The organism is Nocardia amikacinitolerans NBRC 108937 (assembly GCF_001612615.1).
GTDB lineage: Bacteria > Actinomycetota > Actinomycetes > Mycobacteriales > Mycobacteriaceae > Nocardia > Nocardia amikacinitolerans.
In genome coordinates this window covers 1-56,318 of the sequence record NZ_BDAU01000051.1, presented here as the reverse complement: position 1 = coordinate 56,318, position 56,318 = coordinate 1, and the positions used below count along the sequence as shown (strand labels likewise).

Annotated in this window: 55 protein-coding genes (1 of these 55 running past the window's edge); 22 read left to right on the top strand and 33 right to left on the bottom strand. The window is 68.4% G+C overall.

All coding sequences use genetic code 11. The annotated features are described in order from the left end of the window. Positions 1-496, top strand: the end of a protein-coding gene (thiC, locus tag NAM01S_RS30060; RefSeq protein WP_067791690.1) for a phosphomethylpyrimidine synthase ThiC. Its footprint begins 1,142 nt before the window's first position; only the last 496 of its 1,638 coding nucleotides appear in the window; the start codon falls outside the window, past its left edge; the stop codon is at positions 494-496. A gap of 57 nt (positions 497-553) precedes the next feature. Here thiC and NAM01S_RS30055 read toward each other — a convergent pair whose 3' ends face one another. Further along, the gene (locus NAM01S_RS30055) at positions 554-1,108 is read right to left on the bottom strand and encodes a TetR family transcriptional regulator (protein WP_067791688.1); all 555 of its coding nucleotides are present in this window, start codon (positions 1,106-1,108) and stop codon (positions 554-556) included. Positions 1,109-1,148: 40 nt separating this feature from the next. On the opposite strand from NAM01S_RS30055, the gene NAM01S_RS30050 reads away from it, so the two are divergent. Beyond that, on the top strand, positions 1,149-2,393 hold the full coding sequence (locus NAM01S_RS30050) for a KasA/KasB family beta-ketoacyl-ACP synthase (protein ID WP_372511748.1): 1,245 nt from the start codon (positions 1,149-1,151) through the stop codon (positions 2,391-2,393). Between the two features lie 110 nt (positions 2,394-2,503). After that, the gene (locus NAM01S_RS30045) at positions 2,504-3,298 is read left to right on the top strand and encodes a thioesterase family protein (RefSeq protein WP_067791684.1); all 795 of its coding nucleotides are present in this window, start codon (positions 2,504-2,506) and stop codon (positions 3,296-3,298) included. Between the two features lies 1 nt (position 3,299). On the opposite strand, the gene NAM01S_RS30040 is transcribed toward NAM01S_RS30045, so the two are convergent. Then, a complete protein-coding gene (locus NAM01S_RS30040) occupies positions 3,300-3,707 on the bottom strand; it encodes a VOC family protein (RefSeq protein WP_067791713.1) in 408 nt (135 codons plus the stop codon). A gap of 284 nt (positions 3,708-3,991) precedes the next feature. Beyond that, positions 3,992-4,639, bottom strand: coding sequence for a TetR/AcrR family transcriptional regulator (locus NAM01S_RS30035; protein ID WP_067791682.1), 648 nt, complete (start codon positions 4,637-4,639; stop codon positions 3,992-3,994). 88 nt (positions 4,640-4,727) lie between these two features. Here NAM01S_RS30035 and NAM01S_RS30030 point away from each other — a divergent pair, with 88 nt between their 5' ends. Both NAM01S_RS30030 and NAM01S_RS30025 read left to right on the top strand, forming a co-directional pair. Beyond that, complete coding sequence (locus NAM01S_RS30030; RefSeq protein ID WP_218018481.1) at positions 4,728-5,864, top strand: epoxide hydrolase family protein; 1,137 nt, start codon at positions 4,728-4,730, stop codon at positions 5,862-5,864. A gap of 169 nt (positions 5,865-6,033) precedes the next feature. After that, entirely contained in the window at positions 6,034-6,657 is a 624-nt protein-coding gene (locus tag NAM01S_RS30025; protein WP_067791709.1) for an NAD(P)-dependent oxidoreductase, read from the top strand. Positions 6,658-6,773: 116 nt separating this feature from the next. Here the strand turns inward: NAM01S_RS30025 and NAM01S_RS36840 are convergent, their stop codons facing one another. After that, positions 6,774-6,896 carry a hypothetical protein gene (locus NAM01S_RS36840; protein WP_255284344.1) on the bottom strand — a complete coding sequence of 41 codons (123 nt, stop codon included), beginning with the start codon at positions 6,894-6,896 and terminating at the stop codon, positions 6,774-6,776. A 130-nt stretch (positions 6,897-7,026) separates the two neighbouring features. Here NAM01S_RS36840 and NAM01S_RS30020 point away from each other — a divergent pair, with 130 nt between their 5' ends. Further along, positions 7,027-8,538, top strand: coding sequence for an ATP-binding protein (locus NAM01S_RS30020; RefSeq protein ID WP_157107972.1), 1,512 nt, complete (start codon positions 7,027-7,029; stop codon positions 8,536-8,538). A gap of 110 nt (positions 8,539-8,648) precedes the next feature. Here NAM01S_RS30020 and NAM01S_RS30015 read toward each other — a convergent pair whose 3' ends face one another. Continuing rightward, positions 8,649-9,797 (bottom strand): GTP-binding protein, encoded by a 1,149-nt coding sequence (locus NAM01S_RS30015; RefSeq protein WP_067791680.1) that lies wholly within the window; start codon positions 9,795-9,797, stop codon positions 8,649-8,651. 156 nt (positions 9,798-9,953) lie between these two features. Here NAM01S_RS30015 and thiD point away from each other — a divergent pair, with 156 nt between their 5' ends. Beyond that, positions 9,954-10,796 carry a bifunctional hydroxymethylpyrimidine kinase/phosphomethylpyrimidine kinase gene (gene thiD / locus NAM01S_RS30010; RefSeq protein ID WP_067791678.1) on the top strand — a complete coding sequence of 281 codons (843 nt, stop codon included), beginning with the start codon at positions 9,954-9,956 and terminating at the stop codon, positions 10,794-10,796. Between the two features lie 379 nt (positions 10,797-11,175). On the opposite strand, the gene NAM01S_RS30005 is transcribed toward thiD, so the two are convergent. Both NAM01S_RS30005 and NAM01S_RS30000 read right to left on the bottom strand, forming a co-directional pair. Further along, a complete protein-coding gene (locus NAM01S_RS30005; RefSeq protein ID WP_067791676.1) occupies positions 11,176-11,898 on the bottom strand; it encodes a TetR/AcrR family transcriptional regulator in 723 nt (240 codons plus the stop codon). A 24-nt stretch (positions 11,899-11,922) separates the two neighbouring features. Beyond that, on the bottom strand, positions 11,923-12,249 hold the full coding sequence (locus tag NAM01S_RS30000; RefSeq protein ID WP_067791674.1) for a DUF4873 domain-containing protein: 327 nt from the start codon (positions 12,247-12,249) through the stop codon (positions 11,923-11,925). Positions 12,250-12,384: 135 nt separating this feature from the next. Between NAM01S_RS30000 and NAM01S_RS29995 the strand changes: the two genes are divergently transcribed. The 6 genes from NAM01S_RS29995 (at position 12,385) to NAM01S_RS29970 (ending at position 18,698) form a co-directional block, all read left to right on the top strand. Beyond that, on the top strand, positions 12,385-13,341 hold the full coding sequence (locus tag NAM01S_RS29995; RefSeq protein ID WP_084483423.1) for a diiron oxygenase: 957 nt from the start codon (positions 12,385-12,387) through the stop codon (positions 13,339-13,341). Then, the gene (locus NAM01S_RS29990; RefSeq protein WP_067791669.1) at positions 13,338-14,330 is read left to right on the top strand and encodes an AurF N-oxygenase family protein; all 993 of its coding nucleotides are present in this window, start codon (positions 13,338-13,340) and stop codon (positions 14,328-14,330) included. Before NAM01S_RS29995 ends, NAM01S_RS29990 begins: the two co-directional genes overlap by 4 nt. Positions 14,331-14,349: 19 nt before the next feature. Further along, complete coding sequence (locus NAM01S_RS29985; protein ID WP_067791667.1) at positions 14,350-15,915, top strand: flavin-containing monooxygenase; 1,566 nt, start codon at positions 14,350-14,352, stop codon at positions 15,913-15,915. A gap of 10 nt (positions 15,916-15,925) precedes the next feature. Then, the gene (locus NAM01S_RS29980; RefSeq protein ID WP_067791665.1) at positions 15,926-16,774 is read left to right on the top strand and encodes an SDR family NAD(P)-dependent oxidoreductase; all 849 of its coding nucleotides are present in this window, start codon (positions 15,926-15,928) and stop codon (positions 16,772-16,774) included. Between the two features lie 8 nt (positions 16,775-16,782). Further along, entirely contained in the window at positions 16,783-17,826 is a 1,044-nt protein-coding gene (locus tag NAM01S_RS29975; RefSeq protein WP_067791663.1) for a ferredoxin--NADP reductase, read from the top strand. Between the two features lie 242 nt (positions 17,827-18,068). Continuing rightward, positions 18,069-18,698, top strand: coding sequence for a class I SAM-dependent methyltransferase (locus NAM01S_RS29970; protein ID WP_067791662.1), 630 nt, complete (start codon positions 18,069-18,071; stop codon positions 18,696-18,698). A gap of 168 nt (positions 18,699-18,866) precedes the next feature. Here the strand turns inward: NAM01S_RS29970 and NAM01S_RS29965 are convergent, their stop codons facing one another. The 8 genes from NAM01S_RS29965 to NAM01S_RS29930 form a co-directional block, all read right to left on the bottom strand. Beyond that, positions 18,867-19,649, bottom strand: a complete 783-nt coding sequence (locus NAM01S_RS29965; RefSeq protein ID WP_067791660.1) for an SDR family oxidoreductase — start codon at positions 19,647-19,649, stop codon at positions 18,867-18,869. Between the two features lie 459 nt (positions 19,650-20,108). Next, positions 20,109-20,723 (bottom strand): TetR/AcrR family transcriptional regulator, encoded by a 615-nt coding sequence (locus NAM01S_RS29960; RefSeq protein WP_067791658.1) that lies wholly within the window; start codon positions 20,721-20,723, stop codon positions 20,109-20,111. Between the two features lie 4 nt (positions 20,724-20,727). Next, complete coding sequence (locus NAM01S_RS29955; protein ID WP_067791656.1) at positions 20,728-21,510, bottom strand: enoyl-CoA hydratase family protein; 783 nt, start codon at positions 21,508-21,510, stop codon at positions 20,728-20,730. A gap of 72 nt (positions 21,511-21,582) precedes the next feature. Beyond that, the gene (locus tag NAM01S_RS29950) at positions 21,583-22,743 is read right to left on the bottom strand and encodes an acyl-CoA dehydrogenase family protein (protein WP_067791654.1); all 1,161 of its coding nucleotides are present in this window, start codon (positions 22,741-22,743) and stop codon (positions 21,583-21,585) included. Beyond that, positions 22,743-24,860, bottom strand: a complete 2,118-nt coding sequence (locus NAM01S_RS29945; RefSeq protein WP_067791652.1) for an ATP-binding protein — start codon at positions 24,858-24,860, stop codon at positions 22,743-22,745. The genes NAM01S_RS29950 and NAM01S_RS29945 overlap by 1 nt, the downstream gene beginning before the upstream one ends. 8 nt (positions 24,861-24,868) lie before the next feature. Next, a complete protein-coding gene (locus NAM01S_RS29940; protein WP_067791650.1) occupies positions 24,869-26,467 on the bottom strand; it encodes an acyl-CoA carboxylase subunit beta in 1,599 nt (532 codons plus the stop codon). Next, the gene (locus NAM01S_RS29935; RefSeq protein WP_067791648.1) at positions 26,464-27,621 is read right to left on the bottom strand and encodes an acyl-CoA dehydrogenase family protein; all 1,158 of its coding nucleotides are present in this window, start codon (positions 27,619-27,621) and stop codon (positions 26,464-26,466) included. Before NAM01S_RS29935 ends, NAM01S_RS29940 begins: the two co-directional genes overlap by 4 nt. Continuing rightward, on the bottom strand, positions 27,618-29,333 hold the full coding sequence (locus tag NAM01S_RS29930) for an acyclic terpene utilization AtuA family protein (RefSeq protein ID WP_067791646.1): 1,716 nt from the start codon (positions 29,331-29,333) through the stop codon (positions 27,618-27,620). The genes NAM01S_RS29935 and NAM01S_RS29930 overlap by 4 nt, the downstream gene beginning before the upstream one ends. Before the next feature lie 165 nt (positions 29,334-29,498). Between NAM01S_RS29930 and NAM01S_RS35850 the strand changes: the two genes are divergently transcribed. Further along, the gene (locus tag NAM01S_RS35850; RefSeq protein ID WP_169810922.1) at positions 29,499-29,657 is read left to right on the top strand and encodes a CG2302 family histidine operon protein; all 159 of its coding nucleotides are present in this window, start codon (positions 29,499-29,501) and stop codon (positions 29,655-29,657) included. Positions 29,658-29,740: 83 nt separating this feature from the next. Here NAM01S_RS35850 and NAM01S_RS29925 read toward each other — a convergent pair whose 3' ends face one another. The 6 genes from NAM01S_RS29925 to thiO form a co-directional block, all read right to left on the bottom strand. Then, entirely contained in the window at positions 29,741-30,508 is a 768-nt protein-coding gene (locus tag NAM01S_RS29925) for an adenylate/guanylate cyclase domain-containing protein (RefSeq protein WP_067791706.1), read from the bottom strand. Between the two features lie 567 nt (positions 30,509-31,075). Continuing rightward, entirely contained in the window at positions 31,076-31,876 is an 801-nt protein-coding gene (locus NAM01S_RS29920) for an ABC transporter permease (RefSeq protein WP_067791644.1), read from the bottom strand. Continuing rightward, on the bottom strand, positions 31,876-32,820 hold the full coding sequence (locus tag NAM01S_RS29915) for an ABC transporter ATP-binding protein (protein WP_067791704.1): 945 nt from the start codon (positions 32,818-32,820) through the stop codon (positions 31,876-31,878). Before NAM01S_RS29915 ends, NAM01S_RS29920 begins: the two co-directional genes overlap by 1 nt. A 96-nt stretch (positions 32,821-32,916) precedes the next feature. Further along, a complete protein-coding gene (locus tag NAM01S_RS29910; protein ID WP_067791642.1) occupies positions 32,917-33,675 on the bottom strand; it encodes a thiazole synthase in 759 nt (252 codons plus the stop codon). Then, positions 33,668-33,886 carry a sulfur carrier protein ThiS gene (gene thiS, locus NAM01S_RS29905; RefSeq protein ID WP_067791640.1) on the bottom strand — a complete coding sequence of 73 codons (219 nt, stop codon included), beginning with the start codon at positions 33,884-33,886 and terminating at the stop codon, positions 33,668-33,670. Before thiS ends, NAM01S_RS29910 begins: the two co-directional genes overlap by 8 nt. Continuing rightward, the gene (gene thiO, locus NAM01S_RS29900; RefSeq protein WP_067791637.1) at positions 33,883-34,980 is read right to left on the bottom strand and encodes a glycine oxidase ThiO; all 1,098 of its coding nucleotides are present in this window, start codon (positions 34,978-34,980) and stop codon (positions 33,883-33,885) included. The genes thiS and thiO overlap by 4 nt, the downstream gene beginning before the upstream one ends. Before the next feature lie 120 nt (positions 34,981-35,100). On the opposite strand from thiO, the gene thiE reads away from it, so the two are divergent. After that, positions 35,101-35,805 (top strand): thiamine phosphate synthase, encoded by a 705-nt coding sequence (gene thiE, locus NAM01S_RS29895; protein WP_067791635.1) that lies wholly within the window; start codon positions 35,101-35,103, stop codon positions 35,803-35,805. Here the strand turns inward: thiE and NAM01S_RS29890 are convergent, their stop codons facing one another. Beyond that, a complete protein-coding gene (locus tag NAM01S_RS29890) occupies positions 35,806-36,483 on the bottom strand; it encodes an NUDIX hydrolase (RefSeq protein WP_067791633.1) in 678 nt (225 codons plus the stop codon). 142 nt (positions 36,484-36,625) lie between these two features. On the opposite strand from NAM01S_RS29890, the gene NAM01S_RS29885 reads away from it, so the two are divergent. From NAM01S_RS29885 to NAM01S_RS29870, 4 genes are all read left to right on the top strand, one after another. Then, a complete protein-coding gene (locus NAM01S_RS29885; RefSeq protein ID WP_067791631.1) occupies positions 36,626-38,002 on the top strand; it encodes a GlnX family signal transduction membrane protein in 1,377 nt (458 codons plus the stop codon). Positions 38,003-38,013: 11 nt separating this feature from the next. Beyond that, on the top strand, positions 38,014-38,994 hold the full coding sequence (locus tag NAM01S_RS29880) for a glutamate ABC transporter substrate-binding protein (RefSeq protein WP_067791629.1): 981 nt from the start codon (positions 38,014-38,016) through the stop codon (positions 38,992-38,994). A 290-nt stretch (positions 38,995-39,284) separates the two neighbouring features. Next, on the top strand, positions 39,285-41,579 hold the full coding sequence (locus NAM01S_RS29875) for a serine/threonine-protein kinase PknG (RefSeq protein ID WP_157107974.1): 2,295 nt from the start codon (positions 39,285-39,287) through the stop codon (positions 41,577-41,579). Between the two features lie 213 nt (positions 41,580-41,792). Next, positions 41,793-42,113, top strand: coding sequence for a DUF6191 domain-containing protein (locus NAM01S_RS29870; protein WP_067791625.1), 321 nt, complete (start codon positions 41,793-41,795; stop codon positions 42,111-42,113). Positions 42,114-42,157: 44 nt separating this feature from the next. Here NAM01S_RS29870 and NAM01S_RS29865 read toward each other — a convergent pair whose 3' ends face one another. Continuing rightward, positions 42,158-43,357, bottom strand: coding sequence for an acetate kinase (locus NAM01S_RS29865; RefSeq protein WP_067791702.1), 1,200 nt, complete (start codon positions 43,355-43,357; stop codon positions 42,158-42,160). Between the two features lie 103 nt (positions 43,358-43,460). Further along, a complete protein-coding gene (gene pta / locus NAM01S_RS29860; RefSeq protein ID WP_067791624.1) occupies positions 43,461-45,533 on the bottom strand; it encodes a phosphate acetyltransferase in 2,073 nt (690 codons plus the stop codon). A 99-nt stretch (positions 45,534-45,632) separates the two neighbouring features. Here pta and NAM01S_RS29855 point away from each other — a divergent pair, with 99 nt between their 5' ends. After that, positions 45,633-46,139, top strand: coding sequence for a nitroreductase/quinone reductase family protein (locus tag NAM01S_RS29855; protein ID WP_067791622.1), 507 nt, complete (start codon positions 45,633-45,635; stop codon positions 46,137-46,139). 174 nt (positions 46,140-46,313) lie between these two features. Here the strand turns inward: NAM01S_RS29855 and NAM01S_RS29850 are convergent, their stop codons facing one another. Both NAM01S_RS29850 and fgd read right to left on the bottom strand, forming a co-directional pair. Then, complete coding sequence (locus NAM01S_RS29850) at positions 46,314-47,630, bottom strand: ferredoxin reductase family protein (RefSeq protein WP_218018480.1); 1,317 nt, start codon at positions 47,628-47,630, stop codon at positions 46,314-46,316. A gap of 188 nt (positions 47,631-47,818) precedes the next feature. Next, complete coding sequence (fgd, locus tag NAM01S_RS29845) at positions 47,819-48,829, bottom strand: glucose-6-phosphate dehydrogenase (coenzyme-F420) (RefSeq protein WP_067791618.1); 1,011 nt, start codon at positions 48,827-48,829, stop codon at positions 47,819-47,821. Between the two features lie 202 nt (positions 48,830-49,031). Between fgd and NAM01S_RS29840 the strand changes: the two genes are divergently transcribed. Continuing rightward, positions 49,032-49,787 carry an HAD-IIA family hydrolase gene (locus NAM01S_RS29840; RefSeq protein WP_174554883.1) on the top strand — a complete coding sequence of 252 codons (756 nt, stop codon included), beginning with the start codon at positions 49,032-49,034 and terminating at the stop codon, positions 49,785-49,787. 229 nt (positions 49,788-50,016) lie between these two features. Here NAM01S_RS29840 and NAM01S_RS29835 read toward each other — a convergent pair whose 3' ends face one another. The 4 genes from NAM01S_RS29835 to NAM01S_RS29820 form a co-directional block, all read right to left on the bottom strand. Next, positions 50,017-50,493, bottom strand: coding sequence for a MarR family winged helix-turn-helix transcriptional regulator (locus tag NAM01S_RS29835; protein WP_067791616.1), 477 nt, complete (start codon positions 50,491-50,493; stop codon positions 50,017-50,019). Then, on the bottom strand, positions 50,490-51,125 hold the full coding sequence (locus NAM01S_RS29830) for a type 1 glutamine amidotransferase family protein (RefSeq protein WP_067791614.1): 636 nt from the start codon (positions 51,123-51,125) through the stop codon (positions 50,490-50,492). Before NAM01S_RS29830 ends, NAM01S_RS29835 begins: the two co-directional genes overlap by 4 nt. A 78-nt stretch (positions 51,126-51,203) precedes the next feature. After that, on the bottom strand, positions 51,204-51,653 hold the full coding sequence (locus tag NAM01S_RS29825) for an RpiB/LacA/LacB family sugar-phosphate isomerase (protein WP_067791612.1): 450 nt from the start codon (positions 51,651-51,653) through the stop codon (positions 51,204-51,206). Positions 51,654-51,680: 27 nt separating this feature from the next. Further along, the gene (locus tag NAM01S_RS29820; RefSeq protein WP_067791611.1) at positions 51,681-52,235 is read right to left on the bottom strand and encodes a GNAT family N-acetyltransferase; all 555 of its coding nucleotides are present in this window, start codon (positions 52,233-52,235) and stop codon (positions 51,681-51,683) included. Positions 52,236-52,644: 409 nt separating this feature from the next. Between NAM01S_RS29820 and NAM01S_RS29815 the strand changes: the two genes are divergently transcribed. Further along, on the top strand, positions 52,645-53,082 hold the full coding sequence (locus NAM01S_RS29815; protein WP_067791609.1) for a DoxX family protein: 438 nt from the start codon (positions 52,645-52,647) through the stop codon (positions 53,080-53,082). A 230-nt stretch (positions 53,083-53,312) separates the two neighbouring features. On the opposite strand, the gene NAM01S_RS29810 is transcribed toward NAM01S_RS29815, so the two are convergent. The 3 genes from NAM01S_RS29810 to NAM01S_RS29800 all read right to left on the bottom strand — a co-directional run. Then, positions 53,313-53,951 (bottom strand): class I SAM-dependent methyltransferase, encoded by a 639-nt coding sequence (locus tag NAM01S_RS29810; RefSeq protein WP_067791698.1) that lies wholly within the window; start codon positions 53,949-53,951, stop codon positions 53,313-53,315. Between the two features lie 66 nt (positions 53,952-54,017). Continuing rightward, positions 54,018-55,205 carry a glycosyltransferase 87 family protein gene (locus tag NAM01S_RS29805; protein WP_067791607.1) on the bottom strand — a complete coding sequence of 396 codons (1,188 nt, stop codon included), beginning with the start codon at positions 55,203-55,205 and terminating at the stop codon, positions 54,018-54,020. A 243-nt stretch (positions 55,206-55,448) separates the two neighbouring features. Continuing rightward, positions 55,449-56,318 (bottom strand): amidohydrolase family protein (locus NAM01S_RS29800; protein ID WP_255284343.1); only part of this gene is annotated, 870 nt, incomplete at its 5' end.

The following is a 56,318-nucleotide window of genomic DNA, read 5'->3' as shown; positions in this document are numbered from 1 at the left end:
CTACGACCACATCACCTCGGCCATCGGCGCCGCGATCATCGCCCAGGCGGGCACCGCCATGCTCTGCTACGTCACGCCGAAGGAGCACCTCGGCCTGCCCAACCGCGACGACGTCAAGGTCGGCGTGATCACCTACAAGATCGCCGCCCACGCCGCCGACCTGGCCAAGGGCCACCCGCACGCCCAGCAGCGCGACGACGAATTGTCCAAGGCGCGTTTCGAATTCCGCTGGCGGGACCAGTTCGCGCTCTCGCTCGATCCCGACACGGCGCGCGAGTACCACGACGAGACGCTGCCCGCGGAACCGGCGAAGACCGCGCACTTCTGTTCGATGTGCGGCCCGAAGTTCTGCTCGATGCGGATTTCCGCCGATGTGCGGGAGTACGCGGAGAAGAACAACCTGACCGACGTGGAGGCCATCGAGGCGGGCATGGCGGAGAAGTCCGCTGAGTTCGCCGGAGCGGGGAAAAAGGTTTACCTGCCGGTGGTTTCGTAGCAGTTGTCGCGGGCGGCCATCCTCTCTTCGGAGAGGGTGGCCGCTTTGCGTTCGAACCTAACGAACAGTGCTGTCGATGAGCCGCCGAGCCGCCCTGTCGGTCCGCGCGACGTCACCGGTGATCATGCGATCCTGAAGTATCCCTCGCAGCCCCGAAACAAGCACTGTCGCAACAGCTTCCGCGTCCTCCACGCCGAATCGGCGCAAACCGTCCGCGAGCGCGGCGACGAAAGTGCCGATGGCGTCGACGGCATACGCGGCATACGGCCCGTCGGACGCGCAAGCCGCGCCGAGCACTTGCAGCATCACCTTCACACTGGTCGCCCCCGCACCGGTGGTGTTGGCGCACCAGAACTCCCCCAGCCGAGCGCGGAGGGCGGCGGCGTCGGCGATGTCGGCGAAGAGCCCCCTGATATCCGGGCGCTGGGTGGCGAGGGCTTGGACCAGCAACTCCTCCTTGGTGTCGAAGTAGTAGATGAGCATGCGCGAGCTGGTGCCGAGTTCCGCGGCGAGTGGGCGAAGGGACAGTTCGGCGAGGCCGTGCGCGGCGATGTAGTCGACGACGCCGTCGAGGAGTTCGGCGCGTTTGGCGTGGTCGAGTGGGCGGGCCATGGGTTGACTGTACCGAGTGCTACAGGTATTCATGGTGACCGTGACTGTAACACTCGCTTCAGAAACTGCGGACTCCGTCGTCGTCACCGCCTACGCGGCCACCACTTCGCTCGCCGACGACATGGAAACGACCTGGTCGAAGCTGGTACGAGGCGAGACGGGCATCGGCGTACTCGATGAGGACTTCGTCGCCGAATACGACCTGCCGGTCCGCATCGGCGGCAAGCTGAAGACGCATCCCGCCGCGCAACTGACCCGGATCGAACAGCGCAGACACTCCTACGTCGAACAGCTGGCGCTGGTCCTCGGCAGGCGGGTGTGGCAAGCGGCGGGCGCGCCGGAGGTCGAGGGCGAGCGGCTGGCGGTGGCCATCGGCACCGGACTCGGTGGCGGCGACGCGCTGATCGACGCGGTCGATGCCATGCGCGCGGGCGGCTATCGGAGGGTGTCGCCGATGGCGGTGCCGATGGTGATGCCGAACGGGCCCGCAGCGACGGTCGGTCTCGAAATTGGTGCCAAGGCAGGGGTTTTCGCGCCCGTCTCGGCGTGCTCCTCGGGTTCCGAGGCGATCGCACACGCTTGGCGGCTGATTCGCTCCGGTGAGGCCGACGTGGTGGTGACGGGTGGCGTCGAGGGCCACATCCACGCCGTGCCGATCGCGGGCTTCGCCATGATGCGCGCGATGAGCACCCGCAACGAGGAACCCGAACGCGCCTCGCGCCCCTTCGACCGGGACCGCGACGGCTTCGTCTTCGGCGAGGCGGGCGCGCTCATGGTGCTCGAATCCGAGCGTCACGCCAGGGCGCGCGGCGCCGCGATCCACGCCCGCGTACTCGGCGCGGGCATCACCTCCGACGCCTTCCACATCGTCGCCTCCGACCCGGAAGGCATCGGTGCGGCGCGCGCCATGCGCAAGGCCATCGAGACCGCGGGCCTCGGAGCTTCGGACATCGCCCACGTCAACGCGCACGCCACCTCGACGCCCATCGGCGACGCCTCCGAGGCGAACGCCATCGCGGCGGTCACGCCGCACGCCTCGGTCTACGCCCCGAAATCCGCGCTCGGCCATTCCATCGGCGCGGTCGGCGCGCTCGAATCCATCCTCACGGTGCTGACCCTCCGCGACCAGACCGTCCCACCCACCCTCAACCTCGACAACCAGTCCCCCGACATCGACCTCGACATCGTCGCGGGCACACCCCGCAGGCAACGGATCGACTACGCCGTCAACAACTCCTTCGGTTTCGGGGGACACAACGTGGCCCTCGCCTTCGGGCGTGCGTGAACCACCCACCACAGCCCGGCGATCACCTCCACCCGCGCGTGGCAGAATCGTTAACCGGACGAACTATTCGACGACCGGCAGCGGGGCCGGTCCGAGGGACGGACGATGACGTGAGTGATGCCTTCTACCTCCCGGATCCGGACGACCCGAAGCGGTTCATCTCCACCGAGCTCACGCGCGGGCCGTGGTCGCCGGACGCTCAGCACGCGGGGCCGCCGTCGGCGTTGCTCGGGCACGTCATCGAGCGGTGCGAGCCGCGCGAGGGGTTTCAGGTCGGGCGGGTCGCGGTGGAGATTCTCGGGCCCGTGCCGTTGCAGCCGCTGTTCGCCGAGGCGCGGGTGACGCGGCCCGGGCGCAGCGTCGAGTTGCTGGAGGCGACGCTCTCGACCGAGCGCGGTCCGGTCATGAAGGCCAATGCCTGGCGGTTCAAGCTTGCCGAGCCCGAGCTCGCGCTGCCCGAGGAGTTCCATCCGGTGGGCGCGCGTCCCGGTCCCGACCACGCGCCCGCACCGACGCCGTTCCCGACGGCACAAGAGGTCGGCTTCCACACCGCGATCGAATACCGTTTCGTCACAGGGGCTTTCGGTGAGCCCGGCCCGGCGATCTGCTGGATTCGGCTGAAGTATCCGATCGTCGCGGGCACCACACCGAGCCCGCTGGAGCGCACCCTTGCCGCCGCCGACTCCGGCAACGGCGTGAGCGCGGTCCTCGACTGGAACCGCTACCTCTTCATCAACACCGACCTCACCGTCACCCTGCACCGCCAGCCGGTGGGCGAATGGGTCTGCCTCGACGCGGTCACCTACCCGCAGCCGCACGGCATCGGCCTCGCCGAATCGGCCCTCTTCGACGAGAAAGGCCCCCTCGGCCGCAGCACCCAAACCCTCTACCTCGGCGTGCGCTGAGCTACGCCCGGGTGGAGATCTGCTGGATCGCCCAGCCGTTGCCGTCGGGGTCCGAGAAGAAGAGGAAGCCGACGTTGTCGAGGGGGTCGGGCATCTTCGTCGGGCTTTCGCCGAGGATCTGAATGTCGCCGACTTCCACACCCCGCTCGACCAATTCGGCCCGCGCCTTGTGCAGATCGGGAACCACCAGCTGCAAGCCTTGCAGCGAACCGGGCGTCATCGACGGCACCGCGCCCTTGCCGATCACGATCGAGCAGCCGGAACCCGGCGGGGTCAGCTGCACGATGCGGATGTCGTCGCCGATCACGGTGTCGTGGTCGACCGCGAAACCCAGTTGCTCCGAGTAGAACGCTTTGGCGCGGTCGATATCCGACACCGGGACCACGACGACTTCGAGCGTCCAATTCATCCCGATCCCCTTCGCGTCGCACGGTTTCTTCGTTCCTACCAGCCCATAGGCGGACTTCGCGCCCATTCGCGATTTCGCTCGGTGACGAACCGCGCATCGGGTAGCACGGCACCCGCGAGGGTTACGACGGCGACTCGATCCGTGGCGGTACGTCGGAAGCTCTCCATATTCAGGCCCGCGCGGTCTCGATCGGGCACGGGCAGCGGAACGCGTCCATTGGACCGTCCGGCACAGGCGTGCTGGTCAGCGCGCCACGCGGCGGACAGCACCCCGCTTGGCCCGCATCAAACCCGCGGCTGCCAGCGCCAGGCGAATTCACCGGGCTGCGGTGGTGGACCGGGGAGTTCGCCGTCGGCGGCGAGGCCGTCGATGAGCAGGGCGAGGGTGCGGCGGCGGAGCTGGGCGGTGCGTTCCGGGTCCGGCATGGTGATGGCGGCGCATGCCTCCAGGATCAGGCCGAGATCCAGCGGATTCACCTCCGCTCGCAGCCGTCCGGAAGCGTGGGCGCGACGGATGAGTTCTTCGTTGACCTCGCCCGCGTGCACGACGTCGGGCAGCATCGCCTCGTCGGGGGTGAAGGTGCCCGCCAGGTGGACGGTGAGCGAGTGGACGTCGGCGTCGACCACGCGCTCCAAGAAGCCGACCAGTCCGCGCCAACCATCCGAATCCTCCAGTGCCGCATCGGCTTCCGCGTTGTAGCGGCGCAGTCCCTCGTGGCAGAGAGTGCGCAGCAGCACCTCCTTGCTCGGGTAGCGGCGATAGAGCGCGCTGATACCGACGCCCGCGCGTTCGGCGACAGCGGCGATCGGCGCGTTGGCATCGGCGAGGAACACGGCCCGCGCCGCCTCCAGGATCAGCCCGTCGTTGCGGGCGGCCTGCGCCTTGCGGCCGGGCAGACCCTTGCGAGCTGGGACTTCGGATGTCTTCGGCATGAGTTCAGGGTAGCACTTGAAACGGAATGATCCGTTCTGCTACGGTCTTGAACAGAACGAAGCATTCCGTTTCAAAAAGGAGATTGCCGTGGCCACCATCAAGCCCTTCCGGATCGACATCCCTCAGGCCCAGCTCGACGATCTGGCCGAACGACTGCGCCGGACACTGTGGCCGAACGAGCTGGCCGGCGTGGGCGACGCCTACGGCGTGCCCAACGCTCGAGTGCGCACACTCGCGCAGTACTGGCTCGAAACGTTCGACTGGCGAGCGCTGGAGGCGAAGCTCAACTCGTATCCCCAGTTCACCGCCGACATCGACGGCGAGGACATCCACTTCCTGCACATCGAGTCGTCGCGGCCGGACGCGACCCCGGTGATCCTCACCCACGGCTGGCCCGGCTCGATCCTCGAATACCTGGATGTGATCGAGCTGCTCACCGAGCCGGAGTCGACCGATGCGCCCGCCTTCCACGTGGTGATCCCTTCATTGCCCGGCTTCGGGTTCTCCGGCCCCACCCGCAGCACCGGCTGGAACCGCTACCGCACGGCGAAAGCCTGGGTCGAGCTGATGAGCCTGCTCGGCTACGAGCGCTTCGGCGCCATCGGCAACGACGGTGGCTCATTCGTCTCGCCCGAAATCGGGCGGCTCGCGCCGGAGCAGGTCATCGGCGTGCACGTCACGCAGCTGTATTCGTTCCCGTCCGGCGATCCCGCGGAGTTCGACGGACTGTCCGAGCAGGACATGGCCGCGCTTCAGCACCTGCAGTGGTTCCACGAGAACAAGATGGCCTTCAACGCGTTGCACAGCCAGCAGCCGCAGACGCTGGCGTTCGCGCTCGCCGACTCCCCAGTCGGTCTCCTCGGCTGGAACGCGCAACTGTTCGGCGAATCACTGGACGCGGAATTCGTCGTCGGCAACGTGGCGATCTACTGGCTGACCGGCACAGCGGGCTCGTCGCTGCGGTTCTACTACGAGGACGCCCACACAGCAGAGCACCCCAAGGAGCCGACCACGGCGCCGACCGCACTGGCCATGTTCAAGGGCGACTTCCAGTCGATCCGCCGGTTCGCCGAGCGCGACCACAAGAACATCGTCAGCTGGAACTCCTACGACACCGCGACCGACTCGGACGGAGCCAACGACGCGGCGGGTCACTACGCCGCCCATGAGGCACCCGAGGTGCTGGTCGGCGATATCCGTCGATTCTTCGGCGGACTCGCCTGATCCGAAGCGAGGCGTCGCGGTCCGCCCCGCACCGACAGGGGTGGACCGCGACGTCTTCCTGTGGACGTTCGCTTATGTCAGCGAGAGTCACGGCCATGGTTCGTCTCGCTTTGCGTTGATGTACTGGATTCACCAACGGCACACCAGCTTTCATCGCAAGGAGAACACCATGAAAATCGCAGTCTTCGGAGCCACCGGCAGCGTCGGCCGACTGGTCGTCGAGCAGGCGCTCGAGCAGGGCCACGAGGTCACCGCGTTCACCCGCAACGCCGCGGGCGTCACCCAGCGGCACGAGCGGCTGCGTGTGGTGGAGGGCGACGTCTTCGACACGCACCAGGCCGAGAAGGCGGTCGTCGGCCAGGACGCGGTAGTGATCGCGCTCGGCGACGGCCGCAAGGGCAAGGTCCGCTTCGGCGGAACCAAGGCGGTCGTGGACGCGATGCACCGCACCGGCGTGCAGCGGCTGATCTGCCAGAGCACGCTCGGCGTCGGCGACAGCCGCGACAACCTCAACTTCCTGTGGAAGCACGTGCTCTTCGGCATGCTGCTGCGCCGCGCCTACAACGACCACGTCCAGCAGGAGGCGTACGTGCGGTCCAGCGGTTTGGACTGGACCATCGTGCGCCCCAGCGCCTTCACCGACGGGCCGCGGACCGGCAGCTACCGGCGGGCATTCCCCGGATCCGCGCGCGGACTCACCTTGAAGATCGCGCGGGCGGACATCGCCGAGTTCCTGCTGGAGCAGCTGACCGACTCGACCTACCTGCACCGGGCGCCGGGGATCTCGCACTGATGCCTTCGGCGACGACCGCACCGACGGCCGGACGCATCCCCGCATGCCCGAGACCCCCGGCCTCGACCCACGCCCCATCCATCGCACGTGGGTCGAGGCCGGACTCGCACCACCGCTCAGGCGTGCTCACGCAGCTCTCCCCAAACTGGAAAGGGGTCGTCGAACTGGGCCCAAACATCCGGTCCTGCGGCATATTCGGCGTCGGTGAGCAGCGCGCTGTCGAGTGCACCGAGCCACATCCCGCACCCTGTTCAGCCGGGGTCGCGCAGCTGGACGAAACCGAACTCACCACGAGTAGCAATGACACCTCAGCGCAGGAAATGTTCCGCAAATGGTACCCACGAGGTGCCCTTTGGGTAACATTTCGACATGCAGATCGACCTGGCGAACTTGATCGAGACCCTCCGCTCGACGGGCGGCGACTGCACCGACGTCGAGGTCAAGTCCTGCGCCGGGGGCCTACCACAATCCCTCACTACCACCCTGTCCGCGCTGGCCAATCACCCCGGCGGCGGCACGGTCATTTTGGGACTCGAGGAGCAGAACAACTTCAGCCCCGTCCAACTCCCGAACTATCAAGAGTTGAAGCAAGGCCTTGCGAAAAAAGCCCGATCGTTGACCCCGCCGGTGCAACTCACCATCGAAGACGCGCAGGTGGACCACTCGCCGGTGATCGTAGCCCAGGTCCACGAGTGCTCGCCGTCGGCGAAACCGTGCCGGGTCCAAGCGACCGGATACGCGTACCTGCGCGGGTACGACGGCGACTTCCAGATGTCGGCAGTGGAGGAACAAGCATTCCTGGCACTCCGACAGCCTTCCTTGTTCGACCGGCGACCCGTGGAGGGCGCGGCGCGGTCGGATCTGGACGACGAACTGATCGAAGACTTCACTCGCAACGTCCGATCGAGGGACCGGCGCGGCCTCGGCCGATTCGTCGGCGACGAACTGCTGAAACGCGCGGGCGCGATCACGAGCGATGGGACGCCGACCGTGGCGGGTTTGCTGTCACTGGGAACCCATCCGCAGCAGTGGCTTCCCCGTTTTGTCATCCAAGCCGCCGCAGAGGCCACTGCGACCGATCCGGCCGGGTCGCGTGTCCGCAACCAAGTTACGATCACCGGCCCGATCCCCCGCATGCTGGACGCCGCGATGGAATGGGCCGAGCAGACATTCGATACCGCGGTCGTGACCCGACGGGACGGCACCGTGATAGACGTCCCCGCGTATCCGCTCGTCGCCTTCCGGGAACTGATTGCCAACGCCCTGCTTCATCGCGACCTCGATCACTGGTCGTCCGGCACGGCCGTTGAGGTGCGTCTTCGTCGCGACCGACTGGTTGTCACCAATCCCGGTGGGCTGCACGGCATAACCCTGGATCGCCTGGGGAAGGACGTCGTGACCTCCGCCCGCAATATGTGGCTCGTCAATATCTGCCAGTACCTGCGAGCACCCGACTCCGGCGGACGCGTGATCGAAGCGCTCGCCACCGGCATTCCCACCATTGCCCAGTCGCTCGAAGAAGCTGGTCTACCACCCGCTTGCTATGCCGATGGTGGCATCAGGTTCACCGCGGTACTGAAGTCGAAGCCGCAACGTCCTCAGCAGGCCGCATTGCGAGAAGCACTGCGGGAGAACTGGTCTTCTGGCCCTGGACTCGTCCGCCCCGAGTCCATCCGACTGCGTTCGCGGACGCAGCAGCAAATTCTGGAACTCCTCGAGCGCGGACCGCGAACCATGTCCGATCTTCGGGCGGCATTGGGGTTGTCCACCTCGGGAATTCGAAAGGCGCTGACAGCGCTGCGGGCGGCGGGTGATATCGAACGAATCGGAGGACCGGGGCGGGCAACCGTCTACCAACTTCCAGACAGACAACAGGACTGATTGTGCCGAGTTCGGCGACGGCCGGACGCATCCCCGCATGCCCGAGACCCCCGGCCTCGACCCACGCCCCATCCATCGCACGTGGGTCGAGGCCGGACTCGCACCACCGCTCAGGCGTGCTCACGCAGCTCTCCCCAAACTGGAAAGGGGTCGTCGAACTGGGCCCAAACATCCGGTCCTGCGGCATATTCGGCGTCGGTGAGCAGCGCGCTGTCGAGTAGCGCGCGCACCCGATCGCCTTCGAGCCGTATACCGATGAAGACGATCTCCTGCCCGGCAGGCACTTCCAGCGAGGACCACCACGCCGCGGGTTCGAAGGTCAGGTTCGGACCGGCCTGCGACCAGATCGCCACCAGATTCGCGCGGCTGGCGATCCAGCAGAATCCTTTACTGCGCAACATACCTCGCAGTTGTTCCAGCGCCTCCGCCAGGCGCGCCGGGTGGAACGGCCGCTCGGCGGTGTAGGTGATGCTGCGAATGCCGTACTCTTCGGCCTCCGGAACATGGCCGCCCGCAAGCTCTTCGGCCCACCCCTCGGCGCCCGATGCCACCACAGGGTCGTAGCGACCGGTATCGAGCACCTCGTCGAGCTCCACCACCCCGTGCGAGGTGCGCAACACCCGCGCACGCGGATTGAGCCGCCGCACCGTGGCTTCCACCGTCCCCGCGGCATTCGCGCTCACCAGATCGGTCTTGTTGATCAGCAGCACGTCGGCGAATTCCACTTGGTCGACAAGCAGATCGGCGATGGTGCGCTCGTCACCCTCGCCTGCCTCCAATTTCCGTTCCGCCAACGCCTGGCCGCGCACCACCTCGCCGAGGAAGGTGGAGGCGTCCACCACCGTCACCATGGTGTCCAGTCGGGCGATGTCGCCGAGCTTGAAGCCGTCCTCGAACTCCCAGTCGAAGGTCGCCGCGACCGGCATCGGCTCCGAGATGCCGGTCGACTCGATGACCAGCTGGTCGAAGCGCCCCTCGCGAGCCAGCCTGCCGACCGCCTCGATGAGGTCCTCGCGCAGCGTGCAGCAGATGCAGCCGTTGGTGAGTTCGACCAGTTTCTCTTCGGTGCGGTCCAGGTGCCCTTGGCCCGCGACGAGCGCGGCGTCGATGTTCACCTCGCTCATGTCGTTGACGATGACCGCGACCCGGCGGCCCTCACGGTTGGCCAGGATGTGGTTGAGCAGCGTGGTCTTGCCCGCCCCGAGGAAGCCGGACAGCACGGTGACGGGCAGCAGGTCGGAGCGCGGAGAAGTGGTCACGAGTTAATGGTAATGGTTTTCATTTACATGACGCACGGCGGGCCTCGGCCGACCCGACACTCCGCACATGTACGGCAGCCCGGCGACACCAATCACGGAGACTCACGCTCACCTGTCGACCAACTAGCTTCCGACCGCGCCGGTTATGGTCGGCCTGTGAAACTGCTCCCCCTTCCCGCCGACGGACAGACCCCGGTACGCGTCCTCACCATCGCAGGCACCGACTCCGGCGGCGGCGCCGGAATCCAGGCCGACTCGCGCACCATGGCGATGTGCGGCGTGCACGCGTGCGTCGCGGTGGCGGCGGTGACGGTGCAGAACTCGTTGGGCGTGAGCGGCTTCCACGAGATTCCGCCGCAGATCGTCGCCGATCAGGTGCGGTCGGTGGTCGGCGACATCGGCGTCGGCGCGGCCAAGACCGGCATGCTCGCCTCGACGGCCATCATCGAGGCGGTCGCCGAGGTCTGCCGGGAAGTGGGCATCGGGCGTGACGGCGAGATTCCGCTGGTCGTCGACCCCGTGGCCGCCTCCATGCACGGCGACCCGCTGCTGCACGCCGAGGCGCTGGACGCGGTGCGCCACACGCTGATTCCGCTGGCGACGATCGTGACACCCAACCTCGACGAGGTCAGGCTGATCACCGGGATCACGGTCACCGACCATGCCGAGGCGCGACGCGCCGCCGAGGCCCTGCACGCACTCGGCCCGCGCTGGGCGATCGTGAAGGGCGGACATATGCGCTCCTCCGAGCTGAGCACGGACCTCCTCTTCGACGGCGAGAACTTCTACGAGTTCCCCGCGCCGCGCATCACCACCGGCAACGACCACGGCGGCGGAGACACCCTCGCCGCGGCCATCGCGTGCGCCCTCGCGCACGGATATCCGGTGCCAGAGGCAGTCGAGTTCGCCAAGGAATGGACCCGCCGCTGCCTGGCCGCCTCCTATGATCTCGGCGCAGGCCACGGCCCGGTCTCCCCGCTGTGGCGGCTGCACTCCTGACCACCGAGCCGGGCGCCGAAACTTGTCGGTGGGCAGGTCCATACTGGGGATGTCGCGAACACGGCCGGCCTCAACGGCGCGGCTCGGCTGAGAACAACGGCGTTCGCAGTGGACGCGACAAGGCGTACCTCCGCACCAGCCGTGCGCGGCTAGACGTACTTCGTCCGGCAGCGCGTGTCATGCGGACTTCCGCCTTCGCTCTGGCCATGCGCGGCTGACGACGGATCACGTCCAGCGCTGGCTTACGCCCCCGTGCCGCCCTCGGGCGGCACCGCCGGGGCCGAGACGCCCAGTAGGCCGAAAGGCGCAGTTGGTCGATGCACAGCCAAGTGGCCGAAAGGCGCTCGGGTTGTCGAAAGTCTCAGATCGTCGAAGAGGCTCAGATCGTCGAAAAAGCAGAGTGCAGGGGTAGATCGGCGTTGATGACGATGCCGTTGAGGCGAGCATTCGCCTCGGCGAGCGCCGAGACGATCTCGGCGATATAGGCCACGAACTTCTCGATCGGCATCGCATTGCCCTGGAGCCGATTCGCGCCGAGCCACCAGTCGGTGGCCGAGGCGACCGCGCCGAATATCGAATAGTTGACGAGCTCGATGCTGGCCACATCGATCGACTCGTCCTCGACAAGCCCGGCGAACATCTCGGCGGCCCGCCGCGCCGACTGCCGAGCCGATTGCAGCGCCCGCTCGGACTCGTCGGCCTGCTGGGTGAAGTGGCTGTGCAGCATGAAACGGAAGACGTTCGGGTGCTCGGTGACCACCAGCGCGTATTCCGCGGCGCCGCGCCGAACCAGTTCGCGCGCCGAGTCGTTGCTCAGATCGATGCTGGAGATGATGCGTTCCCACAGCATGTCGCGCACCCGGTCGACGATCGCGTTGTAGAGGTCGGTCTTGTCCTCGAAGTGCCGGTACAGCTTCGGCTTCGCGGCGCCTGCCTCCTTGGCGATATCGCCCATGCTGACTTCCGGACCGAACTTGTCCAGCGCGCGGAACGCGGCGTCGACGAACTCGTCGCGCACCTTCACCCGGTGCGCGCGCCACCGCTCGGTCCGGGCGTCGACCCGCTTGGGCCGCGCCTGGTCGACTTCCCGGCGGCTGTGCATCACGAATCCGACCGTACCAATTCTTCACTCCACCTCGGTCAACTCGGTCGGCACCGGAAACGGTGGCGTGCTCTTGCCGGTTATCCGGAACCGCCGCCACGGATCGGGGTCGCCGACGTAGCCCTCGCGGGCGCCGTGCTCGGTGCGAATGGTGACCTTGGTGCGCGGCTCGTCACCGAGCGCGGCCGCGAGCTCGTCGTTCGGACGGATCCGGCCGAACCACCGGTAGACGCCATCGATCGGCTCCCGATAGCCGCGCAACTCGACCTGCACCGGAATCTCGCGGCCGTGCACGACGAGGGTTGCCGCGCCCAGGTAATCGGACCGCGCGTGCGGACTGTCGCTGTTCATCTCGACTCCTCGAAACCCCGCCTCACCTCGACCGTTGACATCGAGTGAGACGTGGGACACACTCGTGAATGTACACGGAACCGACGGTATTGGGTACTAGAAGTTCCGCATTCACACAGAGAGCTGGTGGGGACAATGACGTCCAGCCACAACCATGGCTTTCGGCCTGCCACCACGCCGTCCGGCGCGGCCGTGCGCCGTCGTCGCCACATCGGCGACCGGCAGAGCACCGCCCGACGGCTGCTGTTCGCCGGCGTCGCCGAGGCGGCCTACGATCCCGATCTCGACATCGACTGGGACGCGCCGCCTGACCCGGCGCTGAATTGGCTACCGCCCGAGCGTGTTTCGCTGTACGGCAGCAGGCTGTGGGAACGGCTGAGTCCCGAGCAGCGACGCGAACTCGGCAAGCACGAACTGGTCAGCATGCTCAGCGTGGGCATCTACGCGCAATCGATGCTGTCCATGCTGATGTTCCGCGACGTCATCGAAAGCCGCGACCCCGTCGACGATCACACCAGGTTCACCCTGGCGGCGATTCACGACGAGAGCCGCAACTCCACCATGTACAGCAGACTGATCAACGCCACCGGCCTGCCGCCGTATCGGCTGCCCGCGCCGCTGCGCGCGCTGACCAAGCTCACCCTCTGGATCCCCGACGGGCCAACCGCACTCGGCTTCCGCCTGCTCATCGAGGAGATGGCGGCGCAGCTGTTGCGCGAGCTGACCACCGATCCGCACATCCAACCGCACCTGCGTCAGCTGGCCTTGCTGCACGCCGCCTCCAGCGCGCGGCACGTCGAGGCGACGCGCGCGGAGTTGTTGCGCGCCATCGACTCTCGCGGCGCGATCCGCGCCGCACTGCACCGGTGGGCGTTGAGTGCCGTGGCCGCCGTCGCTTACGCGGCGCTCGTGCATCCGGCCGTGTACCGAGCCATCGGAATTCACCCCATCGCGGGCGCGGCGGCCGCGCTGACCACCGGCGCCTACCGACGCAACGCACGCGCCGCGACCGCGACCGTGCGCGACTTCCTCCGCGAAACGCACGGCACACCGGGCGTTCGCTCGATCAGGAACAGGAGAGCGGTGCGATGACCACCGAGACCACCGGACCCGTCGTCACCACCGCGGGCGCATCGACGGTGCGCCGCAAGACGGTCGGCGATCGACAGAAGACCGCTCAGCGGCTGCTGCGGTCCTCCGCCGAACGCGCCTACGACGGTGAGCTCGACATCGATTGGGACGCACCGATCGAGCCCGGCAAACACTGGATACCCGAACACCGGCAATCGCTGTACGGCACCGCGCTGTGGGAGCGGCTCACCCCCGAGCAGCGCACCGAGCTCGGCCTGCACGAGCTGGTGAGTGTGCTCAGCTTCGGCATCTTCGCGGAGGCCGGGCTGAGCACGATGCTCTTGCGCACCGTGCTGGAGAGCGAGCGACTGGTGGACGACCACACTCGCTACGCCCTTGCCGAAATCGGCGAGGAGACACGGCATTCCACCATGTTCAGTCGCCTGGTGAATCTCACCGGACTGCGGCCGTACCTGCTGCCGAAGACCGCGCGCAAGCTCACCCGCCTCGCCACGTTCATCCCGCTCGGCCCCTCGGCCTACGCGGGCACCCTGCTGATCGAGGAGATCTTGGACCGGCTACAGCGCGAGGCGATGAACGATCCGGACCTGCAACCCCATGTGCGCCAACTGATGAAGATCCACGTGCTGGAGGAGGCGCGCCACATCACCTACGCCCGTGAGGAATTGGTGCGCGCCATCGAGGAGCGCGGCAAGGTGTCCAACGCCTTCCACCGGCTGGTGTTCGCGGTGATGGTGCTCGGCGTGTACCCGGTGTTGATCAATCCGCGCGTGTACCGCTCGGTGGGCATCGATCCGCTCGTCGGGTTCTTCGCGGCCTTCACCTCGCCGAACTTCCAGGTGAACGCGACCTTCGCAGGCGAACCGCTGCTCCGCTTCGCGCACGAAGTGGGCATGCTCGACGGCGCCGTGACGCGGCGGCTGTACCGCCTCTCGCGCAGCGTGCCGCAGGACATCCTCGACGAACTCGAGCGCCGCGCGGCGGCGTGATCCGATCGGAAGTGACGCGATGGCAGCGCAATCCTCGGCCCCGGTGCACACCGGGGTGCTGATCATCGGCAGCGGGTTCTCCGGCCTCGGCATGGGAATCGCGCTGGACAAGGCGGGTCTCGGCGACTACTTGATCGTGGAGAAGGCCGACGAGATCGGCGGCACCTGGCGTGACAACACCTATCCGGGCTGCGCCTGCGATGTGCCGACGCACCTGTACTCGTATTCCTTCGAGCCGCGGTCGAATTGGCGGCGGCTGTTCTCCGGGCAGCCGGAGATCTTCGGCTACCTGAAGGAAGTCGTCGCCAAGTACCGGCTACGCGAGCGTATTCGGTTCGGCCAGCACATGGTTCGCGGCTACTGGGACGAGGACGAGCGTCGCTGGCACGCGTTCAGCGCCGACGGGCGGGAGTACATCGCGCGGTTCATCGTCTCGGCCATCGGGGCGCTGCATGTCCCGAGCATTCCGGAATTCCCCGGCCGCACCGAATTCGGCGGCACTGCTTTCCATTCCGCTCAGTGGGACCACGATGTCGAGCTGCGCGGCAAGAAGGTCGCGGTGATCGGCACCGGCGCCAGCGCGATCCAATTCGTGCCGGAGATCATCGACGAAGTTGGCGCGCTGACGGTGTTCCAGCGCACCGCGCCGTGGGTGCTCCCGCGCGCCGACGTGGTCTTCTCCGAGCGTTTCCGCACCGCGCTGCGGCGGGTGCCCGGACTGCGCTTCGCGCTGCGCAACGGCATCTATTGGGGCGCGGAGGTCGCCGCCTACGGGATGACACGCAGACCCGACCTGTTGAAAGCGGTGGAATGGGTCGGTCGACGGCACATCGCGCGCCAGATCGACGATCCCGCGCTGCGCGCCGCCGTGACGCCGGACTATCGGGCGGGCTGCAAACGCCTGCTCGGCTCGGACACCTACTATCCGGCGCTGGCCGACCCGAAGACGACCCTGGTCACCGACCGCATCGACCACTTCACCGCCGCGGGCATCGTCACCGCCGACGGCGTCGAGCATCCGGCCGATGTGATCCTGTACGGCACCGGCTTCCACGTCATCGACTCGTTCACCAATTTGTCGATCACCGGACGCGACGGCGTCGACCTCGCCGCGCGATGGACCATCGAGGGCGTACAGGCGCATCGTGGCATCACCGTCGCCGACATGCCCAACGCCTTCTTCCTGCTCGGTCCGAACACCGGGCTCGGCCACAACTCGATCATCTTCATGATCGAGTCGCAGATCCACTACGTGCTCGACGCGATCCGGCAGGTCCGGGCGCGCGGCGCGGTAGCGCTTGTCCCGCGACGGGCGGCGCAGGACCGGTACAACGCTGAACTCCAACGCAGGCTGGCGCATTCGGTGTGGAACACCGGCGGCTGCCGCAGCTGGTACCTGGACGAGCACGGCAACAACCGGACGCTGTGGTCCGGCTTCACCTGGCAGTACTGGTTGCAGACGAGGCGGCTGCGACCGGACGAGTACGAGTTCATCGGCCCGGCGCCGAGCGTGCCGGTCCGACCGACCGTCGTGCTGGAAAACCGGCCCGCCCAGCGCTTTCCGACCACGTTCGCAGGCAACTGAGGGGGATCCCGTGCACCACTTCGACAACAAGGTCGCCGTCATCACGGGCGCGGGCTCCGGCATCGGCCGGGCGCTCGCGCTGGAGCTGGCGCGGCACGGCAGCCGCCTGGCGCTGTCCGACATCGACACCGGCGCGGTCGCCGACACCGCAGGTCGGTGCGAAAAGCTCGGCGCCACCGCCGTTCCGTACCAACTGGACGTGGCGCAGCGGGCCGCCGTCTACGCGCACGCCGAGGACGTGCGCGCCGAGTTCAGCGGCGTCGACCTGGTGATCAACAATGCCGGTGTCGCGCTCAGCGCCGATGTGATCGACATGGAATGGGACGATTTCGACTGGTTGATGAACATCGACTTCTGGGGCGTCGCGCACGGCACCAAGGCCTTCCTGCCCGACCTGATCGCCTCCGGTGACGGGCACGTCGTCAACGTGTCCTCGGTGTTCGGCTTGATGGGCATACCATCCCAAAGTGCCTACAATGCCGCGAAATTCGCGGTACGCGGCTTCACCGAGGCGCTGCGGCAGGAGATGCGCATCGCCGGGCACCCGGTCGGGGTCACCTGCGTGCATCCCGGCGGCGTATCGACCGACATCGCCGTCAACGCGCGCGGCATTCCGGACGGGGTCGATCGGGAAACGGTGCGGCGCGGCTTCGAGCTGATCACGATGACCAGCCCGGAAGCCGCGGCAAAGATCATCCTGCGCGGCGTGCGCAAGAACAAGGCGCGGGTGCTGATCGGGCCGGACGCGCGCGGCTTCGACCTGGTGCCACGGCTGCTCGGGCCGCGCTACGAGGATCTCGGCGTTCCGCTGTACCGGCTGGGCAAGCGGGCAGCAGGCCGTCTCGGCATCGAACTGTAGGAGGGGCGATGGAGCAGGCCGATTCCCACGTGCACACCCTGGAAGTGGTGGAGGTGATCAAGGAGACGGACGCGGCGATCTCGCTGGTCTTCGAGGTTCCCGACGCGTTGGTCCACCGATTCCGTTACCACCCAGGGCAATTCCTGACGCTGGAGGTACCGAGCGAGCGCACCGGGTCGGTCGCGCGCTGCTATTCGCTGTCCAGCTCGCCATATTTGGACGACGACGCCATCGTGACGGTCAAGCGCATGCCCGGCGGATACGCGTCGAATTGGCTGTGCGACAACGCTTCCATCGGCATGCGGCTGCGCGTACTCGCGCCGTCCGGTGTGTTCGTGCCGAAGTCGCTCGACGCCGACCTGCTCCTGCTCGCGGCGGGCAGCGGCAGTACGCCGATCATGTCCATCGCCAAGTCGGCGCTGATCGCTGGTACCGGCACGGTGCTGCTGGTCTACGCCAACGACGACGCGGACGCGGTGATCTTCGGCGCGGAACTCGAGGAGATGGCGGTCGAGTTCCCGGATCGGTTCACGGTGGTGCACTGGCTGGTGGACGAGCGCGGCCTTCCGACGGTGCCCGCGCTGCGCGAGCTGTTGATCCCGTACCCGCGCTACGACGCATTCGTCTGCGGCCCAGCGGCTTTCATGGCGACGTGCACCGCGGCACTGCGGGCGATCGGCATGCCGGAGTCGCACATCCACCACGAGAAGTTCCAATCGCTGACCGGTGACCCGTTCGCGGACATAGAACTCTCGGGCACGGACGCCGAATCCGGCGCGGCCACCGCCACGATCACCCTCGACGGACGCACTCTGGAGTTGCCGTGGCCGCGTTCCCGCACCCTGCTCGACGTGCTGCTCGCCAACGGCTACGAAGCGCCGTTCTCCTGCCGGGCGGGTGAGTGCAGCGCGTGCGCCTGCACGGTTCGGGCGGGCGAGGTGCGGATGCTGCGCAACGAGACGCTGGTCGACGCCGACCTCGCGCTCGGCCTGACCCTCGCGTGCCAAACCGTTCCCGTCTCCGACCACGTGCGCGTCGACTTCGATCAGTAATCACGTTGCCGGAACGGCGGGGGCGGGTGTACCTGCTCCTCATGTGGTTCTCCGCACGAGCGCCTGCCAACGGAAATGGCTTGGCCTGATGGTGGGCCGACTCCGCACAAGATCACTTGCCAGTGATCGTTTGCCGGAACGGCAAGGAAATTGGCGCGGGGCGGCGGACTGGGCGCACCATGCCTTGTGCGGGTTACCCGCTCGACCATCACGAGGCATACGCAGGTCAGGAGAGGCGTTCGATGACCGAAACCACCGCTGAGGAGTACTGGGAAGACTTCTACCGCGAGCGCGAGCGGGCCTGGACCGGCAAACCGAACGCGTTGCTGGTTCGCGAAGTCGCCGATCTCGCGCCGGGCACCGCGCTCGATCTCGGCTGCGGCGAGGGCGGGGACGCGCTCTGGCTGGCCGAGCGCGGCTGGCGGGTGCACGCCGTCGACGTGTCGACCATCGCGTTGGCGCGCGGCGCCGAGCACGCCGCGGCCGCGGGCGTCGCCGATCGCATCACCTGGGCGCGGCACGACCTCGCGCACTCCTTCCCCGAGGGCTCCTACGACCTCGTTTCGGCACAGTTCCTGCACTCGCCGGTCGCGGGGGACGGTGAACGCGACAAGATCCTGCGCCACGCCGCCGATGCCGTCGCCCCGGGCGGCACGCTGCTGATCGTGGCGCACGCGGGGTGGCCGACCTGGATGATCGAGCCACCCTTCTTCGAATTCCCCACGATCCCAGGCACTCTCGCCGCACTCGCACTGCCGCCCGACGAATGGCGAGTCGAAACCCAGGATCTCGCCGACCGCGAATGGATCGGCCCCGAGGGCCAGGAGGGCCGCAGGGAAGACACGGTCCTCCGCATCCGCCGCCTGCGCTGAGCTGCTGCCACAAAGCGTTCGTACGCGTCACATAGGCACCGCCTGTGTGAGGAGTACCAAACCTCTGTGGGACCGCCCGGTCGATCGCGTACCGCACCACCGGCTGATCGCTGAAACGCCGCCGCGCACCGGCTCTTTCGAGATCCGGTGCGCGGCGACGGTGGATGTTCAGCTTGCTGCGGTGTAGGTCGCTTCGACCCACTCGGCGAAGGTCGGGCCCGCGAGGGTGGCGTGCGAGCCGGGGAGCAGGGTGCCGTTCTCGAACTGCTCGCGGTCCGGGTTGGTCGGGTCGCTCATTTCTTGGACCCGGATCGCGTCGCCGCGGCGGGCGGCGAGCAGCGCGGCCGCGCCCGCCATCGTCTCCGGCTGGGGTCCGGCGATCTCCGGGAACGGTCCGTCGGTGGTCTCCGGGGCCGGGTTCACGGCCATCTCGACGAGCTTCTCGGCCACGGCGCGGGCCGCGACCAGCTGGGTGCGCATGTTCGGCAGGTAGGCGACGTCGCCCTGGGTGCCCCACATCATCATCACCTCGACCAGCTCGTGGAACTGCGCGGCCCGCAGGATCTGCACCGGCAGCGGGCCCTTGGCGAGCTCCCGCTCGTGCACCAGCTTCGCGGCGTTGTAGCCCGCGACGGAGTCGTCGATGCCGATGATGGACACCACGACCAGCCGCTCGACGCCCGCCTCGCTGCCCGCCTCGTGCAAGTTGCGCGCGGACGCGGTGAAGAACTCGGTGGCGATGTCCTTGTCCGCCGAGGGCGTGCTGGACGCGTCGATCACCACGTCGACGCCCGCCAGCGCCTCGGCGAGGCCCGCGCCGGTCTCGATGTCAACGCCGTTGGCGCGGGAGAAGGCCACCACCTCGTGGCCCTGCTCGTTCAGCACGTCGACGACGTGGCGGCCGAGGCGTCCGGTGGCTCCGGCGACGGCGATCTTCTTGCTGGCGTTCATGTCCTGCTCCTTCTGCTGCGCTGCGGTGTTCCGCGTTCACAGAGAGGACGGCGCCGGACGCGCGAGTGTGACATCGCATCGAACGCGCAGGTCAGACGTCGCACAGGTGCAGAGCGCACGGTTCGAGGGCGCACAGTCAGGATGCCGAATCGCGCAGCCTGACCCGTAGAGCGCGAAACCCGCCCGGCGCGAGGACCGCACAGCTCGAGCGCCACGCGGCAAGAGCCACACAGCCCAACCCACGCAGCACAGAACGTGCACGGCGCAAGGACCACACGTCTCGAGCACCGCGTCTGCGAGAGCCGCACAGTCCGACCCGCACGGCGCGGAAGCCACACGGCGCGAGGACCAGACAGCTCGAGCTACCACGCCTCGCAGAGCCGCACAGCCGACCCGCGCAGCGCGGAAACCGCACGATGCGGAAGCCGTGCAGTACGAAAGCCGCGGCGGCCGAGGTCGTCAGCGCGGCGCGGTGAGCGCCGAATGCAGTGTCGCCGACCACTGCTGGACGATCTCCTTGCGGCGGGCCGAGTCGTCGGTGAGGACGTCGGCGAGCCCGAGACCGCGGGCGAGATCGAGCGTGGCCTGTACCAGGTGGTGGGCGACGGGGTCGGAGTCGTCTACACCGAGCGCCTCGACGGCCCTTCGGTGCGCGATCCGACCGAACTTCGCCTCCAACGGCACGATGCGTTCGCGCAGCACCGGGTCGGCGGCCGCGTGCGTCCACACCTGCAACGCCGCCTTGAACAGCGGAGACGTGTAGGACTCGACGAGACCCGCGACGACGGCCTGCGTCCGGCCAACGCCCTCGGCCACCCCGGCGATCGTCACCGCCTCGGCTTTCGCCTGGTCCATGCGGGTGTCGAACATGTACTCCAGCGCGCCCGTGATCAGGTCTTCCCTGGTCGGGAAGTGGTGCTGGGCCGCACCGCGCGACACCCCCGCCCGCTCGGCGACCACGGCGACCGTCGCGGCGGCCCAGCCCATCTCGGCCAGGCAGTCGATGGTCGCCTCGAGCAGGCGCTGCCTCGTCGCTCGGCTGCGGTCCTGCTTGGGTTCGTGGGGTGTCGCCATGGCGCTATTCTGCCCAGCTCGGTGCGCGCCGCTGCAGGAAGGCCAGCATGCCCTCGTGCACCTCCGGCGTGCCGAAGAAACTCGCCGAACGCCGCGCCAGCTCTTCGGCGGAGGCGTCGAACCCGGCGAGGATGTCCGCGTTGACCAGACGCTTCGCCTCGGCCAGACCCTGCGGCGACCCCTTGCGCAGCTCGCCGATCAGCCGCGCGACCTCGGCGGCCGGGTCCTCGGCCGTTACCGTGACCAGCCCGATCTCGGTGGCGACGTCGGCGCCGAACTTCTCGCCGGTCAGGTAGTAGCGGCTCGCGGCGCGCGGGCTCAGCCGCGGCAGCAGGGTGAGCGAGATCATGAACGGCGCCAACCCGATTCGCACCTCGGTGAGCGCGAAAGAACTGCTCGGCCCGGCCACCACCAGGTCGCAGGCCGCGACGATGCCCATGCCGCCCGCGCGCACATTGCCGTCGATCTGCGCGATCACCGGCTTGGGAACCTCCACCAGCCTGCGCAGCACGCCGATCATCACGCGGGTGCGCTGGTCTGCGGCCACCGCCGGGTCGGCGTCGCTGGCCTCGCTGAGATCCGCGCCCGCGCAGAAGGTGTTGCCGGTGTGGGTGAGCACGATGCCGCGCACCGCGGGGTCGGCGGCCGCGTCGTCCAAGCCGCGCAGCAGCTCGGTGACCAGACGCGAGGACAGCGCGTTGCGGTTGTGCGGTGAGTCGAAGGTGAGGACCGCGAAGCCGTCGCGGATCTCGTAGCGAACGAGCGGCGCGGTGGAAGTGTCGGTCATCGGGTCTCCATAGGATTCGTCGGTCAGGGAATCCCGCCCCGGCAACGTCCGGCCGGGGCGGAATCGGCTGTGTCAGTAGGACTTCGGCAGACCGAGCGAGAACTGGGCGACGAAGTTGAGCACCATCTCGCGGCTGACCGGCGCGATCCGGCCGATGCGGGACGCGGCGAGCATGGCCGCCAGACCGTAGTCCGCCGTGAGGCCCGCGCCGCCGTGCGTCTGGATCGCCTGGTCCAGCGCCTTGATGCTGGCCTCGGCCGCCGCGTACTTGGCCATGTTCGCGGCCTCGGCCGCGCCCATCTCCTCGCCTGCGTCGTAGAGGGTCGCGGCCTTCTGCATCATCAGCTTGGCCATTTCCAGCTCGATCTTCACCTGCGCCAGTGGATGCGAAATGCCTTGGTGCGCACCGATCGGCGTCTTCCAGACCGTGCGCTCCTTGGCGTATTCCACGGCGCGGTCGATGGCGTAGCGGCCGAGGCCGACGGCCATCGCGGAACCCATGATGCGCTCCGGGTTGAGGCCGGCGAACAGCTGCATGAGCGCCGCGTCCTCCTTGCCGACCAAAGCGTCGGACGGCAGGCGGACGTCGTCGAGGAACAGGTTGTACTGGTGGTCCGGCTCGATGATGTCCATCTCCTGCGCCACCTTGGTGAAGCCGGGCGCGTCGGTGGGCACGATGAACAGGGCGGGCTTGAGCTTGCCGGTCTTGTGGTCCTCGGTGCGCGACACGATCAGCACCGCCTCGGCCTGATCGACGCCGGAGATGAAGATCTTGCGGCCGTTGAGGATCCAGTCGTCACCGTCGCGGCGGGCGGTGGTGGTGATCTGGTGCGAGTTGGACCCGGCGTCGGGCTCGGTGATGCCGAAGACCATCTTGCCGGAGCCGTCGGCGAGCTTGGGCAGCCAGTGCTGTTTCTGCTCGTCGGTGCCGTACTTGGTGATGATGGTGCCGCAGATGGCCGGAGAGACCACCATCAGCAGCAGGCCGGCGCCCTGCGCGGACAGCTCCTCCATCACCAACGCCAGCTCGTACATGCCAGCGCCACCGCCGCCGTACTCCTCCGGCAGGTTGACGCCGAGGAAGCCGAGTTTGCCTGCCTCGTCCCACAATTCGGTGAGCGGCTCGTTCTTGCGCGCCTTGGGCAGCACGTAGTCGCGGTAGGTGTACTTGGCGGCGAGCGCGGCCACCGCGGCCCGCAGCTGCTTGCGCTCGTCGGATTCGATGAAGGTCATTACTGCTCCTGGTTCTCGTTGACCGCGTCGTCGGGATCCACGACGGCAAGGACGGCGCCGATGTCGACCTGCTGGCCGACGGTGACATTGAGCGCGCTCAGCACGCCCGCGGTGGGCGCGGCGATGGTGTGTTCCATCTTCATCGCCTCCAGCCAGAGGATCGGCTGACCCGCGTCCACCCGGCTGCCGACCTCGGCGCCGAGCCGAATCACGCTGCCCGGCATGGGCGCGAGCAGCGAGCCGGTGGCCACCTGGTCGGCCGGATCGCTGAAGCGCGGCAGCCTGCGCGCGCTCACCGGGCCGAGCGGCGAGTCGACGCAGACCAGATCGCCGTAGCGCGCGACGGTGAACACCCGCCGCACCGGGCCGCGTTCGCCCGGCACGCTCAGCACGACCCGCTCGGGGGCGAGTTCGACAAGCTCGACGCCCTCGTGGCCGTCCACCTGCACGCCGGTGCGGGTGAACCGGTAACCGACCTCGTGCACGCCGCTGGTGCGGCTCTCGTAGGACTTGCGCTGCGACTGCGAAGGCAGGTTCCGCCAGCCGCTCGGCAGCCCTCCGCCGACTCGCGCCGTCGCACGGTTGGCCGCGGCGTCCGCGAGGGCGGCGGCGACGATCGACAGCGCCTCGTCCGCATCGGACACCAAAGGCGCTGCGAGCGTGTCCATTCCATGCGTCTCGAAGAACGCGGTGTCGGTGTCGCCCGCCAGGAAGGCCGGGTGGCGCAGCACCCGCACCAGCAGGTCGCGGTTGGTGACAAGGCCGTGGATGCGGGCCCGCTGCAATGCCGAGGCGAGCAGACGCGCCGCCTCCGTGCGGGTCTCGGCGTAGGAGATGACTTTGGACAGCATCGGGTCGTAGTGCACGCCAACCACCGATCCGTCCACGACACCGGTATCCAAGCGCACGCCCGCGCGATCGAGCAGGTCGAATTCCGCTGTCACCGAGGGGATGTCGAGGCGGTGCACGGTGCCGCTCTGCGGCTGCCAGTCGTGCGCCGGGTCCTCGGCGTAGAGGCGGACCTCGATGGAATGTCCGCGCATGGCGGGCGGCTCGGCGGGCAGTGCCGCGCCGGAGGCCACCTCCAGTTGCAGGCGAACGAGATCCAGACCCGTGGTGCATTCGGTGACCGGATGTTCCACCTGGAGACGGGTGTTCATCTCCAGGAAGAAGAAGTCGCCCTGCTCGTCGGCGAGGAACTCGACGGTGCCCGCACCGGTGTAACCGATCGCATTCGCGGCAAGCCTAGCCGCCTCGAACAACCGGTCACGCATGCTCTGCCCATCAGCCATGCGCGCGGGCCCTCCGTGGCTACGCTGCGCTACCGCCTCCGGGCCTGACGCGCGCATGGCGTCGACACGCTCGACCAGCGGCGACGGCGCCTCCTCGACGACCTTCTGGTGACGGCGCTGAATGGAGCACTCGCGCTCGCCGACCGACCAGATCGTGCCGTGCGTATCGGCCATGACCTGGACTTCGATGTGCCGACCTGTCTCCAGGTAGCGCTCACAGAACACGGTCGGGTCGCCGAACGCGGATTCGGCCTCGCGCCGGGCCGCCGCGATCTGCGGTTCCAGGTCGGCGAGTTCGCGCACCACCCGCATGCCGCGCCCGCCGCCACCGGCGGACGCCTTGATCAGCACCGGCAGGTGCGCCTCGGTGACCTCGGCCGGGTCCAGCTCGGCAAGCACCGGCACGCCAGCGGCGTCCATCATCTTCTTGGACGCGACCTTCGAGCCCATCTGCTCGATGGCCTCGATCGGCGGACCGATCCACACCAACCCGGCCGCCTGCACGGCGCGCGCGAATTCGGCGTTCTCCGAAAGAAATCCGTAGCCCGGGTGGATCGCGTCGGCACCGGCCGACAGCGCGGCTTCGACGATCAACTCACCGCGCAGATAGGTCTCGGCGGGCGTGTTGCCTGGCAGCCGGACCGCGGCATCGGCCTCACCGACGTGCGGGGCGGCGGCGTCCGCGTCGGAGTACACGGCGACGGTGCCGAGTCCCATTCGCCGACAGGTGGCGAACACGCGGCGGGCGATCTCGCCGCGGTTGGCGACCAGCACGGTCGTAATCGGCCCGCCCGCAACGAGGCTCGTCGAATCACTGGCACTCATGGTCGGCCTCACATCCGGAAGACGCCGAAGCCATCGGCGCCCTTGATCGGGGCATTGTGGATGGCCGAGAGCGCCATGCCCAATACCGTGCGGGTGTCGCGGGGGTCGATGACGCCGTCGTCGTAGAGCCTGCCCGACATGAACATCGGCAGCGACTCGGCCTCGATCTGCGCCTCGATCATGGCGCGCATGCCCGCGTCGGCCTCCTCGTTGAACGGCATGCCCTTGGCCTCCGCGGCGGCGCGGCCGACGATCGAGATGACACCGGCCAGCTGCGCACCGCCCATGACCGCGGATTTCGCACTCGGCCAAGCGAAGACGAAGCGCGGATCGTAGGCGCGGCCGCACATGCCGTAGTGGCCCGCGCCGTAGGAGGCGCCCATCAGCAGCGAGATGTGCGGCACCTTCGAGTTGGAGACCGCGTTGATCATCATCGCGCCGTGCTTGATGATGCCCTTCTGCTCGAACTCTTTGCCGACCATGTAGCCGGTGGTGTTGTGCAGGAACAACAGTGGCGTGTCCGACTGGTTGGCCAGCTGGATGAACTGCGCCGCCTTCTGCGCCTCCTCGGAGAACAGCACACCGCGAGCGTTGGCCAGGATGCCGACCGGATAGCCGTGCAGCTCGGCCCAACCGGTGACCAGGCTGCTGCCGTAGAGGGGCTTGAACTCGTCGAAATCGGAGCCGTCCACGACGCGCGCGATCACCTCGCGCGGGTCGAACGGGATCTTCAGATCCGACGGGACGATGCCGAGCAGCTCTTCCTGGTCGAACAGCGGCTCGATTACTTCCGCGCGCGGCGCGGGTCCCTGCTTCTTCCAGTTCAGGCGCTTGACGATGGAGCGACCGATGCGGATCGCGTCTTGCTCGTCGACGGCCAGGTAGTCCGCGAGACCCGAAGTCCGAGCGTGCATTTCGGCTCCGCCCAACGATTCGTCGTCGGACTCCTCGCCGGTAGCCATCTTCACCAGCGGCGGACCGCCGAGGAACACCTTGGAGCGCTCCTTGATCATCACGGTGTAGTCGGACATGCCGGGGATGTACGCGCCGCCCGCCGTCGAGTTGCCGAACACCAGCGCGATGGTCGGGATGCCCATCGCGGAGAGCTTCGTCAGGTCGCGGAACATCCGGCCGCCGGGGACGAAAACCTCTTTCTGCGTCGGCAAGTCGGCGCCGCCGGACTCCACGAGTCCGATCACCGGCAGCCGGTTCTCCATCGCGATGTCGTTCATGCGCAGGTTCTTGCGCAACGTCCACGGATTGGAGGTGCCGCCGCGGACAGTGGGATCCGGTGCGACGATCATGCATTCGACGCCCTCGACGATGCCGATGCCCGCGATGACGCTGCCGCCCACGTGGAAGTCGCTGCCCCACGCGGCGAGCGGGCACAGCTCGAGGAACGGCGAGTCCTCGTCGATGAGCAGTTCGATGCGTTCGCGCGCGGTCAGCTTGCCGCGCTTGCGGTGCCGCGCCATCTTGTCCGGACCGCCGCCCGCGACGTTCTTGGCGAATTCGGCGCCGATCTCGGCGAGCTTGGTGTTCATCGCCTCGGCGGCGGCGGTGTACTCCGCCGAACCGCTGTCGAGAGTGCTGCGCAGAGTCGTCATGACTGGTACCCCAATCGTTTGGCGGCGAGTGCGGTCAGGATTTCGGTGGTACCACCGCCGATGCCGAGAATGCGGATGTCACGGTACTGGCGCTCGACCTCGGACTCGCTCATGTAGCCGAGGCCGCCGAAGAGCTGTACGGCCTGGTTGGCCACCCACTCGCCCGCCTCGACGGCGGTGTTCTTCGCGAAGCACACCTCGGCGATGAGGTCGGTTTCACCATTGGCGCTGCGCTGCACCACATCTCGGGTGTAGACGCGGGCGACGTCGATGCGCCGCGCCATCTCGGTCACCGTGTTCTGCACGGCCTGCCTGCTGATCAGCGGGCGGCCGAAGGTCTCGCGGTTGCGCACCCATTCGAGGGTCAGCTCGAGGCAGCGCTGGGCTTGCGAATACGCCTGCACCGCGAGGCCGACCCGCTCGCTGACGAACGCGCCCGCGATCTGATAGAAGCCGGAATTCTCCGGGCCCACCAGGTTTTCCACCGGCACCCGCACGTCCACGTAGGACAGTTCCGCGGTGTCGGAGGCGCGCCAGCCCATCTTGTCCAGCTTGCGGCTGACGGTGAAACCGGGCGTGCCCTTCTCCACCACCAGCAGCGAGATGCCGCCCGAGCCGGGGCCGCCGGTGCGCACGGCGGTGACCACGAAGTCGGCGCGGACACCGGAGGTGATGTAGGTCTTCGCGCCGTTGACGATGTAGTGGTCGCCGTCGCGGCGCGCGGTGGTGGTGAGGTGGCCGACGTCGGAGCCGCCGCCCGGCTCGGTGATGGCCAGCGAGCCGATCTTCTCGCCTGCCAGGGTCGGGCGGGCGAAGCGCTCGATCAGGTCCTCGTTGCCGGAGGCGATGATGTGCGGCACCGAGATGCCGCAGGTGAACAGCGAGGCGAACAGGCCGCCGGAGGCACCCGCCTGGTGCATCTCCTCGCAGACGATCATGGCGTCGACACCGTCACCGCCGGAACCGCCCGCGGATTCGGGGAATTGGACGCCGAGCAGACCGAGAGCGCCCGCCTTCTTGTGCAGCTCGCGCGGGATCTCGCCGTCACGCTCCCACTGGTCGAGGTACGGCAGGATCTCGCGCTCGACGAAACCGCGCACGGTGGCGCGCAATTCGCGCCGCTCCGGCGTGTTCCACGGACTGACTACGGTCATGAGAGCAGCTCCACGGGGATATCGAGGTGACGGGAGCGCAGCCATTCGCCGAGCCCCTTGGCCTGCGGGTCGAAGCGGGCCTGGTGGGCCACGCCCTTGCCGAGCAGGCCGGAGATGATGAAGTTCACGGCGCGCAGGTTCGGCAGCACGTGCCTGGTGACGGTGAGCGGCGCGGCCTCCGGCAGCAGTTCCTTGATGCGGTCAACGGTGAGCGTGTGCACCAGCCAGCGCCACTGCTCGTCGGTGCGCACCCAGACGCCGATGTTCGCGTCACCGCCCTTGTCACCACTGCGGGCCAATGCGACCGCACCGAGTGGCGCGCGGCGAGTCTCGCTGGCGGGCAGAGGCTCCGGCAGATCAGGTACCGAAACATCTTCCAGTGCTTTTGTTTCCGCCGCGGGTGCTATCTCGATGCGCGACCCATCCGCAAGCACGGCGGTGTGCGGCACCTCGGTGGCGTCCACGAAGCCAGGGGTGTACACGCCGTACGGCGAGCCGTTGCCAGGCACGGCGGTGAAGCTGCATCCCGGGTAGCTGGCCAGGGCCAGTTCCACCGCGACGCTGGAGAACGCGCGGCCGACCTTGTTCGGGTCCGGATCGCGGACCACGCAGCGCAGCAGCGCGCTGGCCTGCTCCTCGGTGTCGGCGTCCGGCCGGTCCAGCCGGGCAAGGGTCCACTCCAGCTCGGCCGGGCGCACGGGCAGCCAGGATTCCAGCTGACGCTGCGCCAGTGCGGCTTTCGCCTCGATGTCCAGGCCGGTGAGGATGAATTCCATCTCGTTGCGGAAGCCGCCGAGGGTGTTCAGCGAGACCTTGAGCTGCGGCGGCGGCGCCTCGCCCACGACGCCGGTGATCAGCACGCGGTCGGGGGCTTCCTGGGTCAGCCGGATGGTGTCGAGCCGCGTCGTGACGTCCGGGCCCGCGTAGCGCGCGCCCTGGATCTCGTACATCAACTGCGCCTCGACCGTGTCCACCGTGACCGCGCCGCCGGTGCCCTCGTGCTTGGTGATCACGCTGCTGCCGTCGCGGCGGATCTCGGCGATCGGGAAGCCGGGCCTGCCGAGATCGGCGAGCTCGGTGAAGAAGGCGTAGTTGCCGCCGGTCGCCTGGGTGCTGCACTCGATGACGTGACCCGCGACGACCGCGCCCGCGAGCGCGCCGTAATCCGTTCGGCCCCAACCGAAGTGCGCGGCGGCCGGGCCGACGATCACCGAAGCGTCGGTGACCCGGCCGGTGACGACGATATCGGCGCCCCCGTTCAGGCATTCGACGATGCCCCACGCGCCGAGATAGGCGTTCGCCGTGAGCGGGCTGCCGAGGCCGAGTTCGCTTGCGCGCGAGAGCAGATCGTCACCCTCGACGTGCGCGATCTTCGCGTCCAGCCCGAGATCGGCGGCCACCTTGCGCAGCTTCTCGGCCAGCCCGGCCGGGTTCAGACCGCCCGCGTTGGCGACGATCTGCACGTTGCGCTCCAGCGCGAGCCCGAGGCAGTCCTCGATCTGCTTGACGAAGGTCTTGGCGTAGCCGAGGCTCGGGTCCTTCATCCGGTCCCTGCCCAGGATCAACATGGTGAGCTCGGCGAGATAGTCGCCGGTGAGCACGTCGAGCTGCCCGCCTTCGAGCATCTCGCGCATGGCGCTGAGCCGATCACCATAGAACCCGGAACAGTTGCCGATGCGGATGACATCCGGATCGGCGGCCAACTTACTCATCAGCCGGAGGCCTCCCTTGCGGTGGAGTTCGCGTTCCGGAATTCAGCATCACATCCACCCGCGAAAAAATCAAGCGCGCGTGCTTGTTAATAGTTGTAGCAGGTCAACGGCCCCCGCTCGGGGGCTGCGAACCGGCGCACCCCGCCAACCCAGCACAATGGGCCCATGTCCACCGACGTCACCGTGATCCTGCTTCTCGCCCTCTCCGGCTTCCTCCTCGGCGGCGCGTACTCCACCTGGAAGACCTCCCGCCCGCTCGCCATCTCCCTCGCGGCCTGCGCCGTCCTCGCCGCGGGCGGTGCCATCGCCTGGGGCTTCATCTGAGTGTCCACCGCTGCCACAAACCGTGCACACGCTTCACATAGGCACCGCCTATGCGAAGCGTGTGAAAGGTGTGCGGGAAGGTCCTAACCGTTTCGGGAGAGGCGATAGATGCGGAGGTCCTCGGGGACGCCGCTGAGGGGGGCCGCGAAGAAGCTGCGTCGGTAGGGCTTGACGGTCAAGCCGAGTTCGGCGAGTGTTTCGGGCTCCAGGGACTGGAGGGTGGCCTCGGAGATCATGGTGTTGCCGTTGCCGCCCGCCTCCATGACGCGCGCGGCGATGGTGACGTCGACGCCGAGCCAGTCGCCGCCGATCTCGCGGGGTGAGCCGGTGTGCAGGCCCATGCGCATCCGTGGGCGATAGCCGCGCAAATCGATGTCGGCGAGGTTGCGCTTGGCTTGGATCGCGGCGCGCACGGCACGGTCGGCGGAGGGGAACACGGCCATGAGGCCGTCGCCCATGCGCTTCACCACCCGGCCGCCGCGTTCGGCGATCGGCGGTTCGATGGCCTTGGCGACCTCGCGGAGCAGTTCGAGGGTCGCCTCGTCGCCCGCCGTGAGTGACCAGCTGGAGAAGGCCACCAGGTCGGTGAACATGACAGTTATTTCTTCGCTACCTTTGCCGCGGCCGACCCGCTCCAGCATGGCCTGCCAGACCTGAAGCGCGCCGAAGCCGATCTCGCGCGCCGCGCTCGGGGTGTCGCCGACCAGCTTGTCGGCGGCCCGCGCGACCGCGCGGGCGCCGCCTGGCCCGCTGACCGACAGCGGATCGCCGAAGGACGGATCGCCGGGAAGTTGTTCGCGCGCTTTGCGCAGCACCCCGATCAGGTCCGGCCGCTGGTTCGCCGCGTTCATCAGCGCGGAGATCTGCGCCTTGCGAAGACCCGGCCCCGAACGCCGGGCGCCACCCGCCTCCTCGGCGGGCACCAGCGGAATCACGACCTCGGGTTCGACACCGCCGTTGTCCTCCGGCCGCGACCCTCGCTCGGCACCGCCGGAAGGTGTATCACTCACGCCCCGAGCGTATCTCAGCCATGCGGCGCTCTGCTGCCTACTCGAGATCGCCACCCGACACCTCCCGCCGCCTCCCGATCGGACGGAGCGACCATCCCGACCAGTTTGCCGACCGATAGCGAAATGGTTGCCGAATCCAAGTTAATGCTACTGCCGGTATCAGCATTTCGGCAGTGACGGCGGGCACACGAAAAGCCGACCGGACCGCTCCATCGCACGACCGAGCCCGGTACACAAGCACCACCGGCCCGGCGCCGAAGGGGGATTGCTTCGGGCGCCGGGCCGGTGGCCCGCACAGTCCGCCGGGCAGTGGCGGGCAGTGCTACCGGGTCCGCGGACCTCCCGACAAGGTCGCGTCCCCCGAGCCCGAGCGGCGAGGGAGGGCAGCTCGGGCAGTCTTCGGTTGTCTCAGGCGTCGCGCTTGTTCACCACGACCAGGGCAGCGCCGAACACGATGGCGACGAAGGCCGCGAAGTAGAACAGCGCGGGCCAGGCGCCCCAGTGCCACGGCAACCCGGTGTCCTCGAGACCGAGGAAGCGGTTCGCGTTCTGGAAGGGCAGGAACACCTGGATGTTGCGGCCGTACTTGCCGAACGCGCCGATGATCGGCTCGATCAGCACCGGCCAGACGATCAGCAGCGACAGCGCGCCCGCCGACTGGCGGACAAGGGCGCCGACACCCACCGAGAGGAACACGACAAGCGCGGCGAAGATCGGGACCGCGTAGAAGACCTTCAGGTCGCCGTCGGTCAGGCTGAGCTTGCTGCCGACATCGCTGTCGGTCAGCGCCTTCAGGATGAGGAAGCTGAGGAAGGTCAGGATCGCCGAGAGCACCGCGGCGCCGACGGCGATCATGCTCGCCTTGGTGACCAGCACCGTGGAACGGTGCGGCGCGGCGAGGAAGGTGGCCTTGATGGTGCCGAAGCGGTATTCGCTTGTCACCGCCAACGCGGCCAGGATCATGATCAGGATGTAGCCGAAGCCGGGGATGAACGAGACGCCGGTGATGCCGAGGCCCGCCATCACGTTCTCCGCGTACGGCGGTTCCGGCGCGATCGTCGGATCGTCTTGGTAGGCGTTCATCGACACGTTCAGCAGCAGGCTGAACAGCGCGGTGATGCCGAGGGCGAAGACCACCGTCAGGGCCGCGCACCACCAGGGCGACCTGGTCGAGGTGAGTTTGATTCGTTCCGCTGCCAACACGCCCATCAGAGCGCACCTCCCATCACCTGATCGAAACCTTCGCCGTGGTACTGCACCGAACCGCCCGTCATCCGCATGAACGCCTCCTCCAGCGAGGCCCGCTGCGGCGAGAGCTCGAACAGCGTGATGTCGTTCGCGCCCGCCAGCTTGCCGACCGCGTCGCTCGGAACGCCCGCCACCAACAGTGCGGGTCCGTCCGAACCCGCGCCGTCCTCACGGACGGTCATGCCGTTGGAGGTGAGCAGGCTGCGCAGCTGGTCCAGCTGCGGGCTGCGCACCCGCACCGACTGCTCGGAGGCGCGCTCGATGAATTCCCGCGTGGTGGTGTCGGCGATCAACTGACCGCGCCCGATCACCACCAGGTGCTCGGCCGTCTGCGCCATCTCGGAGAGAAGGTGACTGGAAACGAGCACCGTGCGCCCCTCGGCCGCCAGCCGCTGCATGAACCGGCGGATCCACAGGATGCCTTCGGGGTCGAGGCCGTTCACCGGCTCGTCGAACAGCAGTACCTCGGGATCGCCGAGCAGCGCGCCCGCCAGGCCGAGCCGCTGCGACATGCCGAGCGAGAAACCGCCCGCGTTCTTGCCCGCGACCTCGGAGAGTCCGACCAGCCGCAGCACCTCGTCCACCCGTGACTTGGCGATGCCGTTGGACGCCGCGAGCCATTGCAGGTGCGAGCGCGCCGAACGGTTCGGATGCACCCACTTGGCGTCCAGCAGCGCGCCGACGGTCCGCAGCGGATGGTCCAGGTCGTGGTACGGCTTGCCCTTGATGAGCGCGGTACCCGCGGTCGGCTTGTCGAGGCCCAGGATCATCCGCATCGTCGTGGACTTGCCCGCACCGTTCGGTCCCAGGAAGCCCGTCACCTGTCCGGGTCGCACGGTGAAGGACAGATCCTGAACCGCGGCGGTCTGGCCGTAATGTTTGGTCAGGCCCCTCAGTTCGATCATGCCGTCCAGCATTCCGCAAAACCGCGCCTCGCGCGTCACTACAAAGGGGTCAATCGCGTCATCCTTGCGGATGAGTCGGCCCCTGAGTCGCGGTTGTCAGAGCTCCGGGGAGGACGCCTGCGCCCAGAAGCGCTTGGGGATACGGCCCGCCTGCCTGGCCAGGTACCCCGCGCGGACGGCGTCGGCCATCGCGGCGGCCATCAGCTCGGGGTGCCGCGCGCGGGTGACGGCGGTGGCGAGCAGCACCGCGGAGCAGCCGAGCTCCATGGCGAGTGCGGCGTCGCTCGCGGTGCCGATGCCCGCGTCCAGGATCACCGGGACGCCAGCGGCGGCCACGATCATCTCGATGTTGTGCGGGTTGCCGATGCCGAGACCGGTGCCGATCGGGGCGCCGAGCGGCATGACGGCGGCGCAGCCGGCGTCCTCCAGGCGCCGGGCCAACACCGGGTCGTCGGAGGTGTAAGGCAGCACGACGAAGCCGGCGTCCACCAATTGCTCGGCGGCGCTGAGCAATTCGATCGGATCGGGCAGCAGCGTCCGCTCGTCGGCGACGACCTCGAGCTTCACCCAGTTGGTGTCGAGCGCCTCGGCGGCCAGCTGCGCGGTGAGCACGGCCTCGGCGGCGGTGCGGCAGCCCGCCGTATTGGGCAGCGGCGCGATGTCGAGGCGCTTGAGCAGGTCGAGCACACCGGTCCCGCCCGCGGCGTCCACCCGGCGCATGGCGACGGTGGTCAGTTCGGTGCCGGAGGCGACCAGCGCCTCCTCCAGCACGGCGAGGCTTTCGGCGCCGCCGGTGCCCATGATGAGCCGGGAACCGAACTCGCGGTCGGCGATGCGGAGCGGAGCGTTACCCACCTTGAACCGCCGTCAGGACCTCGATGCTCCAGCCGCGGCCGACCGGCTCGTCCCAGCGCGACTTCGGGAACACCGCGCCGTCCACCGCGAGCGCGACGCCCTGGCACGGCAGGTCGAGGCGGGCCAAAAGCTCACGGACGGTGAGCGGTTCGGCGAATTCGTGATCCTGCCCGTTCACTGTGACGCCGATGGGAACGGATGTCGCGGTCATCGAACTCCTCCTGCGGTGGATAGGGACGGCGCTTCCGGTGTCGTCGAAAAGCGTTGCGGGTCGGCGGCTTCCGCTTCCGGCAGCACGGCTCCGGACAACAGGCTCAGTACCGCGTCGACGGTCAGCGGCACGGTGAGCATGCCGTTGCGGCCGTGCCCGGTGGCGGCGATCACCCGGTCGGTGAGCCTGCCGATCAGCGGCAGATTGTCGGGGCTGCCCGGCCTGGAACCCGCGGCGGCCTCGGCGAGTTCGTATTCGCCGATGCCGGGCAGCACGGCCTCGGCGTCGGCGATCAGGTCGCGGACGCCGGCCACGGTCACCGCTGTGTCGAATCCCGCCTCGTATTGCGTTGCGCCGACGACGATTCCGTCCCGGCGCGGGACCAGATACACCGGCCTGCCGTGCACCCTGGCCCGGATCACCCGCCGCGGCGCGGGCGCGGCGCCCGGCCGATGGCGCAGGCGCAGGATCTCCCCCTTGACGGGCCGCACCGGAAGTCCGGGCCACAGCCGCGGCGAGGCGGCGCCCGCGGCGAGCACGATCTGATCGAAGGCGAGCGCGTCGAGGTCGGTGACCTCCTCGGCGCGCAGTTCGACGCCCGCGACGGCCACCGCGTGCCGCAGGCCGTCGAGCAGCCGCCGGTTGTCGATGGCGGGTTCGGCCGCCGCCAGCAAACCCGCGCGCACGGTGCGAGCGAGTGCCGGTTCCAGTTCGCGGACACCCGCGCGGTCGAGCACGCGCAGTTCGTGACCGTGTCCGCCGACCCAATCGGCGACGGTGCGCAGATCGGCGGCGTCGGCGCCGTCCAGCGCGACGGTCAAGGTCTCGTCGGCGACGAAGACTTCTGCTCCGGAGGCGGACTCCAGCCGGGCCGCGAACTCCGGCCAGCGGGCCAGCGCGGCGGCGCCGAATTCCAGAACGCGATCCTCACCCGGCCAGCCCTCGGACAGCGGAGCGAGCATCCCCCCGGCTACCCACGAGGCACCCGATCCCGCCGCGGGATCGAACAGCGTGACCTGCCATCCCGCCTCGGCGGCCCGCCACGCCACCGCCAGCCCGATGGCGCCGCCACCGACGACGGCGAGAGTCCGCATTCTTTCCACCTACAATTCTCATCCGCGCGGGACGCGCGCGCCGTGTCGGCGCACCGCGGCAACCGTGCTCGGTCCGCGTCCTGTTCGCATCCCCACGGTAGCGCGGCTACCGTCGAAGGCGTGCAACCCTCCCTTCCGAACCGAACGCTGCCGCCACGGGAGCGCCTGGCCACCGCGCGGCTCTATCTGTGCACCGACGCCCGGCGCGAGAAGGGCGATCTGGCCAAGTTCGCCGAAGCCGCGCTCGCGGGCGGGGTCGACATCATCCAGCTCAGAGACAAGGGATCGCCGGGCGAGGCCAAGTTCGGGCCGATGGAGGCCAAGGCGGAACTCGGCGCGCTCGCGGAGCTGAAGGCCGCCACCCGCAGACACGGCGCGCTGCTCGCGGTGAACGACCGCGCCGACATCGCGCTCGCCGCGAACGCCGATGTGCTGCATCTCGGTCAGGGCGACCTGCCGCCCTGGTACGCGCGCCGCATCCTCGGACCGGACGTGGTGATCGGCCGCTCGACGCACAACCGGGCGCAGGCCGGTCTCGCCGCCATCGACGAGCACATCGACTACTTCTGCACCGGTCCGGTGTGGTCGACGCCGACCAAGCCTGGCCGCCAGGCCGCAGGCATCGAGCTGATCCGCTCCACCGCGGACGCCCACCCGACGCGGCCCTGGTTCGCCATCGGTGGCATCGATCAGCAGCGGCTGCCGGAGTTGCTCGCGGCGGGCGCCGACCGGATCGTGGTGGTGCGGGCGATCACCGAGGCCCGCGATCCCGAGGCCGCGGCCCGCGAACTGAAGTCCGCGCTGCTCGCCAACAGCCGGACGTAGTCAGCCCAGGATCTGTCCCCTGGTCAGCGAGAGGACCGCGACCGGGGACGGTAGTTCCACCACAGCGGGTTCCGCCGTCTCGACGATTCGCGCGACGCCGCCCGGTCCTTCGGGATCCGAGTGCAACCAGACGAATCCCTGGTCGGCGAGGTCGACGGTGCGCGGAAGGGCCGCGGCGAGGGCACGCGAGTCGTTCAGCTCGGTGAGATCGGCGCGGGCCGGGACCGCGCGCAATGCGGGCCAGGCGACGGCGAAACCGGGGTGCAGCGGCCGAGCCTCGACCTCGTCCTCGGGCACCCAGGCCAGTTCGGTGCTCTCCCGGTTGGCGTTGGTCGGCAAGGCCATCACCGCGTCGGCGATCACCGTGGTGTAGGTCCAGCCGCTGAGCGCGGACGCCGTGATTCGTTCGCCGCGCACCCGGACGTCGGCGGGGTGGATCCCCGCCTCCTCCCATGCTTCGCGCACCGCCGCGTGCACCGGGGTCTCGTGGCTGTCGCGGGCGCCGCCGGGCAGCGCCCAGGTGCCGCCCTGGTGACTCCACAGGGCGCGATGCTGGAGCAGCACCGCCGAACCACCCGCCGCCAGCGGCGCGCGCAGCAACAATCCGGCAGCGCCGAACCGACCCCAATGCTTCAGGCCGTCCGGCCCTCGCGACCACCCGTCGCCGTCACCGCGCATCACTGACCATCCTCATCCAACCGTTGTCGTGTTCGCACCGCAGAGCATCCAGCAGGGGGTGTTTCACACGCCACGGCACCGGTAGGACCACAATAAACTGCGACGCAGGCGCACAGGTGGGGCGCGGACCCGGAGGTGGACGATGGCTCGGACCGAGCAGCTGGCGGCCGGGCGGCCGCCGTCGGCCGTCGCCGAGCCCGCGCGCGCACCGTTCGGCGCCGCGTCCGCCGCCGCGGTCCGCGAGCACCTCGATCCCGCCAACCTGCGGTCCTTCGCGAATTCTTCCCCCGGCCGTCTGATTGCCATCGGATTGCTCCTCATCGGCCTGTGCCTGACCGCAGGCACGGTGACCGCGTCGACGGTGAGCGATCGCCAAGAGTCGCTGCGCATTCTGCTCGACGACACCGAGCCCGACGCGCACTCCGCGCACCGCCTCTACACGTCGCTGTCCATCGCCGACGCGGCCGCGAGCACCGCTTTCATCGCCGGTGGGGTGGAGCCGGAAGCGGTGCGCGACAGATACTCCCAGGCGGTCGGCGAGGCGGCGGCCGAGCTGGTGGCCCAGTCCGGGTACGCCGTCGGCCACCCCGACCCGGGCGCGGATACGCGGCTGCGGACCGGCATCGCGACCGCGCTGCCGGTGTACACCGGGCTGATCGAGTCCGCGCGCGCCAACAACCGCAGCGGGTATCCCGTCGGAGCGGCCTATTTGAGCGAAGCGTCGAATCAGATGCAGACCACAGTGCTTCCGATGGCCGAGGAGCTCCAAGACCATCGCGCGGAGGCCGTGAACGCCGCGCAGCGCGCGCACGTCCGCCCGCCGTGGACGGCCATCGGCCTGTTGATTCTCGCGCTGGCCGTGCTGGTCTGGGCGCAGCTCCAGCTGGCGCGGCGGTGGCGGCGCACCTTCAACGCCGGTCTGCTGCTCGCCTCCGCCGCGATGCTGATTCTGTTGGCGTGGACGGTGATCGCCGGATCGGTATCGGCGACTTCGATGATCAGCGGACGCGACGACGGCGCCGTGCCCGCCTCCCGGCTGATCGAAGGCCGCATCCTCGCCCAGCAGGCCCGCGCCGCGGAGACGCTGAAACTGGTGCGCCGCGACGCGACCGGCGACTACGACCGCACCTTCGACGCGGGCATCACCCGCCTCGACGAGTTGCTCGTCGGCTATCCCCATGGCGCGCCCGCGACCGAGAGTGTCGCGAATGCCCGTGCCGCGCTCGACCGTTGGCGTGCGTCGCACCAGCGGATGAACGAGGCGCTCGCGCGCGGCGACTTCATCGGCGCGGCCGCGGTGGCCACCGGACCCGGCGCGGCACAGTCGACGGCGCACGTCGACGCACTGGACCACTCGCTCGGCACCGGCATCACCGAGACCCGAAACACCTTGCGCGACGACATCTCCCAGGCCGTTCGGGTGCTCGACTACCTCGCGACCGGCGCCATGGCGCTCGGCATCGTCGCCGCCGCCTACGTCGGTCTCGGTCTCTGGCCTCGATTGCGAGAATATCGATGAACACGGCACCGATGAGCACAGCGCGCGGCCTGTTGGCCGCCGCGCTCGCCGCCACCGCCTTCCTCGGTGGTTGTGTGGCTGGACCCGACCCCGCCGACCACGCCACGATCGGCACCTACACCGAACCGCCGCTGCCCGCGAACGCCAGTCCGGTGCACACCGATGCGCCGCTGCCGAGCGGCACCGAACCGGAGTGCGGCGACCCGACCGCAAGCCTGCGCCCCACCGGTTCCGGCCGCGCCGCCCGCGGGCCGAACATCGATGCCATCCGGGCCCGCGGCAGGTTGCTCGTCGGCCTGGACACCGGAAGCAACCTGTTCAGCTTCCGCGATCCGGTCAGCGGGGCCATCGTCGGTTTCGACGCCGACATCGCCCGCGAGATCGCGCGCGACCTGCTCGGCAGCCCTGATCTGATCGAATTCCGCAGCCTCGCCTCGGCCGACCGGGAGAAGGCGCTCCAGGAGCGCACGGTGGACGTGGTCGCCAAGACCATGACCATCACCTGCGAACGCCGCACGAAGGTGGCGTTCTCGACCGTCTACCTGCGCGCCGACCATCGGGTGCTTGCCATGAAGAACTCCGGCATCACCGGCATCGCCGATCTCGCGGGCAAGCGGGTGTGCGTGGTGAGCGGCACGACCTCGCTTGACCGCGTCCGCCGCGAACAGCCCGCCGCGACCATCCTGACCGTGCCGACCTGGGCCGATTGCCTCGTCGTCCTGCAACAGCGGCAGGTCGACGCGGTGAGCACCGACGACGCGATCCTGGCCGGTCTCGCCGCGCAGGATCCGTATACCGAGTTGGTCGGCGACAGCATCGGCGCCGAGCCGTACGGCATCGGAATCCCCAAGGACGCCGACGATTTGGTGCGGTTCGTGAACGGCACGCTGGAGCGGCTGCGCACCGACGGCACCTGGACCAGGCTGTACCAGCAGTGGCTGGCCTCCCTCGGTCCGACGCCGGATCCGCCCGCTCCCACGTACGAGGACTGAGGGCGATGACGACGCGATACCACCCCTTCCCCCGACCGGAGGACGATCGGCCCGCCGGCGGTTCGGTGCCGTACGGGGCGGAGGCACACGAAGCACCGCCGACCGTTCGCTGGTCCGATCCGGTTGCCCCGCACGGGGAGTGGGAAAGCGCGTCCAGCCACAGTGGAGAGACTGCCAGAGCGAGCTCGCCTGGCGGAGAGCCGAACCGATCGGACGAGCCGCCGGGCACCGTGGCCGCCACCCCGGAACCACCCGACACCACGGCCGCCGCTCCAGAGCCACCCGACACCATGGCGGTCCCACCAGAACCGCCGGGCACGATGGCGGTTGCTCCGGAGCCGCCCGGCACCGTGGCGGCCGCTCCTGAACCGGCGGGCACGATGGCCGCCCCGGTCTCGGACGAGACCCGTCGCTCGGAGCCGGATTCCGGTGGGGCATCGCGTACTTCGGGTCGAAGTGTGCGCACGGCACGGTCTCGGCCTTCGGTGCGCAGGCTCGGCGGCGGTCTTGTGCCCATTCCGACGGTGCCGCCGGCGGATCCGATGGCGGCCGTGCTCACCGATCCGGTGGTGTCCGAGGGCAGGCGCTTCTGTTGGCGCTGCGGCAATCCCGTCGGCCGGTCCACCGCGGTGCGTCCGGCGACTACGGTCGGCACTTGCGAGACATGCGAGGCGCCTTACGATTTCCGTCCGTCGCTGCATTCGGGCGACATGGTGTCCGGCCAGTACGAGATCCAGGGTTGCCTGGCGCACGGCGGGCTCGGCTGGATCTACCTCGCCATCGACCGCAACGTCAGCGACCGGTGGGTGGTGCTCAAAGGCTTGCTGCACGCGGGCGACGCCGACGCGCAGGCCGTCGCGGTGGCCGAGCGCCAATTCCTCGCCGAGGTCGCCCATCCCAGCATCGTCAAGATCCACAACTTCGTCGAGCATCCCGGCCCGGACGGCTCGCCCATCGGCTACATCGTGATGGAGTACGTCGGCGGGCAGTCGCTGCGCGCGGTGCTGGACACCTACGAACGGCCGGCGCGGATGCCGGTGGCCGAGGCGATCGCCTATGTGCTGGAGATCCTGCCCGCACTGGACTACCTGCACTCGATCGGCCTGACCTACAACGACCTCAAGCCGGACAACATCATGCTCACCGAGGACCAGGTCAAACTGATCGACCTCGGTGCCGTCTCCACGATCGAGGCGTACGGAAACCTCTACGGCACCAGGGGCTTTCAGGCTCCCGAGATCGCCAAGACCGGCCCGACGGTGGCCACCGACATCTACACGGTCGGCCGCACGCTGGCCGTGCTCACCTTGAACATGCCCATGGAGCACGGCCGCTACCGGGACGGAATCCCCGATCCCGCCGAGCATCCCGTGTTGCGACGCTACGAGTTCTTCCACCGGTTGCTGCTCAGCGCCACCGATCCGGACCCGGCGCGCCGGTTCGGCTCGGCCCGCGCGATGGCCGCGCAGCTGGCGGGCGTGCTTCGCGAGATCCTCGCGCTGGACACCGGCGCGGAGCATCCACAGTTGTCCACAGTGTTCAGTCCACAGCGCAGCAGCTTCGGCACCGACGAGCTGATCAGACAGACCGACGCGTACGCCGACGGCATCGGCCGCAGCCCACAGTTGCAAGCGTCCGAAATCGCCGCCGCGCTGCCGATTCCGCTGATGGACCCCGCCGACCCCTCCGCACCCCTGCTCGCCGCCGCGGTGCATCCGGAGCCACGCCAGGCGCTCGACGCCCTCCAAGAGGCGCGGGATCGGGCCGCCACCGACCCCGAGAACGCCCCCGAGACTTTGGATCTGGAGCTCTCGCTCGCCGAGGTGCGGCTGCGGCTGGACATGGGCGAGTCGGCGACGGTGCTCTACCAGTTGTCCCGCATCCGAACCTACGACTGGCGCATCGACTGGTACACCGGTCTCGCGGAGCTGCGTGAGCAGAACTACGAGCGCGCCTTCGCGGCGTTCGAGGCCGTGCTGCACGTGCTGCCGGGCGAGATCGCGCCCAAACTCGCCCTCGCCGCCAACGCCGAACTCGTTCTGCAGCAGTGGGATTCACCGGACCCCGAGCAGTGGCGGGCCTACGCGGAGAAGTTCTACGGCACCGTCTGGCGCACCGACCGCGCGGTGGTCAGCGCGGCTTTCGGGCTGGCCAGGCAGCTGGCCGCCGCGGGCCGGGTCGAGGCCGCGGTCGACGCGCTGGACGAGGTCGCCACCTCCGCGCGCTGCTACACCGTCGCGCGGATGACCGCGGTCCTGTTGCTGCTCACCGCCGCTCCGGTCGCCGAGCTCGACGAATCGACCCTGCACGTGGCGGCCTCGCGAGTGCAGGCACTGCCCGCCGGTGAGAGCCGCGCACTTCAGCTACGAGTGCTCGTCCTCGGCGCCGCCTTGGCCTGGCTGCAAGCGGGCAACACCCCGAAACGCCAGAACGCCAAGCTCTTGGGCGCCGCCTTCACCGAACGCGACCTCCGCGACGGCACCGAATCGGGCCTACGCGCCCTCGCCCGCCACGCCCCCGGCCGCCAACACCGCTACGCCCTCGTCGACCTGGCCAACTCCATCCGCGCCAAAACCTGGTTCTGACCAACCCAGCCGCCCGGCGGAACAGGTCACAGCCCTGGGCGCGTCGAGCAGGACGAAATCCTAGCGATCACAGGGATTGTCGGGCCCACCCCAACGACGAGTCGTCCGTGGTCACCTGACTCGATAAGCACTGGACGATTACGCCACACTCGAGACGGATCGGCGGTCGACACACGATGTCGGTACCGTCGAGAGCGGACGGGAGGGGCGGATATGCCGTTGGTGTGGATGGTCGTTGGCATTGTTGTCTTCGGGGTCGTACTGGACCGGCCTTTCGTTTTGGCTGAGATTCGTGGCTGGATTGCCCCTCGAGGCAAGATCGGTGGCGGCGGCATGGCAGGCCTATTCGGGGAGCTGCAGGCGCTGTTCGCTCCGTCGAGCCAGCACACACAGCAAGAACTTCGCAGCCGCGATCTGCGTGGTGAACAGCTCGACAGCGGCGACGATCCGCTGGGGGTCGACCTCGCCAAGGGCATCGCACGCCTACCCAGTGCGAGATGTGAGCCGAACCAGCCGAAGCCGCCCGAGGCCTGATCGGAGGTCGGCCGCCGAGAAAGAACAGCGGCCGGGCCGGATCTCTAGTCCGAAACGAGCTGCCGGGCGGCGCGGGCGATGGCGAGTTCCTCGTTGGTCGGCACCACGAGGACCGCGACGGGGGCGTTCGACGGGGAGATGAGGCGGGCGGTGCGGTCGGCGGCGGTGTTGCGCGCCGGGTCGACCTCGATGCCGAAACCAGACAGACCGGCCAGGGCGTCGGCGCGGACCTGGGCGCTGTTCTCGCCGACACCGGCGGTGAAGGCGATGGCGTCGACGCCGCCGAGTTCGATCAGGTAGGCGCCGAGGTAGCGGCGCAGCCGGTGGATGTAGACGTCGTAGGCCAGCCGGGCCGCGGCGTCGCCCGCGTCGATCAGCCGTTGCAGCTCGCGGAAGTCGTTGACGCCGGAGAGCCCCTTGATGCCGGAATTGCGGTTGAGCAGTTCCTCGATCCGGTCGGCGTCGAAGTGGGCCGAGCGCACCAGGTGGCCGATGATGCCCGGGTCGAGGTCGCCGCCCCTGGTGCCCATCACCAAGCCCTCCAGCGGGGTCAGCCCCATGCTGGTGTCGATCGGATGCCCGCCGCGGATCGCCGACGCGGATGCGCCGTTGCCGAGGTGGAAGACGATCTGGCGCAAGGTCTTCGGGTCACGATCGAGCACCTCGGCGACCCGCCCTGACACGTATTCGTGCGAGGTGCCGTGGAAGCCGTACCTGCGAATGCCGTGCGCGGCAGCGATTTTCGCGTCGATTGCGTAGGTGCGAGCCGCCTCGGGCAGACCGTGGAAGAACGCGGTGTCGAAGACGGCGACCTGCGGCACGCCGGGCAGCAGCTCCCTGGTGCTCTCTATGCCGGTGACGTTGGCCGGATTGTGCAGCGGCGCAAGGGCGGACAGCTTCGAGATCTCCTCGACCACGTCGTCGGTGATCAGCGTCGGCTGGTAGAACACCTCGCCGCCGTGCACCACCCGATGCCCGACGGCACGCACACCCGCACCGGCCAGATCGTGGCCCGTCTCGGCGAAAATGTCGAAGACCAGCTGCAACCCGGCCTTGTGGTCGGCGATCGGCTCGGTGCACCGCACGGTGCGCTCGCCCGCGCGATGCTCCACGGCGCCCTCGCGCTCCCCGATCCGCTCCACCAGTCCGGAGGCCGCGACCGCGCCCGTCTCCGGGTCGAGCAGCTGGTACTTGATGGACGAGGAGCCGGAGTTGATCACCAGCACAAGGTCGTCGTTGCTCATCATGCCTCCTGCGTCTGCTCGAGACCCCGCACTGAAGCGACGTCCCTACCGGCGGCAACCCGGGTCACCGCACGTTTGTTCCGTTCCGGCGGGGTGCGCGGTGTCACTGCCCCTGCGCCTGGATGGCGGTGATCGCCACGGTGTTGACGATGTCGGCGACCAGCGCACCCCGCGAGAGGTCGTTGACCGGCTTGCGCAGACCCTGCAGCACCGGACCGATCGCGATGGCGCCCGCGCTGCGCTGCACCGCCTTGTAGGTGTTGTTGCCCGTGTTGAGATCCGGAAACACGAAGACCGTCGCGCGCCCGGCCACCTCGGAGTCCGGCAGCTTCGCGTCGGCGACCGTCGGCTCGATCGCCGCGTCGTACTGAATCGGGCCCTCCACCAACAGTTCCGGCGCGCGCTCGCGGACCAGTTTGGTCGCGACGCGCACCTTGTCCACATCGGCGCCGCTGCCGGATTCGCCTGTGGAATACGACAGCATGGCGATCTTGGGGTCGATGCCGAAGCGCGCGGCGGTCTGCGCGGAGGAGATCGCGATATCGGCCAGCTGCTCCGAGCTCGGATCCGGGACGACGGCGCAGTCACCGTAGGCGAGCACCCGATCGGCCAGGCACATGAGGAACACGCTGGAGACGGTGGAGACGCCCGGCACCGTCTTGATGATCTCGAAGGACGGCCGGATGGTGTGCGCGGTGGTGTGCGCCGCACCGGAGACCATGCCGTCGGCGATGCCCTTGTAGACCATCATGGTGCCGAAATAGGAAATGTCGGCGACGGTTTCGCGGGCCCGCTCCAGCGTCATGCCCTTGTGCTTGCGCAATTCGGTGTATTCGGCGGCGAATTCGTCGAGGTAGCCGGAGGTGCGCGGATCGAGCACCTCGGCCTCGGAGATGTCGACGCCCAGTTCGGCGGCCCTGGCGCGGATGGCGGACTCGTCACCGAGGACGACCAGGTCGGCGATCTTGCGCTGCAGCACACGGCCCGCCGCGCGCAGGATGCGATCGTCGTCGCCCTCGGGCAGCACGATGCGCTTGCGGTCGGCCCTTGCCTGCTCGATCAGCTGGTACTCGAACATCTGCGGTGTCACCACCGAGCTGCGCGGAACACTGATGCGCCGCAACAACTCCGGCGCGTCGACGTGCTGCTCCATCAGTGCCAGCGCGGTGTTCACCTTGCGCGGGTTGCCCGCCGACATCCGGCCTCTCGTGCGGTACGCGGCGCTCGCCGTGTCGTAGGTGCCGAGATCCGTGGTGAGGATCGGCAGCTTCTGCTTCAGGCCCGCCATCAGCCGCGCGACCGCGGGATGGGGCAGCATGCCGCCGTTCATGATGATGCCCGACAGCGACGGAAACCCTTCGGCCTCATGCGCGTTGACCACACTGAGCAGCACATCGGAGCGGTCACCCGGCGCGATGACCACGACGCCGTCGACCAGCCGCTCCAGAATGTGTTCAGCCGTCATGCCGCCGACCATCACCTTCAGCGCCTCGCGCTGCAGCAGTTCGGGGTCGCCGCTGTACATTTCGCCGCCGACCGCCTCGCACAACTCGGCCATCGTCGGCGCGATCAGCAACGGGACTTCCGGCAGCGACCAGGACGGCACCTCGAAACCGCCGAGCACGGAACAGATCTCGCGCAACTCGTCCGGATCGCAGCGGTTCGCGACGATCGCGACAAGCGCCGCGTGCTCCTGCTGCAATTCGCTCGCGCACAGCTCGACCAGCTGCTTGATCTCGTCCGGGGTCCGATCCGAGCCGCGCACCACAAGCAGCACCGGCGCGCCGAGATTCACCGCGATCCTGGCGTTGAAGCGCAGCTCGCTCGGGCTGGCCACGTCGGTGTAGTCGCTGCCGATCACCACCACCGCGTCGCAGACCTTGGCCACGTCGTGGAAGCGCATCACGATCTCGCTGATCGCGGCGTCCGGATCGGCGTGCACCTGCTCGTAGGTGACACCGACGGCCTGCGCGTAGTCGATGTCGGCGGTGCTGTGCTCGAGCAGCAACTCGAGGATGTAGTCGGGCTCGGTGGTCGAGCGGGTGATCGGCCGGAAGACCCCGACCCGCGCGGTGGTGGCGCACAGCATCTGCAGCACGCCGAGCGCGACCGTCGACTTTCCGGTGTCGCCCTCCGGAGAGGCGATGTAGACGGTGGACGGAGCGGATTCGACCATGATCCCGAGCTTAGTGAGCCGACACGCCGGTACTCCGCCAACCGATGGCAAATATTCGGGAAATCACTTTCCGCACCGACCTCGCCTATATTCCGGCGTATGACGACGCAGTTCCCGGACCGGCAGTGGGGTTCGCGCACCAATCTTCTGTCCCGCGTGGCGAACAAGTTCGCCGCGACCAAGCCGGGGTCGTGGGTGATTCGCAAGATCACGCCACTGGATCGCCGAGTGCTCGAGCGCACCGACGCCAAGTACACGATCCTCGGGCCGATCGGCGCTCCCGTGATCCTGCTGACCACCACCGGCCGCAAATCGGGTCAGCCACGCACCCAGCCGCTGCTGTACGTGCACGACGGCGACACGCTGTACGTCATCGGCAGCAACTTCGGCCAGGCGCACCACCCGGCCTGGACCGCCAACCTGCTCGCCGACCCGAACGCGACCGTCGCCATCGCGGGCGAGCGCATCCGGGTCACCGCGACGCCGGTCGAGGGCGCGGCCAAGGAGCCGATCTTCCAGCGGTTCGTCGAGGTGACCGGCGCGTACTCGGCCTACCGCGACCGCACCACCCGCGACCTGCGGATCTTCGCGTTGACCCGCGCCTGATTCGACCCGACGTTCCGCCCGCGCGGGCGAGTCGGTGGACCAGCGGGAGGCGCCGAGGCCGGCTCGGATTCAGGCGAGGGCCAGGGCGAACCATGTGCACGCGGCGAGCAGGACGACGGTGATCACCCAGACGGCGCGGGTGGTGTAGGTGTGTCGCATACCGGACCTTCCGGGTCAGACGAAGGCGAATCGTTCGGTGTGGACGCGGTCGGCCGGTACGTTCAGCTCGGCGAGGGCGTCCTCCACGGCGGTGACCATCGGTGTGGGTCCGCAGACGAAGAACTGCTGCCGTCGATATCGTTCGGGCAGGTGCCGCTGGAGCAGCGCGCGATCTACGAACCCGCTTTCGCCGCGCCAATCCGGCGGCGGGTCCTGTGGGACCAGCACCAGGGTGAGGTCCAGACGCTGCGCCAACGCGGTGATCTCGTCGTCGAAGGTTTGCTCGGCCACCGTCCGCACCGCGTAGATCAGCAGGAACGGGCGACGGTCGCCGCGGTCGGCCATCGTGCGCAGGATCGACCTCATGGGCGTGATACCGACACCGCCCGCGATCAGGACGAATCCCGGCCCTTCGTGGCGGTCGGGGGTGAACACGCCGTGCGGGCCGTCGAGGAAGGCGCGGGTTCCGGGGGCGATATCGCCGATGGTGGAGGTGAAATCGCCGAGCGCCTTGATGGTGATCTCGACACGGTCGTGGTCTTCGGCGCTGGAGGAGAACGAGAACGGGTGGGCGGTGACCGCGAACGGGGACCGGTCGACGGTCAGCCACCCGAATTGCCCGGGCGCGAAACGTAAACCGCTGTGCCCGGCCGGGATCAGGGTCAGGGTGCGGGCGTCGCCGCGTTCAGCGGTGATGCGTTCGACGCGCCACGGTCGTCGCAGCCGCCGGATCGGTGCGACGACCCGCACCCACACCAGCAGCCCGACCAGCGCGATCGTCATCGATAGCCACAACAACACCTTCCAGACCGAATCGAGGTAATAGCCGACCAGCAGCATGTGCGCCAACGCCAACCCCACCACGGCCACCGACAGCACGCCGTGCGCCAGCTGCCACACCTCGTAGCGGATCCGCAGCCGCTGCCGCCACACCGAGGTCGCCACCAAAATCAGCAACAGCACCGTGGAAGCGACCGCGCAGCGGGCGCGCCAAGGCGCCTCGGCGAGGTTCAGCAGCGCCACGATGTCGATACCACCGATCTGCAACAGGATCGGGTGGGCGAGGATAAACGCCAGCGCCACATAGGAGATCTGGCGGTGGAACTGCACCAGCGCGTCCTCACCGAACGGCGCCGCCACGGCCCGGAACCGGGCGACCAGCGCGAATTGCGCGCCGAGCATCGACATACCGACGAAACCCAGCGCCACCGAGAATTCCACCCAGAAACCCCGGCCGCCCTCGACGGGCCCGATCACGGCGAACACCAGCGGCACCACCGGCACCGCCACATACAGCGCGAACCATCCGATACCCCGAACCACCACGGACACCACTACCTCCCGATCGAAGGGGTGTACGGCTGCGCCCGGTCGGCACGCGTCCCACGGTAACCGCGACTTCGCTGCCGACCCGGTTCATGGTCACGCGTGTCCGCAAGACTCGGCGACGGCCCGCCTTGGCACGCCGAACATGCCGATGGGTGGCACAACGGCGCCACCCATCAGTGAGTTCGAACCTCTCAGCCGAGCTTGCGCAGGCGAGGGGCCAGGTCGCGCTGGAAGAGGTCGAGGAAGCGACGCTGGTCGTGGCCGGGGGCGTGGAAGACCAGGTGGTTCAGGCCCGCGTCGAGGTAGGGCTGGATCTGGGCGACGGCCTCGTCGGGATCGCTGGCGACGATCCAGCGCTTGGCGATCTGCTCGATGGGCAGCGCGTCGGCGGCGGCTTCCATCTCGATCGGGTCGGTGATGCTGTGCTTCTGCTCGGCGGTCAGCGAGAGCGGCGCCCAGAAGCGCGTGTTCTCCAGCGCCAGTTCGGGATCGGTGTCGTAGGAGATCTTGATCTCGATCATCCTGTCGATGTCCTCGACGGTGCGTCCGACCTTGGCGGCGCCCTCGGCGACGGCAGGCATCAGTTTCTCGGTGTAGAGGTCCATGCCCTTGCCCGAGGTGCAGATGAAGCCGTCGCCCGCGCGGCCCGCGTACCGCGCGACCAGCGGGCCGCCCGCGGCGATGTAGATCGGAATGCCGCCCTCGGGCACGTCGTAGATCGAGGCGCCGACAGTGCGGTAGTACTCGCCGTCGTAGTCGACGCGGTCACCGGTCCACAGCGCGCGCATCAGGTCCACCGACTCGCGCAGTCGCGCGAAACGCTCCTTGAATTCCGGCCATTCGCCGGTGTAGCCGGTGGCGATCTCGTTGAGCGCCTCGCCGGTGCCGACGCCGAGCATGACGCGGTTCGGGTACAGGCAACCCATGGTCGCGAAGGCCTGCGCGATCACCGCGGGGTTGTACCGGAAGGTCGGGGTGAGCACCGAGGTGCCGAGCTGGATGCGCTTGGTGCGCTCGCCGACGGCGGCCATCCAGGCCAGCGAGAACGGCGCGTGCCCGCCCTTGTGCCGCCACGGCTGGAAGTGGTCGCTCACCGAGGCGCTGTCCAAACCGTGCTCCTCGGCGAGCACCGCGATCTCCACCAGCTCGCGCGGCCCGAACTGCTCCGCGGACGCCTTGTACCCGAGCTTCAGATCACCCATGTGCGCCACTCCTGTCGCTTCGCTGTGCCGGTGCGGCCTTCCGCACCCCGTTCTCGCACGGCCTGCTTCGACCATAGTCACGGTGTCGCACGAGTGTGTGACCGGCCGCATCTGCGCCGAGTCCGCTGACTCGCGCGCCGGGATAACCGACAATTGTCTGGTGAACGCAGACAACGAGCCGATCCTGTCCTACCTGACCGACATGGACGGGGTGTTGGTGAGCGAGGAGCACCTGGTGCCCGGCGCCGACGAGTTCCTCGCCGAACTGCGTGCCAACGAAACGCCGTTCCTCGTGCTCACCAACAACTCGATCCGCACACCCCGCGATCTCCAGGCGCGGCTGCGCAAGACCGGCCTCGACATCCCGGAGGAGGCCATCTGGACCTCCGCGCTAGCCACCGCCAGCTTCCTCGATGATCAGCGCCCCAACGGAACCGCTTACGTGGTGGGCGAATCCGGGCTCACCACCGCCCTGCACGAGATCGGGTACGTACTGACCGACAGCGACCCCGACTACGTCGTGCTCGGCGAGACCCGCACCTACTCCTTCGAAGCCATCACCACCGCCATCCGCCTCGTCGAACGCGGCGCCCGCTTCATCGCCACCAACCCCGACGCCACCGGACCGTCCCGCGAGGGCGTGCTGCCCGCCACCGGCTCGGTCGCCGCGTTGATCACCCGCGCGACCGGCCGCGAGCCCTATTACGTCGGCAAGCCCAACCCGCTGATGATGCGTTCGGCGTTGCGGCGCCTCGGCGCGCACTCGCAGTCGACGGTGATGATCGGCGATCGCATGGACACCGATGTGATCTCCGGGTTGGAGGCTGGGATGCGCACCATTCTGGTGACCAGTGGGATTTCGACCAGGGCGTCGGTCGAGCAGTATCCGTATCGGCCGACGAGCGTGATCGATTCGGTGGCGGATCTGGTGGGGCGTACGGGCAAGCCGTTCGACTGAGAGGGCTCGCTGGTTTCCGCGTCCGCTGATCGTTGATCTGGCCGCTGATCGGGGCGGCAGTGGTGGACGGCCGAGTCAGCGTTTCGAGGTCGGCGTTTCGCCGAGGCGCGTGTTCCTTCGGTCGAACTCCGCTGCCCGAGGCAGCTTGGTGATCGCATCGAGCGCACCCGGCGGCGCCTCGACGCGTGGGCGAATTCGGCGCCGAACTCTGCGGCGAGTCGGTCGGCGATCACGCTCGGGATTTCGGCGGCCGGCCTTCGCGCTCGGTCATCGCATCGACCGCTGCGGACAGCCGGGTCAGCGCTTCGACGATGCGGGCGAATTCGTCCGTGCCGAGCTCGGCGGCGAGCCGGTCGGCGAAGACCGCGTGCCGGGGGTTGATGCGCTGGACGGCCGCGTGGCCCTCCTCGGTGATGGCGACCAGCTTGGCGCGGCGGTGCGCGGGGTTCGGGCGGTATTCGGCTAGTCCCTTGTCCACCAACAGGTCCGCGATGCGCTGCACGCTCTGGCGGGTGATGCCCATGGCGCGCGCGATGCCCGCCACGGGCAGCGGCTCGTGCAGCACCGCGCCGAGCACCTGCCACCACGCCGCGGTGATGCCCGCGGGTTTGGCCAGTTCCTCGGCGATGGCGAGGAACTGGCCGTTGAGCCGGAACGAGGTGATCGCGGCGGCGCTGAACAGCTCCTGCTCCGGTGTTTGCGTCATGCCCCCGATGCTGCCTTGTCGTAGGCGTCGAGCTCCGCGTAGGCCGCCGGATCGCTGTGCGCGAAGAGCCGGTACCAGGCGTCGAGGATGTGCGGTTCGTAGACGCCGAGCAAGCCGAGCACCTCGCGGGCGAACTCGAACGGCGCTGTCGCCGAGGCCGTGACGACGTTGCCGTCGGTCACCGCGGGCTGCTCTACGTAGCGGTCCGCGCCCGCGTAGCCGCTGTAGAGGAGGAATTCGGCGACGTTGCTGGTGTGCGCCTTGTCGTCCAGCAGACCCTCCTTGGCCAGGCCGAAAGTCGCGCCGCAGATGGCCGCGACCGGAACGCCCGCGTCGAGGAATTCACGTGCCTTGCGGGTGAACGGGGTGAGTTCGCCGGTCATCCAGGTGTCGGCGCCAGGCAGGATCAGCATCGCGCTCTCGGCGGGGGACAACTCGTCCAGCGCGAGATCGGGCGTGATGCGCATGCCGCCCTTGGTGGTGATCGGTTCCCGAGTGAGTCCGACCGTCCTGACCTGGAACGTGCCCGGCGCGACCTGCCAGGCCGGGTTGTTGATGTGCGCGGTGGCGGCTCCGACCTCCCAGTCGGCGAGCGTGTCGTAGATCGCGGTGTGCACCGTCTTCGTCGTCATGACAGTATGCTGTCATATTTGACAGGATACTGTCAATGGCTGATCCCACCGGACGTAGCGGGCCGTGACCCCTAAGGCTCAGCGCCCCCGCTCGATCTTCGCCAAGTGCGCGATATTCGCCCGATCGGCCGCGTCCGCGCTCGGCTCCCCCGCGAACCAGGCATCGAGAATCTCGGTGAGCTCGGCCGCCGAAGTCGAACGCAGGCTCAGCGCAAGCACATTCGCGTCGTTCCACTTCCGCGCCCCTGCGGCCGTCGCGGCATCACCGCACAGCGCGGCCCGAATCCCCGCCACCTTGTTCGCCGCGATCGACGCACCGGTCCCCGTCCAACAACACACGATCGCCTGGTCGGCGCGCCCCTCCGCGACATCACGCGCCGCAGCCTCGCTGGCCCAAGCCCAGTCGTCCCGCTCGACCTCCGACAACGCACCGTGCGTCAACACACCCTCGAACCCCCGCCTACCCAGCTCGTCGACCAGTTCCCTTGCCACCCCGACGTACTCGTCCGCCGCCACCGAGATCCGCATGCCACCACGATAGGCGCCGGGTGGCCCTCAGTACGTCGTCGGGCGGTCGAGGCGGAAGAACCGGCTGCGACGCACACTGCCGTCCCGGCGGATGAGAGTGTCCTGATGTACGCCGAGGTCCGTCGCACCGAGCTTGCGAATCGCGGCCGCCGATCGACTGTTTCGTTCGTCGGTTCGGAATCCGATCCAAGCCGCGCCCTGATCGAACACCTCCCGGATCAGCATCCGCTTCACACGCGTGTTGACCCCGGTACCCCAGACGGCGGGGTCGAACTGCGTTCCGCCGATCTCCACGCCCTCGGGGGCCGAACTCTCCCAGATCACCGATGTCCGGCCGACCACCGCCCCCGCACGGCGCACGGTGAAGGTGAGCCAGTGTCCGTCGGCGACCCTCGCCAGGATGCCGGCATCGAGCTCACCGAAATCGCTTGGGATTCTCCCGGGAAGGTGTTCCCACGCTCGTTCGTCGCATACCGCGCGAAACAACTGCTCGGCGTCGGCGGAAGTGTACGGCCGCAACGAAACCTCGCCGTCGTCCAAACGTTCGTCGGGTAGGTGCATCGGCCAGGTCACGTTGCGCATCCTCACAGTGTGGTCCTACACGAATACGGTGCGATGCCGCGAACTCTTTGCGACTCAACGTATTCACAGTGAAAACCGGCGCTGTCGGCTTCTGATCGCCTGCGCGTGTAGAGAAGCGATCGTCGGCTCGAAGGTTCGTACACACGACCGCTGTCGAGGTCCACTGCGGTGTCGGTGGATTTTGCGAGGGCGGATGTCGAGCTCCTCGGCGATCTCGTGGATGTCTGCTCGGAGAGGCGCGGCCCGCGACCTCGAGTCGCAGGTGGTGCAGCACTGCGGAGTCCGGCGCTGGGGCAGTACGACCCCGGTTTCGAGAATTTTCGCGGACAGCGATGAGTTCTCGGGCGGTGCTCCGTCCTATCCGTTGAACGCGCTACCAACCCGGCGCGACCGACCAGAAGGACCAGAAATGACCACCGCCAACTCCACCGCCGGCTTCTCCAACGACGTCACCTACCGTCCCGGCAAGGTCCGCAACCGCGTCCTGTGGACCCTGCAGATCCTGCTCGGCCTGTTCTTCATCATCGCCTCGGGCGGGCCGAAGTTGGTTATTCCGAATACCTTGACGGAGAACGCCCCCGAGAATTTGACCATCCCCTTCGGCCTGCTGATCTTCATCGGAGTCGCGGAGGTCGCGGGTGGTATCGGCCTGATGGTGCCGCGGCTCAGTGCCTTGGCTGCCGCGGGTCTGTCCGTTCTCACCGTACTCGCCGCCGGGACACAGGCTTTCATCGCCGACAAGCCCCTGATGGGAATCTTCCCGCTGGTGCTTGCCGCGATCTTCGCCTGGATCGCCTACGAGCGCCGCGCCACCATCACCGATCTGCGCGACTCGCTCTCGCGATGACAAATCCATAAAGTACGAGCGGCGATCGGTGGACCACCCACCGATCGCCGGTCGTGCGTTCTCGGATCGATCGCCCGTCGGGTTGGCGGCGATCGATCAGGCGGCCATCTGGTTCGCGGCGGCCCGGCCCGGGCTCCGCACCAGGTGGCCGTCGTCGCGGCCGGACTCACTGAGTCCATGAGACACGCCCACCGAACAGCGCTGAACCCCTAGAGTGCCCGAACGAAAGGCTATGGGCGCCCACAGACCAGCAGGTGGAACTCGATGCGCCCGTTGCGGATACGACGGTCCTCCCGCACAACCAAACCGGCGTCCGCCAGCCGCTCGGTGATCTCCGCGATCGGCCGCAGCCGAAAACGGTTCTCGGTGAACGGCATACGCGCCATGTCGGCGGGGTCGCCGATGCCGAGCACCACCCGACCGGATGGGCGCAGCACGCGCGCCAACTCGGCGAACGCCGGGGCGAGGTCCTCGATGAAGTAGACGGTGTTGGTGCTGATCAACGCATCCAGAGATGCTGCGGGCAAAGGTAGTTCGTGCATCGCGGCGGTGTGCAACACGAGTCGACCGTCGGCGATCTCGGACCGAAACCGCTTGGCCGCCTCGTCGATCATCGTCGGTGCGATCTCCACGCCGTGCACGACACCCGTAGCGCCGACCGCCGCCAGTAGCTTGTCGAGCCCGATGCCGCCGCCGAACCCGATATCGGCCACCGTCGCACCCGGAGTAGGTTCCGCGGCCGCTACCGCCGCGGTCACGGTGGCGTAGTTGCCGCGATTGAGGATCCGGCCGACCACGCGTCCGGCTATCCCGTGCGGTCGTCCCAACTGCGAGGCGACTGAATCCCACAAACGATCTGCAATCCGCATGCCGACCATCATCGTCCCCGCCGACGCGCGACGGACCGCCGCAGTCCAGCTCGCGTCGGGCGTCTTTCAGCAGCGAACCAAATCCGGTTCCTCGCAATCCGATTCCGTCACGCGCTCACTGGCGCTCGCCTGAGCGCGGCGGCGGAGCATGAGGGCGATCGCGCAGAGCGCAACCAGGTACGCGATCACGTACATGTTCATCAACACCGGTGCGATCGGCCACGACGGCGGCAGCAGGAAAACGCCGATACTGACCCAGGTTTCGCTCCAGTGGTAGGCCCAGCCGCCGATCGAGAGATAGAGGACGGCGGCGGCCGACCACCAGCGCGGGTTGGACTGCGCCCGATGCACCAGGTAGACGAGCAACGGAACGAACCACACCCAGTGATGCCCCCACGAAAACGGCGACACCACACACGAAGTCAGGCCCGCGACCGTGACCGAGAGGAGCCGTTCGCCGTGCCGATGCAGCGCGGTCGTGAGAACCAATCCGGCGGCCAGCACCGGCAACGCGAGCAGCAGCCACAGCCACAGCGGCGCGGGACCGTGTAGCAAGTGCGCGATGACCCCGCGCAAGGACTGGTTGGCGGGATGGGTGTCCGGCGCGATGCGCTCCGAGTGAAAGAACGTCGAGGTCCAATACTGGCGGGAGTCGGCGGGCAGCACGAGCCAGGTCAGGACGACGGAGCCGAGAAAGGTCAGCGCCGCCGTGGCCGCCGAGCGCCATTGCCGCAACGCGAGCAACTGGACGACGAAGTACAGCGGCACGAGTTTGATGCCCGCGGCGATGCCGACACCCACGCCCCGAAGCTTGGCGTGTTCGTCACGCGAGAAGACCCAGAGCACGAGCAGCATCAGAATGAGGTTGATCTGCCCGTAGAACAGCGTGGTGCGGACCGGTTCGATGAAGGCGAAGGTGAGCGCGAGCAGCGCGCTCACCGTAGTCAGCCGCGCGGTCCATCGGTAGCCGAGCAGCCGCCAGCTCATCATGACGCAGCCGAACAGGACACCGAGGTTCAGCGTCAGCCAGATCGGACTCGTAAGTTCCCAGGGTATGAGGTTGGTCGGCAGGAAGACGATCGCCGAGAACGGCGTGTAGGTATAGAGCAGCCCGCGCACGGTGGGTTCGGTGTACAGCGGGTGGTCGTGCAGTATCCGCCAAGCGCCGTCCCGATAGACGTGCACGTCGAGCCCGCCCGCCAGAATGCCCGCTTTGTCCAGCCACGGGTCGACGGTGGTGAAGATCAGTGTCACCGCGGTGATCGCGCAGGCGAGCAGGAGGAGAAGAGTCGCAGTGCTCCGCGGAAACTCCAGGGGCCGCGTGCTCGGGGTACGTTCTGTTCGCCGCGACGGGAAGTACCTACCGAGTCGCAGCCACTCGTTGCCAAACCTCATCGTCCTCGACGATATCGGCTCGTCGGCTCGATGGTCTCGGCGGATGCGGACGCGCTTGCGCCGCATCATAATTCGACGCGCGGATTTACCCGGAGCTAGGACTCACTCGATCGCCCTGAACGGAATGGTGTCCGCCGGTGCGGGTTTCGGCAGTTCGTCGCGGCGCAGCGGCAGCGTCGGCTGCTCGGTGCGGTGCAGCGGCAGCGTCGGCACCGGGTCCTCCGCCACGCGCTCCCTGGCGGGGAGCCGGTAGAAGGAACGGGCGTTGTCCTCCAGCACCGCGTACATGTCGACGCCGACCACATCGCAGATCAGGTCGACGTCGGAGTCGCGGAACGGGCGTCCGGCCCGGGTGCCGGGCAGATCGGTGCCGAACATCAGCGCCTGCGGGTTCACGGCGTGGATGCGGCGCAGGGTCTCCGCGACGTTCATCGCCACCCGCCCGAAACCGGTCGCCTTCACGCGGGCGCCGCGGTCGACGAGGTCGAGCAGGAAAGGCAGCCCCTCCTCGGACATCCCGAGATGGTCGACCGACAGGGCGGGCAACTTGGAGATCACCGGTTGCAGGGAGGCCAGCATCTGGCCGTCCATGTACAACTCGACGTGCCAGCCCGCCAGCTCGTGGGCGCGCAGGGCCTGCAACGTCATCTGGGTGATGTCGGCGGCTGCGCGCTTGAGGTTGAAGCGCAGCGCGCGCACGCCGACGCGATCGAGTTCGAGGATCTCCTCGTCCGAGGCGTCCAGGTCGAGCCGGGTGACCCCGACCCACCCTTCACCGAGCTCGGCGAGCGCCGCCTTCAGATAGGTCTGATCGGTCCCCTGGAACGACGCGCTGACCACGGCGCCACCGCCGATATCGAAGCGAGACATGCGCTTTCGATAATCGGCGATGGTGTACGGGTCGGGCAGGTAGCCCTCGTTCTCGATCAGCGGAAACCGCGGATCGATGATGTGGACATGGGCATCGAACAC

Coding starts and splice junctions, on each gene's coding strand:
- NAM01S_RS29995 (WP_084483423.1), top strand. CDS start 12,385: ATGACGTCCAGCCACAACCATGGCTTTCGGCCTGCCACCACGCCGTCC.
- NAM01S_RS29835 (WP_067791616.1), bottom strand. CDS start 50,493: ATGACGCAAACACCGGAGCAGGAGCTGTTCAGCGCCGCCGCGATCACC.
- NAM01S_RS29990 (WP_067791669.1), top strand. CDS start 13,338: ATGACCACCGAGACCACCGGACCCGTCGTCACCACCGCGGGCGCATCG.
- NAM01S_RS29875 (WP_157107974.1), top strand. CDS start 39,285: ATGGCGGTCCCACCAGAACCGCCGGGCACGATGGCGGTTGCTCCGGAG.
- NAM01S_RS29885 (WP_067791631.1), top strand. CDS start 36,626: ATGGCTCGGACCGAGCAGCTGGCGGCCGGGCGGCCGCCGTCGGCCGTC.
- NAM01S_RS30055 (WP_067791688.1), bottom strand. CDS start 1,108: ATGGCCCGCCCACTCGACCACGCCAAACGCGCCGAACTCCTCGACGGC.
- NAM01S_RS29955 (WP_067791656.1), bottom strand. CDS start 21,510: ATGACCGACACTTCCACCGCGCCGCTCGTTCGCTACGAGATCCGCGAC.
- fgd (WP_067791618.1), bottom strand. CDS start 48,829: ATGGGTGATCTGAAGCTCGGGTACAAGGCGTCCGCGGAGCAGTTCGGG.
- NAM01S_RS29830 (WP_067791614.1), bottom strand. CDS start 51,125: ATGACGACGAAGACGGTGCACACCGCGATCTACGACACGCTCGCCGAC.
- NAM01S_RS29920 (WP_067791644.1), bottom strand. CDS start 31,876: ATGGGCGTGTTGGCAGCGGAACGAATCAAACTCACCTCGACCAGGTCG.
- NAM01S_RS29950 (WP_067791654.1), bottom strand. CDS start 22,743: ATGACCTTCATCGAATCCGACGAGCGCAAGCAGCTGCGGGCCGCGGTG.
- NAM01S_RS29825 (WP_067791612.1), bottom strand. CDS start 51,653: ATGCGGATCTCGGTGGCGGCGGACGAGTACGTCGGGGTGGCAAGGGAA.
- NAM01S_RS29890 (WP_067791633.1), bottom strand. CDS start 36,483: ATGCGCGGTGACGGCGACGGGTGGTCGCGAGGGCCGGACGGCCTGAAG.
- NAM01S_RS30035 (WP_067791682.1), bottom strand. CDS start 4,639: ATGCCGAAGACATCCGAAGTCCCAGCTCGCAAGGGTCTGCCCGGCCGC.
- NAM01S_RS30020 (WP_157107972.1), top strand. CDS start 7,027: ATGCAGATCGACCTGGCGAACTTGATCGAGACCCTCCGCTCGACGGGC.
- NAM01S_RS29975 (WP_067791663.1), top strand. CDS start 16,783: ATGGAGCAGGCCGATTCCCACGTGCACACCCTGGAAGTGGTGGAGGTG.
- NAM01S_RS29865 (WP_067791702.1), bottom strand. CDS start 43,357: ATGAGCAACGACGACCTTGTGCTGGTGATCAACTCCGGCTCCTCGTCC.
- NAM01S_RS29960 (WP_067791658.1), bottom strand. CDS start 20,723: ATGGCGACACCCCACGAACCCAAGCAGGACCGCAGCCGAGCGACGAGG.
- NAM01S_RS29815 (WP_067791609.1), top strand. CDS start 52,645: ATGACCACCGCCAACTCCACCGCCGGCTTCTCCAACGACGTCACCTAC.
- pta (WP_067791624.1), bottom strand. CDS start 45,533: ATGGTCGAATCCGCTCCGTCCACCGTCTACATCGCCTCTCCGGAGGGC.
- NAM01S_RS29925 (WP_067791706.1), bottom strand. CDS start 30,508: ATGAACGCGGCGAACCAGCGGCCGGACCTGATCGGGGTGCTGCGCAAA.
- thiO (WP_067791637.1), bottom strand. CDS start 34,980: ATGCGGACTCTCGCCGTCGTCGGTGGCGGCGCCATCGGGCTGGCGGTG.
- NAM01S_RS29840 (WP_174554883.1), top strand. CDS start 49,032: ATGGACGGGGTGTTGGTGAGCGAGGAGCACCTGGTGCCCGGCGCCGAC.
- NAM01S_RS29810 (WP_067791698.1), bottom strand. CDS start 53,951: ATGCGGATTGCAGATCGTTTGTGGGATTCAGTCGCCTCGCAGTTGGGA.
- NAM01S_RS29820 (WP_067791611.1), bottom strand. CDS start 52,235: ATGCGCAACGTGACCTGGCCGATGCACCTACCCGACGAACGTTTGGAC.
- NAM01S_RS29935 (WP_067791648.1), bottom strand. CDS start 27,621: ATGACCGTAGTCAGTCCGTGGAACACGCCGGAGCGGCGCGAATTGCGC.
- NAM01S_RS30040 (WP_067791713.1), bottom strand. CDS start 3,707: ATGAATTGGACGCTCGAAGTCGTCGTGGTCCCGGTGTCGGATATCGAC.
- NAM01S_RS29965 (WP_067791660.1), bottom strand. CDS start 19,649: ATGAACGCCAGCAAGAAGATCGCCGTCGCCGGAGCCACCGGACGCCTC.
- thiS (WP_067791640.1), bottom strand. CDS start 33,886: ATGACCGCGACATCCGTTCCCATCGGCGTCACAGTGAACGGGCAGGAT.
- NAM01S_RS29940 (WP_067791650.1), bottom strand. CDS start 26,467: ATGACGACTCTGCGCAGCACTCTCGACAGCGGTTCGGCGGAGTACACC.
- NAM01S_RS29985 (WP_067791667.1), top strand. CDS start 14,350: ATGGCAGCGCAATCCTCGGCCCCGGTGCACACCGGGGTGCTGATCATC.
- NAM01S_RS29855 (WP_067791622.1), top strand. CDS start 45,633: ATGACGACGCAGTTCCCGGACCGGCAGTGGGGTTCGCGCACCAATCTT.
- NAM01S_RS30000 (WP_067791674.1), bottom strand. CDS start 12,249: ATGAACAGCGACAGTCCGCACGCGCGGTCCGATTACCTGGGCGCGGCA.
- NAM01S_RS29880 (WP_067791629.1), top strand. CDS start 38,014: ATGAGCACAGCGCGCGGCCTGTTGGCCGCCGCGCTCGCCGCCACCGCC.
- NAM01S_RS30005 (WP_067791676.1), bottom strand. CDS start 11,898: ATGCACAGCCGCCGGGAAGTCGACCAGGCGCGGCCCAAGCGGGTCGAC.
- NAM01S_RS29930 (WP_067791646.1), bottom strand. CDS start 29,333: ATGAGTAAGTTGGCCGCCGATCCGGATGTCATCCGCATCGGCAACTGT.
- NAM01S_RS29870 (WP_067791625.1), top strand. CDS start 41,793: ATGCCGTTGGTGTGGATGGTCGTTGGCATTGTTGTCTTCGGGGTCGTA.
- NAM01S_RS36840 (WP_255284344.1), bottom strand. CDS start 6,896: ATGTGGCTCGGTGCACTCGACAGCGCGCTGCTCACCGACGCCGAATAT.
- NAM01S_RS29970 (WP_067791662.1), top strand. CDS start 18,069: ATGACCGAAACCACCGCTGAGGAGTACTGGGAAGACTTCTACCGCGAG.
- NAM01S_RS35850 (WP_169810922.1), top strand. CDS start 29,499: ATGTCCACCGACGTCACCGTGATCCTGCTTCTCGCCCTCTCCGGCTTC.
- NAM01S_RS29945 (WP_067791652.1), bottom strand. CDS start 24,860: ATGAGTGCCAGTGATTCGACGAGCCTCGTTGCGGGCGGGCCGATTACG.
- NAM01S_RS29915 (WP_067791704.1), bottom strand. CDS start 32,820: ATGATCGAACTGAGGGGCCTGACCAAACATTACGGCCAGACCGCCGCG.
- NAM01S_RS30025 (WP_067791709.1), top strand. CDS start 6,034: ATGAAAATCGCAGTCTTCGGAGCCACCGGCAGCGTCGGCCGACTGGTC.